Source organism: Stenotrophomonas sp. JAI102, assembly GCF_013409105.1.
GTDB lineage: Bacteria > Pseudomonadota > Gammaproteobacteria > Xanthomonadales > Xanthomonadaceae > Stenotrophomonas > Stenotrophomonas maltophilia_AA.
The window spans coordinates 622,112-679,111 of record NZ_JACCCI010000002.1 but is presented as its reverse complement, the minus strand read 5'-3'; the positions used below and the strand labels follow the sequence as shown (position 1 = coordinate 679,111).

Annotated in this window: 50 protein-coding genes (2 of these 50 only partly in view); 24 read left to right on the top strand and 26 right to left on the bottom strand. The window is 67.4% G+C overall.

Annotated features, from left to right (window positions below):
- Nucleotides 1-435, bottom strand: partial view of an efflux RND transporter permease subunit gene (locus tag HDC96_RS11660; RefSeq protein WP_179460117.1) — the beginning only. It extends 2,736 nt beyond the left edge of the window; the window shows 435 of its 3,171 coding nt (coding positions 1-435); the start codon lies at nt 433-435; its stop codon lies beyond the left edge, outside the window.
- Between the two features lie 4 nt (nt 436-439).
- Nucleotides 440-1,585, bottom strand: coding sequence for an efflux RND transporter periplasmic adaptor subunit (locus HDC96_RS11655; RefSeq protein ID WP_179460116.1), 1,146 nt, complete (start codon nt 1,583-1,585; stop codon nt 440-442).
- 122 nt (nt 1,586-1,707) lie between these two features.
- Between HDC96_RS11655 and HDC96_RS11650 the strand changes: the two genes are divergently transcribed.
- From HDC96_RS11650 to HDC96_RS11640, 3 genes are all read left to right on the top strand, one after another.
- The gene (locus tag HDC96_RS11650; RefSeq protein WP_179460115.1) at nt 1,708-2,373 is read left to right on the top strand and encodes a TetR/AcrR family transcriptional regulator; all 666 of its coding nucleotides are present in this window, start codon (nt 1,708-1,710) and stop codon (nt 2,371-2,373) included.
- A 131-nt stretch (nt 2,374-2,504) separates the two neighbouring features.
- Nucleotides 2,505-3,152: a protein-L-isoaspartate O-methyltransferase gene (locus tag HDC96_RS11645; RefSeq protein WP_179460114.1), complete on the top strand. Its 648-nt coding sequence runs from the start codon at nt 2,505-2,507 to the stop codon at nt 3,150-3,152.
- 16 nt (nt 3,153-3,168) lie between these two features.
- Entirely contained in the window at nt 3,169-4,530 is a 1,362-nt protein-coding gene (locus HDC96_RS11640; protein WP_179460113.1) for a TolC family outer membrane protein, read from the top strand.
- Between the two features lie 400 nt (nt 4,531-4,930).
- On the opposite strand, the gene HDC96_RS11635 is transcribed toward HDC96_RS11640, so the two are convergent.
- A complete protein-coding gene (locus tag HDC96_RS11635; protein WP_179460112.1) occupies nt 4,931-5,443 on the bottom strand; it encodes a hypothetical protein in 513 nt (170 codons plus the stop codon).
- On the bottom strand, nt 5,440-6,036 hold the full coding sequence (locus tag HDC96_RS11630; protein ID WP_179460111.1) for a hypothetical protein: 597 nt from the start codon (nt 6,034-6,036) through the stop codon (nt 5,440-5,442). Before HDC96_RS11630 ends, HDC96_RS11635 begins: the two co-directional genes overlap by 4 nt.
- 608 nt (nt 6,037-6,644) lie before the next feature.
- On the opposite strand from HDC96_RS11630, the gene HDC96_RS11625 reads away from it, so the two are divergent.
- Both HDC96_RS11625 and mgtE read left to right on the top strand, forming a co-directional pair.
- Nucleotides 6,645-7,313, top strand: coding sequence for a hypothetical protein (locus tag HDC96_RS11625; protein ID WP_179460110.1), 669 nt, complete (start codon nt 6,645-6,647; stop codon nt 7,311-7,313).
- Nucleotides 7,314-7,408: 95 nt separating this feature from the next.
- Nucleotides 7,409-8,791: a magnesium transporter gene (gene mgtE / locus HDC96_RS11620; RefSeq protein ID WP_179460109.1), complete on the top strand. Its 1,383-nt coding sequence runs from the start codon at nt 7,409-7,411 to the stop codon at nt 8,789-8,791.
- A gap of 48 nt (nt 8,792-8,839) precedes the next feature.
- Here the strand turns inward: mgtE and waaA are convergent, their stop codons facing one another.
- Entirely contained in the window at nt 8,840-10,138 is a 1,299-nt protein-coding gene (gene waaA, locus HDC96_RS11615) for a lipid IV(A) 3-deoxy-D-manno-octulosonic acid transferase (protein WP_179460108.1), read from the bottom strand.
- Nucleotides 10,139-10,233: 95 nt separating this feature from the next.
- Here waaA and HDC96_RS11610 point away from each other — a divergent pair, with 95 nt between their 5' ends.
- Nucleotides 10,234-11,154, top strand: coding sequence for an LpxL/LpxP family Kdo(2)-lipid IV(A) lauroyl/palmitoleoyl acyltransferase (locus HDC96_RS11610; RefSeq protein ID WP_179460107.1), 921 nt, complete (start codon nt 10,234-10,236; stop codon nt 11,152-11,154).
- A 59-nt stretch (nt 11,155-11,213) separates the two neighbouring features.
- Here the strand turns inward: HDC96_RS11610 and HDC96_RS11605 are convergent, their stop codons facing one another.
- From HDC96_RS11605 to HDC96_RS11595, 3 genes are read right to left on the bottom strand one after another with little or no spacing between them, the layout of a single operon-like run.
- A complete protein-coding gene (locus tag HDC96_RS11605; RefSeq protein WP_179460403.1) occupies nt 11,214-12,536 on the bottom strand; it encodes an O-antigen ligase family protein in 1,323 nt (440 codons plus the stop codon).
- A complete protein-coding gene (locus HDC96_RS11600) occupies nt 12,517-13,629 on the bottom strand; it encodes a glycosyltransferase (RefSeq protein ID WP_179460106.1) in 1,113 nt (370 codons plus the stop codon). The genes HDC96_RS11605 and HDC96_RS11600 overlap by 20 nt, the downstream gene beginning before the upstream one ends.
- A 15-nt stretch (nt 13,630-13,644) precedes the next feature.
- On the bottom strand, nt 13,645-13,842 hold the full coding sequence (locus HDC96_RS11595; protein ID WP_019183790.1) for a zinc-finger domain-containing protein: 198 nt from the start codon (nt 13,840-13,842) through the stop codon (nt 13,645-13,647).
- 389 nt (nt 13,843-14,231) lie between these two features.
- Here HDC96_RS11595 and HDC96_RS11590 point away from each other — a divergent pair, with 389 nt between their 5' ends.
- The gene (locus tag HDC96_RS11590) at nt 14,232-17,582 is read left to right on the top strand and encodes a GH92 family glycosyl hydrolase (protein ID WP_179460105.1); all 3,351 of its coding nucleotides are present in this window, start codon (nt 14,232-14,234) and stop codon (nt 17,580-17,582) included.
- Nucleotides 17,579-18,277 carry a basic secretory family protein gene (locus HDC96_RS11585; protein WP_257018697.1) on the top strand — a complete coding sequence of 233 codons (699 nt, stop codon included), beginning with the start codon at nt 17,579-17,581 and terminating at the stop codon, nt 18,275-18,277. Before HDC96_RS11590 ends, HDC96_RS11585 begins: the two co-directional genes overlap by 4 nt.
- Nucleotides 18,278-18,787: 510 nt before the next feature.
- Here HDC96_RS11585 and HDC96_RS11580 read toward each other — a convergent pair.
- The gene (locus tag HDC96_RS11580; RefSeq protein WP_179460104.1) at nt 18,788-21,079 is read right to left on the bottom strand and encodes an NADP-dependent malic enzyme; all 2,292 of its coding nucleotides are present in this window, start codon (nt 21,077-21,079) and stop codon (nt 18,788-18,790) included.
- Between the two features lie 199 nt (nt 21,080-21,278).
- Nucleotides 21,279-22,628: a dicarboxylate/amino acid:cation symporter gene (locus tag HDC96_RS11575; RefSeq protein ID WP_179460103.1), complete on the bottom strand. Its 1,350-nt coding sequence runs from the start codon at nt 22,626-22,628 to the stop codon at nt 21,279-21,281.
- 261 nt (nt 22,629-22,889) lie between these two features.
- On the opposite strand from HDC96_RS11575, the gene HDC96_RS11570 reads away from it, so the two are divergent.
- Nucleotides 22,890-24,056 carry a porin gene (locus HDC96_RS11570; protein WP_179460102.1) on the top strand — a complete coding sequence of 389 codons (1,167 nt, stop codon included), beginning with the start codon at nt 22,890-22,892 and terminating at the stop codon, nt 24,054-24,056.
- A gap of 59 nt (nt 24,057-24,115) precedes the next feature.
- A complete protein-coding gene (locus HDC96_RS11565) occupies nt 24,116-26,761 on the top strand; it encodes a PAS-domain containing protein (RefSeq protein WP_179460101.1) in 2,646 nt (881 codons plus the stop codon).
- A 10-nt stretch (nt 26,762-26,771) separates the two neighbouring features.
- Here HDC96_RS11565 and HDC96_RS11560 read toward each other — a convergent pair whose 3' ends face one another.
- From HDC96_RS11560 to rsgA, 4 genes are all read right to left on the bottom strand, one after another.
- Nucleotides 26,772-27,422, bottom strand: coding sequence for a response regulator transcription factor (locus tag HDC96_RS11560; protein ID WP_179460100.1), 651 nt, complete (start codon nt 27,420-27,422; stop codon nt 26,772-26,774).
- Between the two features lie 279 nt (nt 27,423-27,701).
- Nucleotides 27,702-29,993 (bottom strand): TonB-dependent receptor, encoded by a 2,292-nt coding sequence (locus tag HDC96_RS11555; RefSeq protein WP_179460099.1) that lies wholly within the window; start codon nt 29,991-29,993, stop codon nt 27,702-27,704.
- Nucleotides 29,994-30,170: 177 nt separating this feature from the next.
- Nucleotides 30,171-31,424 (bottom strand): flavohemoglobin expression-modulating QEGLA motif protein, encoded by a 1,254-nt coding sequence (locus HDC96_RS11550; protein WP_179460098.1) that lies wholly within the window; start codon nt 31,422-31,424, stop codon nt 30,171-30,173.
- A gap of 19 nt (nt 31,425-31,443) precedes the next feature.
- Nucleotides 31,444-32,550, bottom strand: coding sequence for a ribosome small subunit-dependent GTPase A (rsgA, locus tag HDC96_RS11545; RefSeq protein WP_176988242.1), 1,107 nt, complete (start codon nt 32,548-32,550; stop codon nt 31,444-31,446).
- 129 nt (nt 32,551-32,679) lie between these two features.
- Between rsgA and HDC96_RS11540 the strand changes: the two genes are divergently transcribed.
- The 5 genes from HDC96_RS11540 (at nt 32,680) to HDC96_RS11520 (ending at nt 36,071) form a co-directional block, all read left to right on the top strand.
- Entirely contained in the window at nt 32,680-33,954 is a 1,275-nt protein-coding gene (locus tag HDC96_RS11540; protein ID WP_179460097.1) for a pyridoxal phosphate-dependent aminotransferase, read from the top strand.
- Complete coding sequence (locus tag HDC96_RS11535) at nt 33,954-34,574, top strand: GDSL-type esterase/lipase family protein (protein ID WP_179460096.1); 621 nt, start codon at nt 33,954-33,956, stop codon at nt 34,572-34,574. The genes HDC96_RS11540 and HDC96_RS11535 overlap by 1 nt, the downstream gene beginning before the upstream one ends.
- A 17-nt stretch (nt 34,575-34,591) precedes the next feature.
- A complete protein-coding gene (locus HDC96_RS11530) occupies nt 34,592-35,275 on the top strand; it encodes a class I SAM-dependent methyltransferase (protein WP_179460401.1) in 684 nt (227 codons plus the stop codon).
- A 72-nt stretch (nt 35,276-35,347) separates the two neighbouring features.
- Complete coding sequence (locus tag HDC96_RS11525; protein WP_179460095.1) at nt 35,348-35,713, top strand: hypothetical protein; 366 nt, start codon at nt 35,348-35,350, stop codon at nt 35,711-35,713.
- Between the two features lie 34 nt (nt 35,714-35,747).
- Nucleotides 35,748-36,071 (top strand): hypothetical protein, encoded by a 324-nt coding sequence (locus HDC96_RS11520; protein ID WP_179460094.1) that lies wholly within the window; start codon nt 35,748-35,750, stop codon nt 36,069-36,071.
- A 30-nt stretch (nt 36,072-36,101) separates the two neighbouring features.
- Here HDC96_RS11520 and HDC96_RS11515 read toward each other — a convergent pair whose 3' ends face one another.
- The gene (locus HDC96_RS11515; RefSeq protein ID WP_179460093.1) at nt 36,102-36,878 is read right to left on the bottom strand and encodes a polysaccharide deacetylase family protein; all 777 of its coding nucleotides are present in this window, start codon (nt 36,876-36,878) and stop codon (nt 36,102-36,104) included.
- Nucleotides 36,879-36,936: 58 nt separating this feature from the next.
- Between HDC96_RS11515 and grxD the strand changes: the two genes are divergently transcribed.
- Entirely contained in the window at nt 36,937-37,863 is a 927-nt protein-coding gene (gene grxD, locus HDC96_RS11510; protein ID WP_179460092.1) for a Grx4 family monothiol glutaredoxin, read from the top strand.
- A 72-nt stretch (nt 37,864-37,935) separates the two neighbouring features.
- Here grxD and HDC96_RS11505 read toward each other — a convergent pair whose 3' ends face one another.
- The 3 genes from HDC96_RS11505 to HDC96_RS11495 form a co-directional block, all read right to left on the bottom strand.
- Nucleotides 37,936-38,475 (bottom strand): DUF924 family protein, encoded by a 540-nt coding sequence (locus HDC96_RS11505; RefSeq protein ID WP_179460091.1) that lies wholly within the window; start codon nt 38,473-38,475, stop codon nt 37,936-37,938.
- A gap of 52 nt (nt 38,476-38,527) precedes the next feature.
- Nucleotides 38,528-39,304: an AMP nucleosidase gene (locus HDC96_RS11500; protein ID WP_179460090.1), complete on the bottom strand. Its 777-nt coding sequence runs from the start codon at nt 39,302-39,304 to the stop codon at nt 38,528-38,530.
- Nucleotides 39,305-39,413: 109 nt separating this feature from the next.
- The gene (locus HDC96_RS11495) at nt 39,414-42,983 is read right to left on the bottom strand and encodes an autotransporter serine protease (RefSeq protein WP_179460089.1); all 3,570 of its coding nucleotides are present in this window, start codon (nt 42,981-42,983) and stop codon (nt 39,414-39,416) included.
- Nucleotides 42,984-43,233: 250 nt separating this feature from the next.
- On the opposite strand from HDC96_RS11495, the gene HDC96_RS11490 reads away from it, so the two are divergent.
- From HDC96_RS11490 to HDC96_RS11470, 5 genes are all read left to right on the top strand, one after another.
- Entirely contained in the window at nt 43,234-44,640 is a 1,407-nt protein-coding gene (locus HDC96_RS11490) for an amidohydrolase (protein WP_179460088.1), read from the top strand.
- A complete protein-coding gene (locus HDC96_RS11485) occupies nt 44,637-45,917 on the top strand; it encodes an amidohydrolase family protein (RefSeq protein WP_179460087.1) in 1,281 nt (426 codons plus the stop codon). Before HDC96_RS11490 ends, HDC96_RS11485 begins: the two co-directional genes overlap by 4 nt.
- Nucleotides 45,918-45,993: 76 nt before the next feature.
- On the top strand, nt 45,994-46,623 hold the full coding sequence (locus tag HDC96_RS11480; RefSeq protein WP_179460086.1) for a DsbA family protein: 630 nt from the start codon (nt 45,994-45,996) through the stop codon (nt 46,621-46,623).
- A gap of 89 nt (nt 46,624-46,712) precedes the next feature.
- Complete coding sequence (locus HDC96_RS11475; RefSeq protein WP_179460085.1) at nt 46,713-47,657, top strand: DegV family protein; 945 nt, start codon at nt 46,713-46,715, stop codon at nt 47,655-47,657.
- Nucleotides 47,658-47,721: 64 nt separating this feature from the next.
- Nucleotides 47,722-48,060 carry a hypothetical protein gene (locus HDC96_RS11470; protein ID WP_179460084.1) on the top strand — a complete coding sequence of 113 codons (339 nt, stop codon included), beginning with the start codon at nt 47,722-47,724 and terminating at the stop codon, nt 48,058-48,060.
- Nucleotides 48,061-48,123: 63 nt separating this feature from the next.
- On the opposite strand, the gene HDC96_RS11465 is transcribed toward HDC96_RS11470, so the two are convergent.
- The 4 genes from HDC96_RS11465 to HDC96_RS11450 form a co-directional block, all read right to left on the bottom strand.
- Nucleotides 48,124-49,545 carry a diguanylate cyclase gene (locus HDC96_RS11465; RefSeq protein ID WP_179460083.1) on the bottom strand — a complete coding sequence of 474 codons (1,422 nt, stop codon included), beginning with the start codon at nt 49,543-49,545 and terminating at the stop codon, nt 48,124-48,126.
- A gap of 189 nt (nt 49,546-49,734) precedes the next feature.
- Complete coding sequence (fghA, locus tag HDC96_RS11460) at nt 49,735-50,565, bottom strand: S-formylglutathione hydrolase (protein ID WP_179460082.1); 831 nt, start codon at nt 50,563-50,565, stop codon at nt 49,735-49,737.
- Nucleotides 50,566-50,613: 48 nt separating this feature from the next.
- A complete protein-coding gene (locus HDC96_RS11455; RefSeq protein WP_179460081.1) occupies nt 50,614-51,723 on the bottom strand; it encodes an S-(hydroxymethyl)glutathione dehydrogenase/class III alcohol dehydrogenase in 1,110 nt (369 codons plus the stop codon).
- Between the two features lie 55 nt (nt 51,724-51,778).
- On the bottom strand, nt 51,779-52,054 hold the full coding sequence (locus tag HDC96_RS11450; RefSeq protein ID WP_179460080.1) for a metal/formaldehyde-sensitive transcriptional repressor: 276 nt from the start codon (nt 52,052-52,054) through the stop codon (nt 51,779-51,781).
- A gap of 163 nt (nt 52,055-52,217) precedes the next feature.
- On the opposite strand from HDC96_RS11450, the gene HDC96_RS11445 reads away from it, so the two are divergent.
- Together HDC96_RS11445 and HDC96_RS11440 are read left to right on the top strand one after the other, a co-directional pair.
- Nucleotides 52,218-52,439 (top strand): hypothetical protein, encoded by a 222-nt coding sequence (locus HDC96_RS11445; protein WP_179460079.1) that lies wholly within the window; start codon nt 52,218-52,220, stop codon nt 52,437-52,439.
- Nucleotides 52,418-52,579 carry a hypothetical protein gene (locus HDC96_RS11440; RefSeq protein ID WP_179460078.1) on the top strand — a complete coding sequence of 54 codons (162 nt, stop codon included), beginning with the start codon at nt 52,418-52,420 and terminating at the stop codon, nt 52,577-52,579. The genes HDC96_RS11445 and HDC96_RS11440 overlap by 22 nt, the downstream gene beginning before the upstream one ends.
- Before the next feature lie 33 nt (nt 52,580-52,612).
- Here the strand turns inward: HDC96_RS11440 and HDC96_RS11435 are convergent, their stop codons facing one another.
- Together HDC96_RS11435 and HDC96_RS11430 are read right to left on the bottom strand one after the other, a co-directional pair.
- Nucleotides 52,613-52,999: a hypothetical protein gene (locus HDC96_RS11435; protein ID WP_179460077.1), complete on the bottom strand. Its 387-nt coding sequence runs from the start codon at nt 52,997-52,999 to the stop codon at nt 52,613-52,615.
- A 123-nt stretch (nt 53,000-53,122) separates the two neighbouring features.
- Nucleotides 53,123-54,007, bottom strand: coding sequence for a LysR family transcriptional regulator (locus tag HDC96_RS11430; protein WP_121039764.1), 885 nt, complete (start codon nt 54,005-54,007; stop codon nt 53,123-53,125).
- Between the two features lie 106 nt (nt 54,008-54,113).
- On the opposite strand from HDC96_RS11430, the gene HDC96_RS11425 reads away from it, so the two are divergent.
- On the top strand, nt 54,114-55,172 hold the full coding sequence (locus HDC96_RS11425; RefSeq protein WP_179460076.1) for an NAD(P)-dependent alcohol dehydrogenase: 1,059 nt from the start codon (nt 54,114-54,116) through the stop codon (nt 55,170-55,172).
- Nucleotides 55,173-55,230: 58 nt separating this feature from the next.
- On the opposite strand, the gene HDC96_RS11420 is transcribed toward HDC96_RS11425, so the two are convergent.
- Together HDC96_RS11420 and HDC96_RS11415 are read right to left on the bottom strand one after the other, a co-directional pair.
- Nucleotides 55,231-55,755, bottom strand: coding sequence for an ATP-binding protein (locus tag HDC96_RS11420; protein WP_179460075.1), 525 nt, complete (start codon nt 55,753-55,755; stop codon nt 55,231-55,233).
- Nucleotides 55,756-55,935: 180 nt separating this feature from the next.
- Nucleotides 55,936-57,000 carry the 3' portion of a glutamate--cysteine ligase gene (locus tag HDC96_RS11415; RefSeq protein WP_179460074.1) on the bottom strand. 300 nt of this gene lie beyond the right edge of the window, so the window shows 1,065 of its 1,365 coding nt (coding positions 301-1,365); the start codon falls outside the window, past its right edge; it ends in the stop codon at nt 55,936-55,938.

Here is a 57,000-nt window from a genome sequence, read left to right as displayed (position 1 = left end):
GATGTTGCCGAAGGTGTCGCCGAATTCGTCGTTGAAGAACGGCCCGACGATTTCGCGCGGCAGGGTCGGCTTGATGTCGCCCACGCGTTTGCGCACCTGGTACCACAGGTCGGGAATCGCCTTGGAACGCAGGCTGTCGCGCGCCACGAAGATCACCTGCGATTCGCCCGGGCGCGAGTAGGAACGGATGAACTCGTACTGCCCGGTGTTCAGCAGCGCTTTTTCGATCGGCTCGGTGACCTGGCGTGAGACCTGTTCGGCGGTCGCGCCGGGCCAGTTCGTGCGCACCACCATCACTTTGAAGGTGAACGGTGGATCCTCGGACTGGCCAAGGTGCTTGTACGACCACGCACCGATGATCGCGAAGGCCAGCATCGCAAACAGCACCAGTGGCCGGTTGCCCAGCGCCCATTCGGAGAGATTGAAGCGGCGCACGGGATCAGTTCCCCTTGCCGGCGGCAGGCGCGCCAGGCGCGGCAGGCTTGGCGGCCGGTGCCAGCACCGGGCGGTTCTGACGGTCCACCGCCGTCACCGGCTGGCCCTCGCGCAGCAGGTGGCCGCCGGCGGCAACCACCCAATCATTCGCGTTCACCCCGCTCAGCACCGGAACGGATTCCACGGCGTACGCCCCGACCGTCACCGGCGTGGCCTTCAACGTGCGCTTGGCCGGATCGACCACCCACACACTGCTGCGTCCATCGGCGCCGCGCTGTACTGCCGCCAGCGGCAGCTGCAGCGTGCCCTGGCGGCCGGCCGCGGCGAACACGCGCGCGCTCTGGCCCAGCTCTACTTCGGTCAGTGCTTCCGGCGCCAGGCTGACGCGGGCGGCGTAGGTCCGCGCCTGCGCATCGGCGGCCGGGGCGATCTCACGGATCGTGCCGGCCAGCAGCTGTCCCGGGCGGTTCCAGAGTTCCACCTGCACCGGCTGGCCGACCTGGTAATCCCGGATGGTGCTTTCCGGCAGGGCGATCACGACTTCGCGTCCGCCATCGGCGGCCAGGGTGAACACGGTCTGCCCGGCACTGACCACCTGCCCGGCTTCGGCCTGGCGGCTGGCGATCACGCCGTCGGCCGGCGCGCGCAGCTGCGCGTACTCGGCCTGGTTGCGGGCCACGGCCAGATTCGCGCGGGCGGCATTGGCCTGGCCCTGCGCGGCCTTGAACGCGGCGGTCTGGCTGTCCAGCGCGGATTGGCTGACCAGCTGCTGCTCGGCAAGTGTCGCGTAACGCTTCTGATCATCGCGGGCGCGGATCAGGTCCGCTTCGGCGGCGGCGAGCTGGGCCTGCGAGGCACTGGCCTGGGAGGCGTAGTCGGCGGCATCCAGCTCGGCCAGCAGCTGGCCCTTGCGCACGCGCTGGCCGGCATCGACGTGGCGCTTGATCAGGTTGCCCCCGACCCGGAACGACAGCGGGCTCTCCTGGCGGGCCCGGATCTCACCGGGATAGGCGGCCAGTTCCTGTCCGGCCACGGTGCCGGGGTGGACCACCAGCACCGGGATCGGCGCCACCGGCTCGGCGTCCTGCTTGCCACATGCTGCCAGCGCGATCGCCAGCAACCCACCACCCATCCATCGCATGTTGTTCATGAGGTCCTGGACCTGAAAAGTAACCCGGGAAAAGCGGCTGGAAACGCTCTGTTCCAAACGCTTCAATATTGAACCAGTCGGTATAGTATAAATATCGAACCGATTGGTCTAGTATTGATTGGATGACTGATCCGACCTCCTCCCCATCGCCCTCCAAGCCGGCCGCCAAGGCCGCCGGACCGGGGCGCCCGAAGGATCTGGGCAAGCGTGCGGCCATCCTCGAGGCGGCGAAATCCCTGTTCGTCGACCAGGGCTACAACGGCGTGAGCATGGACAGCATCGCCGCCCAGGCAGGCGTCTCCAAACTGACCGTTTACAGCCATTTCGGCGACAAAGAGACCTTGTTCACCGAAGCTGTGCAGTCCAAGTGCGTCGAGATGCTGCCTGACGAACTGTTCGTCACCGACATCGAAGGCCCGCTGCGCGACCAGCTGATGGGCATCGGCCACGCCTTCTTCAGCCTGATCACCTCCGATGCGGCGGTGGCCGTGCAGCGGGTGATGATGTCGCCCGATACCGACGACCGGATCCGCGAGATGTTCTGGCTGGCCGGTCCGCAGCGGACCACCGATGCGCTGGCCGATTTCCTGCGTGCCCGCACCGCCCGCGGCGAGCTGGAGATCACCGACTTCCCGACTGCCGCGCTCCAGTTCCTGACCTTGATCAAGGGCGAGCTGCATACGCATATGATGTGCGGGTTGCGGCCGGCCCCGGCCGAGTGCGACGCCGACGCCCACGTAAGCGCCAGCGTCGACTTTTTCCTGCGGGCGTATGCCCGGCGGCACTAAACTGAATGGACCGGAGGTCGCGGTGACTTCCGGCACTGCGACCCCGGCGCGACGGCAGCGATGCTCTCAGCGCGCCGCCGGCTCCCGGCACCGGTAAAATGGCCGGCCCACTGCGCTGGATATAGAACCTCATGACGATCGATTACTCCCACGCCCGCGAACTGATGGTCGAACAGCAGATCCGCCCCTGGGATGTGCTGGAAATCCGCGTGCTCGATGTACTGGCACGCTTGCCGCGGGAGGCGTTCGTCGCTGAATCGCACCGCGCCCTGGCCTACGCCGATATCGAGCTGCCGCTGGGCAACGGCCAGAAGATGATGAAGCCGGTCATCGAAGGTCGCACCCTGCAGGCGCTGGATCTGCAGCCCGGTGATGAAGTGCTGGAAATCGGCACCGGCAGCGGCTACCTGAGCGCCTGCATGGGCGAGCTGGCCCGCGAGGTGCTAAGCCTGGAAATCGACGCCGACCTGGCCACGACCGCGCGCGCGCGCCTGGACGCAGCCGGCCTGGGCAACAACGTCCGCATCGAAACCGCCGACGCCCTGACCTGGGACACCGAGCGACGCTTCGATGCGATCTGCGTCACCGGCGCGGTGGATGTCATCCCGTCACGTTTCACCCAGTGGCTGCGTCCCGGCGGTCGACTGTTCGTGATCCGTGGCCTGTCGCCGGTCATGGAAGCGGTGCTGGTCAAGGCGGACGGCACCACTGAATCGCTGTTCGAAACCGATATCGATTACCTGCGCGGTGCCGCCCCGGCACCCCAGTTCCAACTCTGAGTCCAAGGAAGCCGCAATGATCCGCCGATCCCTCGCCCTTGCGCTGGCCGCCGCCCTGCTGCCGATGACCGCCTCTGCCGCCGACCTGCTGCAGGTCTACGAAATGGCGCGCAATGGCGATCCGCAGCTCTCGGCTGCCGAGTCGACCCGCCTGTACGACAAGGAAGGCGCCGTGCAGGCGCGTGCCGCCCTGCTGCCGCAGCTCAACGGCGAGGCCTCGCTCAACCGCAGCCGCACCAACCCGAACCATGATCTGACCTCCAGCTCGTTCACCACCAAGAGCCGGAACTACACGATCAATGGCAGCCAGACGGTCTTCAACTTCACCCAGTTCGCCAACCTGCGTTCGCAGCGCGAGCTGAGCAAGGCGGCAGACTTCACCCTGGATTCGGCCAACGACGACCTGATCGTGCGCACCTCGGCGGCGTACTTCAACGTGCTGGTGGGCATCGAATCGCTGTCGGCCGCGCAGACCAACGAAGCGGCGGCGAAGAAGCAGTTCGACTTCGCCGACAAGCGCCTGGAAGTGGGCCTGGCCCCTATCACCGACGTGCACGAAGCCCGCGCCCAGTACGACCAGGCACGCGCCAACACGATCATCGCGCAGAACACGTTGGCCGACGCCTACCAGGCGCTGACCGAACTGACCGGCCAGCCGGTCACCGACCTGCGCGCCCTGCCGGCCGATTTCCGTCCGGAACTGCCGGCCAAGTACGCCACCATCGATACCCTGGTGGCCGAAGCCGTTGCGCAGAACCCGGCGCTGAAGGCGCAGGAACTGAAGGTCAACGCCGCCGAATCCGGCGTCTCGGCCGCCCGCGGCGCGCACTACCCGACCCTCTCGCTGGGCGCCACCGCCGGCAAGTCGGCCAGCTGGGGCGATGTGGTCGGCGACAGCGGCAGCTTCAGCCCGGACCGCCGCACCAACAGCGTCGGCCTGACCCTGAACGTGCCGATCTTCTCCGGTGGCGCCACCCAGTCGGGCGTGCGCCAGGCCCTGGCCCAGCGCGACATCGCCCAGGACGGTTACGAGCAGCAGAAGCGTGCCCTGGACCGCAACACCCGCAATGCCTACCAGACCCTGGTCGCGGGCATCAGCGAAGTGGAAGCGCGTCGCCTGGCGGTGGTCTCGGCGCAGAGCGCCTATGACGCTTCGCAGGTCGGCCTGGAAGTCGGTACGCGTACCGTGCTGGACGTGATCCAGAACCAGCGCATCCTGTTCTCCGCGCAGCTGGACTACGCCAACGCCCGCTACACCTTCCTGCAGAACCGCCTGCAGCTGGGCCAGGCCGTCGGCACGCTGGACATCGCCGAACTGCAGGACATCAACCGCCTGCTGACGCAGAAGGCGGCCACGCCGAGCACCACCGTCAACTGATCGACGGCGCACGGCGAGACAGAAAAACCACCCGCTTGCGGGTGGTTTTTTTATGGGTGCTTTTCATGAACGATCAATCGCTGAAGATGCACTTCAATGTGGTGGAGAACACGAACGCGTTTCACTCACCCCATGACGTTATGGCACCGCGTCAGCTCAACCACTACTTCGCGCGAACAATCATTTTTTGGCGGACTCATCTGGCGGGGCGATTCAAACAAAAAGCCCCGGCCAAGGCCGGGGCTTTTTGCTGTATCTGGTGCCGGAAATAGGAATCGAACCTACGACCTACGCAGTGCGAACCAAGCCGTCTGAACCCCAGCAACTGATCTCGGCCACCCGCATGCGGGGAGAGGATCCAGCCCAGACTGGCCCTACGGATGGCTGCAGACAATGATGACTACGGTTCAATGCCGAACATGAATATGACAGCATTGCCCGTTGAAACACAGGAAACAGAGCCACCTAAAGATAGGCCAGAACCGGTCGGATTCTCCATCGCGACTTGCCAGACAGATTCCTCAAGATCCATATCCTCGTCCGTAGCAACCAACTCAATGACTGAGTCACCCATAAAAAGAACAAGTCGACCGTCGGAATCGAGGTCAACACCGGAGATTTCAACGCAGATCTTTCCATAGATCTCAGGAAGAAATTCCGCTCTCCCCATAAAGAAATCAACATCCCCGAGATTGCTGGAAAAGGTGCGGCCATCACGAAGAGTGGCCGCACAGGACAAGCTTAGATCCACGTACAGCGATTTACCAGGACACGCCCTGGCGTTAATTAACCTCAAAATTACCTGAAGGCTGCTGACGTTGAATGAATCAAGATAGGAACCAAGCAACATTCTTTCCAAGCTCGAGCGGGCTGCCGCCACATCAACTTCCATTCTCTCGATTCGCGCCATCATGGTTTCTCTCGATATGCAAGGTCTGGGCTCACCCACACGTATGGCCCACCCGCAGCGGGGGCCGGCGCGCCAGCATCTGCTTTCAGCAACTCGCCTCCACCATCAATGAGCTTCAGCGTATTGCCCGACCAGTAGGATGTGGCCTCGACGAATATCGAGTTGTAGGAGAACAGCGGCGCACCCGTTCCGGACGAACAGCGTTTCAGCGGCTCAGTGCCCACCACTTGCCAGTCTGGCGCAAAGACGCCGCTGATACTGGGAAGGTCAAGGTCCCAGTCGGCGAACATGTAATCGCTCATGTAGCCGGTCCGGCCCGTCACGATTTCCGCAACGTGATTCTCCACGGCAAAGATCCGCGTCAACGCAACCGGCAGACTGTTGTTGCCGGGCAGGCTGACATCGGTCACCGAGAAGGATAGTGCACCGTTGGAGTTGCTGACCTGGTCACCAAAGATGTTGGCCCCGAGCACGTCGACCTTCCGACTTTTCGCAAGTCGACGTTCGGCCTCTTCCCACGGCTCCTTTGCGGTGTCCTGCGCGTGGACAGCAGACATCATCAGCATCAGCAAAGCGCCGATAGCAGCATGCTTCATCATGCTCCCCGAAGTTGGAAATCCATTTCCCATGCGACTCATCCGCACATGCCGGCGCTGCAAGATTCGCAGAAGGCAGGTTGGTTTCGGGGACGAAGCCGAACAGGCACACCACCACCTTGCGGAGTAGAGCACCTACAAGACAACTATTTCAAGTGGGTTCAGCTTTTTTTTATTGCGGCTGCTTGATTGATTGGGTTGCCATAGCGCCGGTTGCGACACTGTGCCGTACGCTGCAATTCCGCTCTCCCTAACAACCGACCACCGCTAGGAACTCCGCACCAGTAAGCACTTGCAACCGCGACCAGGCACACAGAACGCAGTCAAACGACAGAAACCTGTTGACCTGACCTCGCCGGGTGACTAAGGTCCGCCCCGCACCACCTTCCCTTTCCCTCCAGAGGCGCCCTCCTTGGACAGTCATAGTCGATCTCGTTGCTGCTCCTGAGCCGACGGACCCACTGACCCCAAGGTCGGTTCCGTCCGCACAGGACGGGGCCCTCCGGCGCAGCTGACACGCTCGCCCGCCTCGCATCATCCGCACCGCAGTTCCATCCGACCCCAAGAGAGGGGTGCCGCTGGCGTTTCCGATTGCCTGGAGATTGCCCATGCACGCTTCCCGTCTGTTCGCCCTGCCGCTCGTGGCCGTGGCGATGCTTCCGTTCGCCACCCGCGCCGCCGCCAGCCTGATGGTGGACGACGCCTCCATCACCGACGCCGGTCATTGCCAGCTGGAAAGCTGGGGCCGCCATACCCATGCCGGGGCCGAGTGGACCGCCGTACCGGCGTGCACCTTCGCCGACACGGAGTGGTCGCTCGGTGTCAGCCATCTACGCGCTGCTTCCGACACGCACTGGGCGCTGGGTGCCAAGCGCGTGCTGCGCGACATCGACCGGCGCCGCTGGGGCATGGCGCTCAGTGCCGGTGTCGGCAGCGACTGGCGCCGCCTGCGTGGCGACGACTGGGCCATCAATGCGCCGTTGACGGTGGTGCTCGGCGCGTCGGATCGCACCCTGCTGCACGTCAACCTGGGCTGGGCGCGCACGGCCGCGGCACGCGGTCGCACCGAGGGCATCGGCATGGAAATCGTGGCTGCACCGCAGTGGTCGCTGCTGGCCGAAACCGCGCGCGATGCCACGCGCCAGCGCAGCAGTCAGTTCGGCGTGCGCCATGCGCCCTGGCGGGGTGCCAGCGTGGACCTGCTCGCTGGACGCGTCCATCACCAGCGCGACGGCCACTGGATCACGCTCGGCATCACTCTCGCCGCTGCGCCGTGACGCCGTGCCTGCCGGCTGACCTCATCGACTGACACACCCGCATCCGTGTTTACCGCGCATCGCGACTGCGCTGCGCCGCCTGTTGGAGCACCACCATGAACCGCGAAGACCTCCTGTTCTCGATCCGCACCCTCTCGCTGTCGCTCGACGCCGGCGACTTTGCCGCCATCGCCGCCACCACGCACCCTTCCGACCTGGTCGATGCGCTCGACGCGCTGAGCGTGGAAAAGACCCTGTCGTTGCTGATGCTGCTTGACCCACAGGCGCGCGCCGATCTCTTCGCGCACTTCGCCGAGATCCGCCAGGATCAGCTGCTGGCCGCGATGACGCGCGAGGCGGTAGTGCAGTTGTTCGAGCACCTGCCCTCGGATGATCGCGCTGATCTGTACAACCGGCTGGGGGATGACGCCAAGCAGAAACTGCTGCCCGCGCTGACCAGGGCGGAACGCGATGACATCCTCAAGATGGCGTCCTATCCCGAAGGCACGGTCGGCTCGGCGACCACCTCCGACTATGTCTGGGTGTCACCGGAAATGACCGTGGCGCAGGCACTCGCGCATATTCGTACCACCGCGCTGCACAGCGAGACCGTCAACATCCTGTTCGTGCTCGACCGCACGCTGCGCCTGCGCGGTACCGTGGCGCTGCGCGACCTGGTGCTGGCCAACGAGAACAGTACGGTCACCTCGATCATGCAGGGGCAGCCGGTGTCCGCGCAGGCGCACTGGCCACGGCTGCAGGCCGCCGAGCTGATCCGTCGCTACGATCTGCTCGCCCTGCCGGTGACCAACGGCGGCGATCGCATGATCGGCATCGTCACCGTCGACGATGCGATGGACATCGAGAAGGAACAGGACGCTTCGCAGCTGGCGCGCTTCGGCGGCACAGTGAGTGCGCATGGCAATGATCTGGACGTGCGCAGCACGCCGCTGAAGCAGATGTTCCGCGTGCGAGTGTTCTGGCTGGCGATCCTGACCTGCTTCGGCATCGTCACCAGCACCTTTGTCGCCGCGCAGGAGGAACTGCTGTCGCAGGTGATCGTGCTGGCCGCCTTCATCGCCCCGATCGTGGACATGGGCGGCAACACCGGCAGCCAGTCGGCCACGCTGGTGATCCGCAGCATGGCGCTGGGCGAGCTGAAACTGCGCTGGCGCGATGTGGGGTTCGTCATCAAGCGCGAACTGCCGGTGGCCGCGGCACTGGGCATCACCATCGCCCTGCTCGAAGCGATCCTGGCGTACTTCAGCAAAGGCGTGGGCATGGACGTTCTGCTGGTGGTGGGCTCGAGCATGCTGGTGTGCACCGCGCTGGGCGGCATCATCGGCGCACTGCTGCCCTTCGCCGCACGCCGCATCGGCGCGGACCCGGCCACGCTGTCGGCACCGATGATCACCTCGGTCATGGATCTGATCGGCGTGTTCATCTACTTCGGCTTCGCGTACGCCTTCCTGGGCGACCTGCTGGTCGCGGCAGGCTGAGGCGTGGTCAGGTCTGGTCACCCGGCAGGGCGAGCAGGCCTGCGCCGGTCAGGCCACCGGCGGCGGCAGCTGCGGCGCGATCAGGGCCACGGTGCGCTTCAACGCGCCGCGGCCATTGCTGACCAGTTCGCAGCCTGCACGCGCCATGTCTTCGCGCGTTTGGGGATCGCGCAGGAGCGTCAACAACGCGTCGCCGACACCGTTGGCGTCCTCGGCGATCACCACGGCCCCCGCTTCGCGCATGCGCCGGGAAATCTCGGCGAAGTTGTGCAGGTGCGGCCCGGTGACCGCAGCGGTGCCCATCGCCGCCGGCTCCAGCAGGTTGTGTCCGCCGATGGCCTGCAGGCTGCCACCGACGAAGGCCACCTGCGCGCAGCCATAGAACGACATCAGCTCACCGAGCGTATCGATCACGAACACATCGGTATCGGCCTGCGGCCAGTGCTGCTGGCGGCGCGTGGCGACCTTCCAGCCCTGCTCGCGGGCCAGCGCTTCCACCCGCGGGAAGCGCTCGGGGTGCCGTGGCGCCCACAACAGCAGCAGTCCCGGCACCGTCTCGCGCAGGCGACGGTGCAGATCGATGGTGGCCTGCTCCTCGCCTTCGTGCGTACTGGCCGCAATCCAGACCGGGCGCTCGGCGGGCACCAGATCGTGGAAGCGCGCGATGAACTCCTGCACGTTCGGCGTGGCGATATCGAATTTCAGATTGCCCAGCGGCTGCACCTGATCCGGGCGCGCGCCGAGCTGGATGAAGCGATCGGCATCGTCGGCCGACTGCGCGGCCACGCAGGTCACGGTACGCAGCGCGCGACCGATCAACGGCCGCAGCAGCCGATAGCCGCGCAGCGAACGCGCCGACAGCCGGGCGTTGAGGATGTAGACCGGAATCCGGCGGTCGCGGCAGCCGAACAGCAGATTCGGCCACAGTTCGGTTTCCAGGATCAGGGCCAGGCTGGGTTTGAAGTGGCCCAGGAAACGACCGACGCTGCCCGGCACGTCGTAAGGCAGATACACGTGGTCGACCGCATCGCCCCACAGCGCGCGGACGCGCTCGGAGCCGGTCGGGGTGATGGTGGTGATCACCCAGCGGATGTCCGGACGCAGCGCGCGCAGGGCGTTCACCAGCGGCGCGGCGGCGTTCACCTCGCCCACCGAGACCGCGTGCAGCCATACCCGCGGCTGGCCGCTGGAGTGCGGATAGGAGGCATAGCGCTCATCCCAGCGCTGGAAGTACTCGCGCACCCGGAAGCCCCGCCAGACCAGGTGGTACACGGTGATCGGCAACAGCAGGTACAGCACGGCCGAGTACAGGCCGCGCAGGATCCATTCGACAGGACTTTTACGCATGCGCAAAGGATACGGGAGCGGCGCGGGGAAGACACGCCGCGCCGCCGTGAGGGCCCCGCCGGGACGCATCCGGGCGCATCCATTAGAATCGAGGCATGTCCGATAATGCTTCCACCGCCACCCGGCCGTCCCTGCGCAACCCGCGCCACTGGCCGACCTTCGCCTTCATCCTGTTCGCCTTCGCGATCGCCCGCCTGCCGTGGATGCTGCAGCGCGCGCTCGGCCGGGGCGTCGGCACGGTCGCCTACCGGCTGGCCAGCAGCCGCCGGCGCGCCGCCGAGGTCAACCTGAAGCTGTGCTTCCCGGAGAAGGACGACGCCTGGCGCCAGCGTCTGCTGCGGGACTCCTTCGACGCCCTGGGCGTGGGCATCTTCGAGTTCGCGCGGGCCTGGTGGGGCAGCATCGACAGCATCCGCCCGCAGGTGCAGATCGAAGGGCAGGAGCACCTGCACCGCATGCAGGCCGAAGGCCGTGGCGTCCTGCTGGTGTCCGGCCACTTCATGACGCTGGAGATGTGCGGCCGCCTGCTGTGCGACCACGTCGAGCTGTCCGGCATGTACCGCAAGCACCGCAACCCGGTGTACGAGTGGGCGGTGAAGTTCGGCCGCCTGCGCTATGCCAAGGCGATGTACGCCAACGAGGACATCCGCGCGACGGTGCGGCACCTCAAGAAGGGCGGCTTCCTCTGGTATGCGCCGGACCAGGACATGCGCGGCAAGGACACCGTGTTCGTGCCGTTCTTCGGCCACACCGCCTCGACCATCACGGCCACGCACCAGCTGGCCCGGATGACCGGCTGTGCGGTGATCCCGTATTTCCACCGTCGCGAAGGCGGGAAGTATTTCCTGAAGATCGGCGCACCGCTGGAGAACTTCCCCAGCGAGGATGTCGAGGCCGATACCGCCCGCGTCAACCAGGCCATCGAAGCGATGGTGCGCGAGGCGCCGGACCAGTACCTGTGGATCCACCGCCGGTTCAAGCGCCAGCCCGGTGGGCGGAGCGATTACTACCGGTAAAGCCACCCCATGGGTGGCTGCAGGGTGCCAGACCACGAGCAGCCACGCATGGCGTGGCTCTACCCGTCGTCGCGTGCCAACAGACTGCCCGCGTACAGCGCGGCCAGCAGCAGCGCGAGGCCACCCCAGAAGGTGGAGTAGAACGCCAGATGGGTGTTGAGCGGGAACACGGTCACCGCCAGCGCCAGCATCGCCGGGCGCGCACGTTCGCGGGCCTCGGGCGGTGCGAAGCGCCACGCGCGCCAAGCCTGGGCGACCGCCGCCAGCCAGAGCAGCAGGCCGAGGGTGCCGGTTTCGGAGAGGATCTCGAGCAGGATCTGGTGCGCATGCAATGCCGGCCCCGCGCCCCAGACTTCCTGCGCGGCCGGATCCGGGTTGCAGCCCGGGTAGGCATCGCGGAACCCACGCGCGCCGACACCGTTGATCGGGTGCGCCTCGATCATGCAGGTGGCCGCCGACCAGATCTGCGCGCGCCCGGACAGGGCCTGGTTGACGCCATCGCTCTCGCCTTCCCAGGCCATGGCAGTGCGCGCCACGCGGTCCCCGACCTGCGGCACGCTCACGGTGAGCACGACCGCCGCCACCGCACCGACGGCGAGGCAGGCCAACAGCCCGCGCACGCCGATCAGGCGCCAACCGGAGAACACCAGCACCAGCGCATAGGTCAGCCACGCCGCGCGTGAGCCGGCCAACACCAGCACCACACCGACCGCGGCCGCCACCAGCGACCAGCCGAGGATGCCGGCACGACGTGAGGCGGCGAACAGCAGGAACGGGGACAGACTGGCCAGCACCTGGCCGAACTTGAGGTTGCACGGGCCGAGCACGCCGCTGAGGCGATCGACCAAGGCCATCTCTTCGGGCGCGCACAGGCCGTGCCCGCTGAACGCCCACTTGAGCTGGTCCATCGACCAGAACAAGGGGCTGGTGCCGACGATTGCCTGGGCCAGTGCATCCACTGTCCACAGCCCGGTGATCAGCGCCAGGCCACCGAGGGTCAGCGCACGTCGCTGTGGCGTCGCCACCGCAATCGCGACCAGCCACATGAAGGGCAGATAGCGCAGGCCGGCGGCGGCTTTGCGCCATGCCGTACCAGGGTCGATCGCATCGAAGGCGGAAAATGCCTGCGGCAGCCAGTAGCCCAGGAACAGGATGCTGGTCAGTGCCCACGCAGGGCTGCTGAGCAGACGCTGTTTCCCCTGCAGGCGCAACTGCACCATGCGTACCGCCGCGTACAGCGCGCCAAGCACGAGCACGCCCTCGGCGATGCCGGGCAGCGGCCACAACGCGACAAACGCAATCACCCACCACGGGGCCCAGCGGCCCGCGCGGGAGCCCGGCGAACCCGGTGCGAGGGTGGGCTCAGCCGATGAGGGAGGTATAGAGCTGGAGCGTGTCACGCTGCATTGCCTGCAAGGTAAACGGGATCCGCGTCGGCAGTGAGGGCGGCTGCAGCAGCAACTGCTGCGCGCGCGACAGCAATGCATCGGCGTCGCCCAAGGGTACCGCGCCGGAGGGTTGCAGCTGAGTCAACAACTCGCCGACGCCGCCATGGTTCCAGCCCAGCACGGGCCGGCCCACCGACAGCGCTTCGACCACGGTGCGGCCGAACGCCTCGGCCTTGTCCGAGAGCTGCAGCACCAGATCGCTGGCCGCATAGGCCTGCGCGATGCGCGAAGTCGGCGCGGTCATCAGCACCGCATTGAACACGCCGAGGCTGCGCGCCTGCGCTTCCAGCTCGGCCACATAGGATTCGCGGCCCGGCTCGCGCGTGCCCGGCATCCACAGCCTGGCCGGCACACCGGCAGCGTGCAGCCCGGCGAGCAGCGTCAGCGCGTGGCGATGCCCTTTCAGGCGGGTGCCACGGCCAGGCAACAACAGCAACGGTGCGTCGCCGGCCAGTGCGGGGTGCTGCTCGGCCACGGCCAGGCGCGCACGCCGATCCTGCCGACCCACGCGCGGGAACTGCGCGACATCGACACCGCGCGGTATCACCTGCAGGCGCTCGGCCGGAACGCCGGGGTAATGCGTCTGCACGAACTCACGCACGCTGTTGGACACGCAGATCACGCGCTCGCCGCTGGTCATCACCGCGCTGTAGCGGCCGGGCGAGTTGAGCCCGTGCACGGTGGTGACCCAGTGCGGGCGGGTGGCGGCCGGCTGGTTGCGCACGGCATACAGCCCCAGCCAGGCCGGCAGCCGCGAGCGCGCATGCACGATGTCCGCGCCCACCTCATTGAACAGATTGCGCAGGGTCAGCACGTGACGCAGCGTCAGCAGCGATTTGCGGCCGATGTCCAGGGTCAGATGCTCGGCGCCACTGGCGAGCAGGGGCTCGACCAGACGCCCACCGGCGGACACGACAATGGCCCGGTGGCCGGCGGCAACCAGGGCGGAGGCGATCTCAAGGGTGGAGCGTTCGACCCCGCCGGAGTGCAGCGCCGGCAGCAGCTGCACCACGGTCAGTCGGCGCACAGTGTGGTCCGCAGATCAGTCGGCGAGCACGAACACGGCGCCGCAGTACGGGCACGCGGCCTCGCAGTTGGGCTCGTCTTCGATCGGCAGGTACACGCGCGGGTGCGAGTTCCACAGCGCCATTTCCGGCGTCGGGCAGCTCAGCGGCAGGTCGCTGCGGTGCACGGTGTAACGCTTCTCGGCATTGGCGGGCGCGGTGGCGGTATGGCTCATGGCGTGGACACACAAAGGGGGTTGCGAGACCGCCGATTCTAGCATCTGGCGGCCGGGGAAGGCCGCAGGCCCCGGCATGCCCCGGTGCAGGACCGGGCGCAGCGGCGGCACGGACCACTGTTGTTTTTAAATCGATCCAAATTGATTGTCAACAATTCGATATGAAACGTATTTGCCGGATTTAGATCGAACTAATTGCACTTGTCAGGGCCAGTTGTCGTGATGCAGGATCAGTCGGGTACCGATCATCGACCCGATCGCCTGCCCGCCCCCCACCGGACATGCATCGCCTCTTTCCCGCCGTCTGCCGATGGCTGGGGGCGACGCCGTCCGCCGTGGCCATCGATGCGGGTCCTGCCTGCCGCCTGCCCTTCCCGGGAGACCCTTGCATGACCCTGTCCGACCTGCGCCCCGCCCGCCGCGCCCTTCCCCTCGCCCTGGCACTGGCCTGCGCATCGATCGCCCTGCCGGCCGCCGCGCAGGGCCTGCAGACCTCCTTCGAGCCGGGCCAACCGGCGCCGGCCGCCAGCGACGGCGCGCTGCAGGTGCGGATCGGCACTGGCCCCACCTCCCCCTACGCGGCCAAGCCCGGCGTCGGTTACAGCGGGCTGCACGCGCTGCACTACGCCAGCGCCGGGGGCGCGGCGCGGCGCCCGCTGTTCCAGACCGACCTGACCATCGACGCCGATACCACCCTCTCCTGGCTGGTGCTGCCCGAGATCGTCGGCAAGGACACCGTGGCCTCCACCTACGTCTCGCTCGACCTGGTGCTCGATGACGGCACCCGCGTCTCGGCCAGTGCCGCGCGCGATCACCACGGCGTCGCGCTGGGTGCGCGCGCACAGGGCGACTCGAAGACGCTGTACCCGCAGCAATGGGCACGCAAAGCTGTCCGTCTGGGCGATGTCCCGGCCCTGCGCGGTCGCCGCGTGGTCGCGCTGGAGCTGGAGGTCGCCAGCGTCGACGGCGCACCGGTGGCCGGCTGGATCGACGATGTCCGTCTGGAGGCCCAGCCGCGCAGCACCCCGCAGCGGCCCTCGGACTGGGTGCGTACCACTCGCGGTACGCAGGCCAACGGTACCTTCTCGCGCGGCAACAACTTCCCGGCCACGGCCGTGCCGCACGGCTTCAATTTCTGGACGCCGGTGACCGATGCCGGCTCGCTGACCTGGCTGTACCGCTGGAACGAACAGAACGATGCCGCCAACCGGCCCCGCCTGCAGGCGCTGGCGCTGAGCCACCAGCCCAGCCCGTGGATGGGCGACCGCCAGACCTTCCAGGTGATGCCGTCGGCGAGCCGGGGCGTGCCCGAAGCCGACCGCGGCAAGCGCGCCCTCACGTTCTCCCGCGACAACGAGCAGGCCCGCCCGTACCGCTATGACGTGCGCTTCGACAACGGCATCGCCGCCGCGATCGCACCGACCGACCACGCCGCGATCTTCCGCTTCGCGTTCCCCGAAGGCGGTGATGCCAACCTGCTGTTCGACAACGTCGATGCGCGCGGCGGGCTGACCCTCGATGCCGCGACGCAGACGCTCTCCGGCTACACCGACACGCGCAGCGGCCTGTCCACCGGCGCCACCCGCATGTACGTGGTGGCCAGCTTCGATCGCCCGTGGCGCAGCAGCGGGACGGTGAAGACCGGCCGCCCGACCGGCTACATCAAGTTCGACGCCGGCACCGACCGCCGCGTCGCGATGCGCATCGCCACCTCGCTGATCTCGGTCGAGCAGGCCCGCCACAACCTCGCGCTGGAACTGGCCGCCACCGACGATGTGGATCGCGTGGCGGCGCGCGCGCAGGATGCCTGGGACCAGCGCCTGGCCCGCTTCGACGTGGGCGATGCAAGCGACGACCAGAAAACCACCCTGTACTCCAACCTGTACCGCCTCTACCTCTACCCGAACTCCGGGCACGAGAACGCCGGTACCGCGGCCGCGCCGGACTGGCGCTACGCCAGCCAGGCCAGTGCCTCGGATGAGAACACCGACGGCAGCGCCACGCGCAGCTTCGCGCCGGTGCGCGATGGCAAGGTCTACGTCAACAACGGCTTCTGGGACACCTTCCGCACCACCTGGCCGGCCTACGCACTGTTCACCAAGGACGATGCCGGTGCCCTGGTGCAGGGCTTCCTGGAGCAGTACCGCGCCGGCGGCTGGGTTGCCCGCTGGTCCTCACCCGGCTATGCCGACCTGATGGTGGGCACCAGTTCGGACGTGGCCTTCGCCGATGCGTGGTTGAAGGGCATCGGCGGCTTCGACGCGCAGGAGGCCTATGCGGCCGCACTGAAGAACGCGACCGTGGTCCCGCCCGATCGCCATGTCGGGCGCAAGGGCATGGACCGCTCCACGTTCCGTGGCTACGCCACCGCCGATGTGCATGAAGGCATGTCGTGGACGATGGAAGGCGCGCTCAACGATTTCGGCGTGGCCAACATGGCCGAGGCGCTGGCCAGGCAGGCCGATACGCCGGCCGCGCGCGAGCGCTATGCCACCGAGGCGGATTACTTCCGTCACCGCGCCGGCACCTACGCCACGCTGTTCGACCCCGCCGCCGGGTTCTTCCAGGGCCGCAAGCCGGATGGCAGCTGGCGGCTGGCCGCCAAGGACTACGACCCGCGCGTGTGGGGCCATGACTACACCGAATCCAACGGCTGGACGTTTGCCTTCACCGCCGCGCACGACGGCGAAGGCCTGGCGGCGCTGTACGGCGGCCGCGATCAGCTGGCGGCCAAGCTGGACACGTTCTTTGCTACGCCGGAAACCGCAGACGCCGCGTTCTCCGGCTCCTACGGCGGCACCATCCATGAAATGACCGAAGCACGCGATGTGCGCATGGGCATGTACGCGCACAGCAACCAGCCGGCGCACCACATCCCGTGGATGTACCTGTATGCCGGGCAGCCGTGGAAGACCCAGCAGCATGTGCGCGAGATCCTGTCGCGCCTGTACCTGGGCAGCGAGATCGGCCAGGGCTACCCGGGCGATGAGGACAACGGCGAGACCTCGGCGTGGTATCTGTTCGCCTCGCTGGGTATCTACCCGCTGCGCATGGGCGCGCCGGAGTACGTGATCGGTTCGCCGCTGTTCCGCCACGCCCGCGTCGAGCTGCAGGGCGGCGCGGTGTTGACCGTGAACGCACCGGAGAACTCGGACCGCAACATCTACGTGCAGTCGCTGAAGGTCAACGGTACGCCGTGGACCAGGACGTGGCTGCCGCACGACCTGCTCGCCAAGGGCGCCACGCTGGACTTCGTCATGGGCCCGGAACCCTCGCGTTGGGGCACCGGTCCCGACGATGCGCCGCGCTCGCTCACCGCGCGCGGCCAGCAGCCGGCCCTGCTGCATGATCTGCTGGGCAGTGGTGCCACCGCCCAGCTCGGCGATGGCCGCGCGGCGGAGGCCCTGATCGATGACGATGCCGCCACGGCGCTGCCGCTGGGCGGAGCAAGCACGATCACCTTCAGCAACGTCGCCGCGGGCACGCCGTCGATGTACACGCTGACCAGCGGCAATGGCCCGATCCGTGGCGGTGAATGGACCCTGGAGGCGCGCACCGCCGGTGGCCGCTGGGTGCAGGTCGACCAGCGCCGCGGCGAGGCGTTCGCGTGGGCGATGCAGACCCGTCCGTTCCGCATCGCCCAGCCGGGACGCTACGCCGAGTACCGGCTGCGCATCGGCGCACCGGGGCGCCTGCAACTGGCGGAAGTCGAGCTGCTCGCGCCGGTGCCGGTACGATGAGGACCGCCCTGCCGATCACCCGTGGCTTGCTGGCCGCCCTGCTCGTCACCGCCGCGGCCGCCGATGTGCATGCGTTCGAGACCACGCAGACCCGCGACGGCGTGACCCTGCACTACCGCGACGCCAGCGATGCGCTGGCCGCGCCGGTGCGCGGGCGCATCATCGAGACCTTCTTCGGTGCGTATCTGCGCGAACGTACCGACTTCCATCCGGCTGCGCCGACGCAGGTCGGCATCGTCATCGATCCGGCGTACGACGGCATCGCCTTTGTCGGTGAGAAGGCGCAGGCGGCGACGATCACGATCAACCCGGCCTGGTTGCACACGCACCCGGGCGACATCGATCTGGTCACCCATGAGGCGATGCACATCGTGCAGGGCTACCCGGAGTACGCCAACGCGCGCGTGCCGGGTTGGCTGGTCGAAGGCATCGCCGATTACGCGCGCGACCGCTACGGCAGGGACAACGCCGGCGCGGGCTGGGCGTTGCCGACCCAGGTCAAGCCGGACCAGAACTTCGATACCGGCTATCGGGTGACCGGTGCGTTCCTTGCCTGGAGCGAGGCGCAGCATCCCGGGCTGGTGAAGGCGCTTGATGGCGCGCTGCGCGAGGGGCGCTATACGCCGGCGCTGTGGGAAACACTCAGCGGCGTGGCGTTGCCGGCGTTGTGGGAACAGTACGTGCGGGCACGCTGATTGCTCCGGGTGCCCGATCGGGGTTTGCGAGGAGCCGGCCAGCGGCCGGCACTACCGGTGCCATCGGTGCCCACGGGGCGATGGCAGGTACCGACCGTGGGTCGGTACGGTCTTCAGCGCGCGCCGACCAAGCCGGCGTACAACGCGAACAACTGCTGGAAGTACCGCTTCGTCCGTCGATGGCGCATGACACCGTTCCCGTGGCTGACCGTGGAGGATCTGGTCGGGCCCAGGGTGGCGACGCCCCCACCGGAGCGTCGCCACGGCCGGGCCGCGTGGGGGTATTGGGCGCTTGGGAGGTTGCAGGAGGGTGACGCCTGTGCGGCGCGCGTGTGGCATATGCAGGTGCAACAACGACCTCAGGCCAAAGGCAAAAAGGGACCGTCGCGTCGCGCCGGTCCCTTTCACTGATGCCTGCCGACCAACGGTCGGCAGCTACAGGTTTCGCTGCGCGAAACCAGAACGCGCCCAGAAGGGCGCGTTCTGGCAACTGGCGCTGAGAAGAACGCCTTACGCGTTCTTCTCAGCCTCCAGTTGCTTACGGATCTGCGCATCCACCGCGGCGATGGCGGTCATGTTGAGCACGCGGCGCGAGGTCGCGCTGGTGGTCAGGATGTGCACCGGCTTGGCCACGCCCATCAGGATCGGACCGATCGCCACGCCGTCGGTGAACACGCGCACCAGGTTGTAGGCGATGTTGGCCGCTTCCAGGTTCGGCAGCACGAACAGGTTGGCGCGGCCCTTCAGCGTGCTGTTGGGCAGCAGCTTCTGGCGCAGGGCTTCATCCCATGCGGTATCACCCTGCATCTCGCCGTCCACGTTCAGGCGCGGGTTGCGCTTGAGCAGCATCTCGCGGACCGCACGCATCTTCAGCGCGTCACGGGAATCGTGGCTGCCGAAGTTGGAGTGCGACAGCAGCGCCACCTTCGGCTCGATGCCGAACAGCTTCATGCGGTACGCCGCCTGCAGCGTGGCTTCGGTGATCTGCTCGGCGCTCGGGTCTTCCTGCACGTGGGTGTCCACGAAGAAGAACACGCCCTGCTGGTTGATCACGCCGGTCATCGCCGAGGTGGAGGTCACCTTCGCTTCCAGCGGCAACACGCTGCGCACGTAGCCGAGCTTCTTGTGGAAGCGGCCGACCACGCCGGTCAGCATCGCGTCGGCTTCGCCGCGCGCCACCATCACCGCCGCGATCAGCGTCGGGCGCGAGCGCATCAGGTTCTTGGCGGCGGCCACGGTCACACCGCGACGGCCGGTGAGGTTGTGGTAGTACTGCCAGTAGTCGTTGAAGCGCGGGTCGTCGTTGATGTTGGTGATGTCGAAGTCGACACCGGCCTTCATGCGCAGGCCCAGGCGCTCGATACGCGATTCGATCACGTCCGGGCGGCCGATCAGGATCGGTTGCGCCAGGCCCTCGTCGACCACGTTCTGCACCGCACGCAGGACCACTTCTTCCTCGCCTTCGGCGTACACCACGCGCTGCTTGTCCGATCGCGCGCGGTCGTAGACCGGCTTCATCATCAGGCTGGTGCGGTAGACGAACTGGGCCAGCTTCTCGCGGTACGCGCCCATGTCGGCGACCGGACGGGTGGCAACGCCGGAATCCATCGCGGCCTGCGCCACGGCGGCCGACAACTCCACCAGCAGGCGGCGGTCGAACGGACGCGGAATCAGGTAATCGCGGCCGAAGCTCGGCGTCTCATCGCCATAGGCCGAGCCCAGATCGCTGGCTTCGCGGCGCGCCATCGCGGCGATCGCGTGCACGCAGGCGATCTTCATTTCTTCGTTGATCGCGGTCGCGCCGACGTCCAGCGCACCACGGAACAGGTACGGGAAGCACAGCACGTTGTTGATCTGGTTCGGGTAGTCCGAACGACCGGTGCCGATCAGCGCGTCCGGGCGGACCGAACGGGCCACTTCGGGCATGATTTCCGGCGTCGGGTTGGCCAGCGCGAAGATCACCGGATCCTTCGCCATGGTCTTGACCATGTCCGCGGTCAGGATGCCCGGCGCCGACAGGCCCAGGAAGATGTCCGCGCCGTCGACGATCTCGGCCAGCGTGCGCTTGTCGCTATCACGCGCGTAACGCGCCTTCTCCGGGTCCAGGTCGGTGCGGCCGGTGTGGATCACACCATCGCGGTCGAAGGCGAGGATGTTCTCTTTCTTCAGGCCCAGCGAGACCAGCATGTTGACGCAGGAAATACCCGCGGCGCCCATGCCGGTGGTGGCCAGCTTCACGTCTTCGATCTTCTTGCCGGTGACCAGCATGGCGTTGAGCACGGCCGCGCCGACGATGATCGCGGTGCCGTGCTGGTCGTCATGGAACACCGGGATGTTCATCCGCTCGCGCAGCTTCCGCTCGACGATGAAGCACTCCGGTGCCTTGATGTCTTCCAGGTTGATACCACCGAAGGTCGGTTCCAGCGAGGCGATGATGTCGACCAGCTTGTCCGGGTCGTTCTCATCGATCTCGATGTCGAACACATCGATGCCGGCGAACTTCTGGAACAGCACGCCCTTGCCTTCCATCACCGGCTTGCCGGCCAGTGGGCCGATGTTGCCCAGGCCCAGCACGGCGGTGCCGTTGGAGATCACGGCGACCAGGTTGCCGCGTGCGGTCAGTTCACTGGCCTGCTGCGGGTCGGCCATGATCGCTTCGCAGGCGTGTGCCACGCCCGGCGAATACGCCAACGACAGATCACGCTGGGTCAGCATCGGCTTGGTCGCTGCGACGCGGATCTTGCCCGGCGGCGACATGCGGTGGTAATCGAGGGCAGCCTGTTTGAAATCTTCGTTGGACATCGCTTTCTGCAGATGAATGGGCGAGAGGAACAGGGGATCATACCCCCGTTGGCGTGGCCGGACCTGTCGCTACGCTGTCGCGGTCATGCTGCAACCGCACATAATCCAGCGTCGCGCACCGGGCCTTCAAAACAAAACATGGCCGTCCCGCCCCGGCAGGAACGGCACGACCATGCACCACACGATCAGGCCATCAGGCTCAGTGAGCCGGGGCCGGCAGGCTCGACGGCAGGTCGTCGACGACCAGCGGCGGGAGCTCGGCCTCGCGGCCATCGAGCACCATCGCCAGGCGGTCGCGATCCAGCGCGTTTTCCCAGCGCGAGACCACCACGGTGGCCACGGCATTGCCGATGAAGTTGGTCAGCGAGCGGCATTCGCTCATGAAGCGGTCCACGCCCAGGATCAGTGCCATGCCGGCCACCGGCACTTCCGGCACCACGGCCAGGGTGGCCGCCAGGGTGATGAAACCGGCCCCGGTGACACCGGCGGCGCCCTTGGAGCTGAGCATCGCCACCAGCAGCAGGGCGATCTGGTGGCCCAGGGTCAGCTCGGTATTGGTCGCCTGGGCGATGAACAGCGCCGCCAGGGTCATGTAGATGTTGGTGCCGTCCAGGTTGAACGAGTAGCCGGTCGGGACCACCAGGCCCACCACGGACTTGCTGCAGCCGGCCTTTTCCATCTTCTCCATCAGCGAGGGCAGCGCCGATTCGGAAGACGAGGTGCCCAGTACCAGCAGCAGCTCGGCCTTGAGGTAGCGGGCCAGCTTGAACACCGAGAACCCGCACAGGCGGCAGACCACGCCCAGGATCACCGCCACGAACAGGAAGGCGGTCAGGTAGAACGAGCCGACCAGCCAGGCCAGGTTGACCAGCGAGCCGACCCCGTACTTGCCGATGGTGAAGGCGATCGCGCCGAACGCACCGATCGGGGCCGCCTTCATCAGGATGTGGACCAGGCGGAACACCGGCGCGGTGAGCGCCTCCAGGAAGGTCAGCACCGGGCGGCCCTTCTCGCCGGTCAGGGCCAGCGCGACGCCGAACAGCACCGCCACGAACAGCACCTGCAGGATGTTGCCCTCGACGAACGCACTGACCAGGGTGGCCGGGATGATGTCCATCGCGAAGCCGACCAGGGTCAGCTCATGCGATTTCTGCACGTAGCCGTTGACCGCGGTCTGGTCCAGGTCGGCCGGATTGATGTTCATTCCCGCGCCCGGCTGCACCACGTGCGCCACCACCATGCCGACCACCAGCGCCAGCGTGGAGAAGAACAGGAAGTAGGCCATCGACTTGGCGAACACCCGGCCCACGGTACGCAGGTGGGTCATGCCGGCGATGCCGGTGACGATGGTCAGGAAGATCACCGGGGCGATGATCATCTTCACCAGCTTGATGAAGGCGTCGCCCAGCGGCTTGAGCGATTCGGCGAAGGCCGGCTCGTAATGGCCGAGGATGGCACCGAGGACGATCGCCACCACCACCTGGAAATACAGTTGGCGGTAGAACGGCAGCGGCTTGGCCGCCAGCGGGGCGGTGGTGGGAACGTGCATGGGAAGCTCCGGCAGTGTCACGATGGATGCCGGCCGCGCGGGGCGGCATCTGGCGTGGCCTTTTTACGCCCGCATCCCGCCAACGCAGATAACCTATTGGTACTAGCCCCCCGGTTCAGCTGGCCGGACTGCCTACACTGCTCCGGCACCGCGCCCCCACGGCGGCGGGTGGCCCGGCCGCGGATCAGGGCGACAGCCCCACAGATTTGCCGTCCGCGGCCGTTGTTGTTCTGCCCCATCCTTATCTATCAGCTACCGCCCATGCGCTCTACACCCCTGTTCATTACCCTGGCCCTGGCCACGGCCCCGCTCGCCGCTACCGCGGCCGACTGGGACAACTGGCCGACCAAGGCCACCTTCAGCGATGGCACCGAACTGGCCGCCACCGGCAACATCGCCTACGACCTCAACGACTTCTCCGGCAACAGCGGCATCGAAGACGCCGACGCCGTACGCCGCAAGGAATTCGGCGCCACCCTGAAGAAGAAGGGCGTGTACGACGCCATGGTCTACTACGACTTCCAGGCCGACACCTGGCTGGACGTGTTCGTCCGCTTCGAAAGCAAGGCTTTCTTCGGCAGCGATATCGGCCGCTTCCGCTTCGGCTACATGAAGACCCCGGTCGGCCTGGACGCGGGCACCTCCTCGCGCGCCGGCAGCTTCCTGGAAACCGCCCTGCCCGTGCAGGCGTTCTACGAAGGCCGCCGCACCGGTGCCGAATGGGTGCTGGAGCGTCCGCAGTACCTGCTGCAGGCCGGCGCCTATGGCGGCAAGGACCTGCAGGGCGACAACCCCGGCACCACCCAGGCCCTGCGTGCCGTGTGGACCCCGGTCAAGGCCGCGGGCGACGTGCTCCACCTGGGCCTGGCCTATTCGCAGGAAAACCCGCGCGGTTACCGCGATGGCCGCGACGTCTCGCACCCGGCAAGTGCCCGCCTGCGCGCACGCCCGGAAGCCGGCCTGACCGACATCCGGCTGGTCGACTCCGGTGCGCTGACCACCGCCGACAAGATCGTGCGCACCGGCCTGGAAGGCATCTGGATCCGCGGCCCGTTCTCGCTGCAGGGCGAAGCGCTGCAGACCACGGTCAGCCGCGACGGCAAGCCGGACTACACCGGCAACGGCCAGTACGCGATGGCCAGCTGGATTCTGACCGGGGAGTCGCGCCCGTACAACGCTGGTGCCGTGGCCAACGTCAAGCCGGCCCACGACTACGGTGCGGTCGAGCTGGTCACCCGCTACAGCCGCATCGATCTGGATGACGCCGACGTGTTCGGCGGCCGCCAGCACGATTGGACCCTCGGCGCCAACTGGTACCTGACCTCGCACTTCAAGTTCCAGGCGAACTACGTCAAGGTCGATGCCAGCCGTCGTGGCGTGCGCAGCCAGCCGGAAATTTTCGAACTGCGCGCGCAGATGCACTTCTGATCGGGTTGCGTGCGCCGGGCGTGCACACCACGCCCGGCGCACGCCCTTAGACTGCCGCCATGTACTGGTTCGGCCGCCACCGCAGCCTGCTGTTGACCCTGCTGCTGATGATCGGCGGCACGCTGCTGTGCGCGGCCGCTGCCGGCCATTACGCATCGCGGCGGGCCCTGGCCGCCGAGAGCGACCAGGTGCAGCGGCAGCTGGAGCTGTACGGCCAAGGCCTGCAGCAGCGGATCGATCGCTTCGGGACGCTGCCGCAGGTGCTGGCACTGGACCCGGACCTGCGCCTGGCCCTGGTGCAGGTACCCGACCCGGCCGCGCGCCAGCGCCTGAACCTCAAACTGCAACGCGCCAACCAGGTCACCCGTGCCTCCACGCTGACCCTGGTGGGCCACGACGGGGTGGCCGTGGCGGCCAGCAACTGGGACCAGCCCAGCAGCAACGTCGGCGAGGACTACAGCTACCGTCCCTACTACCGCCAGGCACTGGCGACCGGCCGTGGCCGCTTTTACGGCATCGGCATGACCACCGGCGTGCCCGGCTATTTCCTGTCCCAGGCGATCGAAGAAAACGGCACGCGGCTGGGCGTGGTGGTGATCAAGATCGAGCTGGCCGCGCTGGAGCAGGAATGGCTGCCCAGCCCGGACGTGGTGCTGGCCAGCGATGACCACGATGTGGTGTTCCTGGCCAACCGCGATGCCTGGCGCTACCGGCTGCTTCGTCCACTGGGTACCGGCGAGCGCCGCGAGATGCTCGAGGCGCGGCAGTACGCCGACCGCTCACTGCAGCCGCTGCGGGTCCGTACCGAGGACGTGCTCGGCAATGGCGGGCGCATGGTCCGCCTGCTCGATCCGTCACTGCCCGGACCGATGCTGTGGCAGAGCCTGGCGCTGCCCGAAGAACACTGGAACCTGCACCTGCTGCACGATGCCGGCGCTGCCACCAGCGCCGGGCGCAGTGCCGCCATCGGCGGCGGTGCGGCGTGGCTGGCACTGGGCTTCCTGGTGTTGTTCATCCAGCAGCGGCGGCGCCTGGCCGCCCATCGCCAGCGCAGTCGGCGCGAGCTGGAAAGCGTGCTCAAACAGCATGCACAGGAGCTGCGTACCGCACAGGACGGCGTGCTGCAGGCCGCCCAGCAGGCCGACAGCGGCCTAAGCCGCAGCCTGGCGCACCTGCCGCAGGGCGTGGTGGTGATCGACAACGAACAGAAGCTGGTGGCGTGGAACGCGCGCTATCTGGAGCTGTTCCGGTTTCCGTCCGGCCTGATCCAGGTCGGGCGGCCGATCGAAGAGATTTTCCGCTTCAACGCGCGCCGTGGCCTGCTCGGGCCCGGGCCGATCGAAGAAGCGATCGAGCGTCGCCTCAACCATCTGCGCAGCGGCCGCCCGCACATGCGCGAGAGCGAGAAGGACGACGGCACCGTGCTGGAAATCCGCGGCAATCCCCTGCCCGACGGCGGCTTCGTGACCAGCTACGCAGACATCACCAGCTACAAGAACACCGCGCGCGAGCTGCGCTCGCTGGCCGATGCCCTGGAGCATCGGGTGGCCGAGCGCACCCGCGATCTGGACGAAGCACGGCGCGAGGCCGAGCGCGCCAACCGCTACAAATCGCGGTTCGTGGCCTCGGCGGTGCACGACCTGCTGCAGCCGCTCAATGCGGCGCGCATGTTCGTCTCGGTGCTGCGCGGCAAGCTGGGCGGCGATGCGCGGGAATTGAGCGAGCATGTCGACGCCGCGCTGGCCGCGCAGGATGCCATCCTCAACAGCCTGCTGGACATCTCGCGGCTGGAGTCCGGCACGTTGCAGACCCACGTGCATGCATTCGCGCTGTCGCCGCTGCTGGAAACGCTGGCGCGCGAATTCGGCATTGCCGCCGAAGGCCGTGGTCTGCAGCTGGACTGGGTGGACACCCGCGCGGTGGTGGTGAGCGACGAAGCCCTGCTGCGCCGCATCCTGCAGAACTTCCTGTCCAATGCGCTGCGATATACCCCGCGTGGGCGCGTGCTCATTGGCTGCCGGCGCGTGGGCGCTCAGCTGCGCATTGAAGTGCACGACCAGGGCCCGGGCATTCCCGAGAGCCTGCAGGGCGAGATCTTCGAAGAGTTCCGCCGCCTGGATGACGGCGTGGACCAGGAGCGCGGCGCCGGGCTGGGCCTGGCGATTGTCGAGCGCATCGGCCGCCTGCTGGGGCACCGCATCCACCTGCGTTCCGCCTTGGGCCGCGGCAGCGTGTTCGCGGTGGACGTACCGCTGGGCGCCGCCGCCGACGTCCCCCTGCCCGCCGCCGCCCCGGTGCCGAACGCCGAGCCGGGCGACGACAGCCCGCTGCGCGGCTGCCGGGTATGGAGCATCGACGACGACCCGCGCGTCTGCGCGGCTACCCGCGCGCTGCTGGAACGCTGGGGCTGCGGGGTGGAGCTGGCCGATGGCCCGCAGCCGGCGCTGGAGATCGCCTCGGCCTTCAACCCGCCGCAGTTGCTGTTGCTGGACGTACGCATGGGCCAGTGGCACGGCCCGGACCTGTACGAAGCGCTGTGCACGCTGTGGCAGGCACGCCCACCGGTGATCCTGGTCACCGCCGAGCGCGACGAAGCGCTCAAGGCGCAGGCGATGGAGAAGGGTTGGGGCTTCCTGTCCAAGCCGGTACGCCCACCGGCGTTGCGGGCGTTGATGACACAGCTGCTGGTGCGGCATCGCAGCTGAGGGTGCGCCTCTACAGACCCGCGCCGGCATCCCCTTCCGGCTCCAGCGCTTTCACCAGCACCGCCGCCTGCGTGCGGCTGTGGCACTCGAGCTTCTTCAGGATCGCGGTGACGTGCACCTTGACCGTGTTCTCGGCCAAGCCCAGCTCATAGGCGATCTGCTTGTTGAGCAGGCCGTCGGCCAGGTACAGCAGCACGCGGAACTGCTGCGGCGTGAGCTGGGCCAGGCGAGCCGCCAGCAGGGCATCGGACTCGGAGCGTTCGGCAGCCATTGCCGGGAACCACACGCCGCCGTCGAGCACGGTGGCCACGGCCTGGCCGATGGTCTCGGCGGGTGCCGATTTGGGGATGAAGCCGGCGGCGCCGAACTGCTGCGCGCGGCGGATCACGCGCGGGTGGTCGTTGGACGAGACGATCACGACCGGAATGTCCGGGTGCGCTCCGCGCACATGCAGCAGCGAGGAGAACCCGCGTGCGCCGGGCATGGTCAGGTCCAGCAGGACCAGCTCGATCTCCGGGTGCTGGCCCAGCGCGCTTTCCAGCGTCGCGGCACTGGCCACTTCGATCACATTGACCTGCGGCAGCGCTTGCCGCAGCGAATGCACGACGGCGGCACGCAGCAGGGGATGGTCGTCGGCGACCAGAACGGTGATGTCACTCATGGCGTCGATTGTAATGAGGTTGACGGCCAGCGGCCGTCACTGCCGGCATCCTGGCTGCGCAGGTGCAATGCGCGGGCCGCCACCAGCCAACTGTCGGAGGCGTGGGGTGTGTGGGTTGGCGGGACCGTTGTGCCGCATGGATGCGGCTCACGAGCCCCCATGGATGGGTTTACGGCGCGTCCCGCGAACCCACACACCCCGCGCCGGCCCCCAGCCATCTGGGAGGCGTTGCACCCACCGACCGACGGTCGGTGGCTACCCTGCCCTTGCAGGCGGCGGTCAGAACTCCGCAGCGACCGTCATGAACAGCTGGCGCGGCGCGCTGGCGTGGATCGCGTAGCGGGTGCCGGTCGGATCGGTCGGGGCGAACGAACTGAGCTGGCCGGCGTAGCGCTTGTTGGTCAGGTTGGTCGCGTTGAGCGACACCTTGATGTCGCGCAGACCCATCCCCGGCCCGAACGAATACCCCATGCCCGCATCGAACGTCGTCACGCCCGGCACCGACTGGTCGTTGGTGTAGGTGTAGTAACGCTTGCCCGTGTACTTCGCACGCAGGCTGGCGAAGAAGCCATCGCGGTTCCAGCTGATCTCACTGGAGGCCATGCGCTCGGGCGTGTCCACCGTGATCTTGCCGGCCACCGGCACGATCGCACCGCCCGAGGTGTAATTGTCCTCGTAGGTGGTCTTGTTCCAGGAGAGCGCGTTGTACCACTGCAGGCCATCGATCGGCTTGAGGATGAAGGTCAGCTCCGCGCCACGGCTCTTCACCGAACCCACGTTGATGAAGCGCGTGATGCACTCCGGGCGCGTGCCCACTTCGATGCTGGTGCAGGGATTGAGCGAGAGCAGGCGGTTGTCGAACATCACGTGATAGGCCGCGATGGACGCCTGGTATTTCTCGCCGAAGGTGCGGAAGCCGGCTTCCAGCGTCTTCGACTTCTCCGGCTCCAGCCCGGCGCTGGCCGCGAAGGATTCCGGCGAGACCTGCAGCGGGCCGCCGCTGCCGCCGCCGACGAAGGCAGCGATGTTCTCCGAGTACGAGGCGAACACTTCCTGGTTCGGGCTCAGCTTGAAGCCGATACCGGCCTGCGGCAGCACCGATTCCTTGGCGGTCAGCGTGCCCGAGGCGTAGCTGGCTTCGGTACCCGGCTTGGCGTTGGCAGTCATGCGGGTGTTCGGGCTCTTGATGCCCACGTCCACGGTCAGGCGGTCGTCCAGGAAGCGCATGCGGTCCTGCACGTAGAACTGGCGCGTGCGGATGTCGAAGTCCTGATCGAACAGGCGGCGATCGGGATGGTTGAGGTAGCCGTCATCCAGGAACGGACCGGTGATGTAGTAGAAGTTGCGCTCGACGTTGTGGTCGTTGCGCTCGTACCACAGGCCGGCTTCCAGCGCATGGATGCCCCACTGCCAGCTCAGCGCGGCGGTGATGCCCTGGCGGTTGATGGTGTAGTTGGTGCTGCGGATCGAGATCGGCAGCATCTCCGGGGTGCCGGGATTGGACGGCTGGCCCGGTGCCCACCAGTGGCCCTGGCCACGGTTCTCGTGGTGGTAGCCGAGCAGCTTCAGGCGGGCGTTGTCGCCCAGCGCGAGGTCGGCATCCAGCGAGTACAGGTTGTCGTCGCGCAGTGCGCGGCTCTGGTAGTACGCATCGTCGATGCTGTTGACACCACCGGTGAACGCACACTTCTGCGCGTTGTAGGTTCCCGGTGCACAGTACGCTGCGGCGACCGCGCGGTCCCAGTCCGGGGCGTAGATGTTCCAGTCCCAGCCCAGGCCACGCGCGAGCATGCTCTTGGAGAGATAGGCGTAGTTGGCCTGGCTCACGCGCGAGGTGGCGGCAAAGGCACCGAAGCGATTGTCGCCGACGTTCCAGATCGCCTTGGCATTGAACTGGCGGGTGGTCTGGTTCTGGTTCGGCTCGGCCCACATGTCCGAATCCTGGTGCACGCCGGACACATACGCCGAGAAGCCGTTGAGGTCGCCGGTATCCACGCGCAGGTAGCCGCGGCGCTGGTTGTCATCGCCGACGGTGACGCTGGCCTTGCCGCCGAACTCGGTGGAGGGGTCCTGCGAGAAGTACTGGATGGTGCCGCCGAGGTTGCTGGTGGACGCCACGCCGAGCGAGCCGATGCCCTGCGACAGCTCGGCACCGGCCAGGTTCTCGGCGATCAGCGCGCGCGCGATGCTCAGGCCGTTGTAGTTGCCGTAGCTGTTGTCGCCCAGCGGAATGCCGTCCAGCGTATAGCCCAGTCGGCTCTTGTCGAAGCCGCGCAGGCTGATCGTCTGCGATTCTTCGTTGGCACCGAAGGCGTCATTGGACTGCACCGATACACCCGGCAGGCGGTCAAGAATCTTCTGGCCACTGGTACCCGGCGGCAGCACCTCCTTGTCCACTGCCGTGATGCGCTGCACCTGGCGGGTCTCGCCCTGGCCGATCACCGAAACGGTATCGAGTGTCTGCGCGCTGAGCGCGACATTGGCAGCGGCGGTGGCGTCTACATCGGCGGCGTGGGCGTTGGCGGCGCACAGCGCGAGCGCCACCGCGATCGTCAGGGGTCGGGTAAGCATGGTCGTCCGTTACATGGGGGAAAATGACCTGCGCAATGCAGGTGCATGACCAGCATGCGAGCGGAACATGAAAGGATGTTGACGGTGAGAGTGATCGCAGATGAAATGCGATGCAGGGCTCACGAACGCGTGGGATGCGCACGGAGGGAGCGCGAGGCAGCCGGCCAGCGGCCGGCGCTACTCGGGGGCGAGCTGATCCATGCGGATGCGGTTGGCGAACAGCGAGAACGCCAGCATGCCGGCCAACCCATTCGCGCGGCTGACCCAGTGCGGCAGCCAGCGTGGTGGCCGCAGGATGCCCTCTTCGAACAGCGGCGCGAAGGCGATCGCATCGGTCAGCGACATCTTGCCGGCGAACAGCCAGCGGCAGACCTGCAGGCGATCCTCGGCCAGCATGTGCCGGAAGAAGGTGTGCACCGAGACCAGCCCACGCAGATACACGGTGTCCTTGGTGAAGGCGCCGCCGCCGCTCGGGGGTACGCCGCGGAACACGCGCTGGGCGGAGGCGAAACTTTCTTCGTTGTTCTGCCCGGCATCGCAGAAATAGCGGAACACCGCGATGAAATCGGCGCCCTCGCGTGCCATTGCGATCGCTTCGGTGCGCAGGCTGATGCGCTTGAGGCGCTCGATGTCGATGCTGCCGGTGATCTGCTCGGCGAACGTGGCCAGCCCTTCCTGGGTCGCGGTAACCCGCGGCGAGGACAGCGCCAGGCTGGGCAGGTGGGGCTGTTCGCGGCCGTTGAGGGCGGTCAGTGAGTGGACCAGCGCCTCGTGGTGGAACAGCTGCGCGCGATCGTAGGCGCTGAAGCGGGCGCTGGTCCGCAGGCGGATCCGGTTGGGGCCGGCGGCGGCCTTGGAGATCAGCTCCGGATCCAGCTGCACGGTGATGATGCGCGACTCGAAGAAGGCATCCAGATCGCTCTGCAACTGCAGCTGCAGGGCCGTGGCCGAGACCGGCACCTGTTCCTCGGGCGCGAGCAGTTCGTGGTCCAGCTCCTGCGCGATCTGGATGAAGTGGCGGGCCGCATCGCGGGTGCTGGGGCCGTTGCCGGGCAGCGGCTGCTCGGGCGCGCCGAACAGCTCCACCGAGTAGCGGTCCACGTCAGCCGTTCCCAACGATTCGAGCAGACCCGCCGCCTGGTCCCAGCTGTGCGCCGAGCGCTGCACATACAGGCCGATGGGATGGTCGGGATCGCATTGGGCGCTGATCGCGGCCAGCCGATGGCGGGTATCGGCGAAATCGAGCCGGGGGTAGTCGACCTGCGGCAGGACCGGCTGGCCCCGGGCGACGCTGGCCAGGAACGGCGCCTGCAACGCGGCCGGCCAACTGGTCAGCCCCAGCAGTTTGATCCCGCCCACCGCCTCGACCAGTTGGGCATCGAGCGCGGTGTGGTGGGCAACGTCACGATCCACGGTCATCGGCGTGTCCATGGACGGACAGTAGCAAAAGCTATCGCCGGCCGCCCTTCCCGCCTGGGCGCCACTGGGCGCCCTTGCCGACGTGCTTGCGCTCGATCGCCTGCTGCGCCTGGCGCACGGCCAGCTTGGCGGCGGCGGCGGCGACTTCTTCCTTCAGCTTGAAGTAGTTGAGCAGGCGCTCTTCATCCAGCGTGCCGTCATCGATGGCCGCACGGATCGCACAGCCCGGCTCACGCTGGTGCGCGCAGTCGCGGAAACGGCATTGCGCCGACAGCGCCTCCACGTCGGAGAAGCCGCCTTCGCTCAGGGCCTCTTCACCGGTCGGCTTCAGCTCACGCATGCCGGGGGTGTCGATCAGGCAGGCGCCGGCCGGCAGCGGAATCAAGGCACGATGGGTGGTGGTGTGGCGGCCGCGCGAGTCGTTGACGCGCACATCGGCGGTCTTCATGCGCTCGTGGCCGAGCAGCGTATTGGTCAGGGTCGACTTGCCGGCGCCGGACGAGCCGACCAGCACCACGGTCTGGCCGGCGGCGAGCCACGGCAGCAGGGCCGAGGCGCTGGCCGGGTCCTTGCCGTTGATGGCCAGCAGCGGGATGTTCTGCGCGGCCAGTTCTTCCAGCACATCCAGGGCGTCCTGGCTGTACTCGGTCTGGTCGGCCTTGGTCAGCACCACCACCGGCTGTGCACCGCCCCCGCCGACCAGCAGCAGGTAGCGCTCGATCCGGCGCGGGTTGAAGTCGGCGTCCAGGCCACACACGATGAACACCGTATCGATGTTGGCCGCGATCACCTGCTGGTGGTAATGCTCGCCGGCAGCGCCGCGTTTGATCGCGGTGCGGCGCGGCAGCAGGGCGACGATCTTGATGCCGTCCAGCAGCACCCAGTCGCCGACCGCCGCGCGCTCGTGGCTGGGGAAGCGCGGGCGCTGCCACTCCGGCGGGGATTCGGTCTTGATCGCCGCTTCCGGCGCATCGGAGACGATGTACCCGGTGCGATGCTGCTCGATCACCCGGCCGGGGCGCGCCTGCGGGAACTGTTCGAACAGGGCCTGCCACGCCGGCAGCTCCGGGCCGCCCGGCCAGGGCCAGCCAATGGTCTGCAGGGCAAGGTAATCAGTGGGTTCGCTCATCGTGCCCATTCTAAAGGGTGTGGCGACCGGACGTCGCCGCAAGGGCGCGGCACGGGCCGGGACCCGCGGAAATCCTTTCGTCTGCAACGCAACAATTCCGCTACCATGCGGTTTCCATGCCTGAATGACGGCCCGTTCATGTCCACGCCTCCGCTGAAGCCGCTCGCCACCCGCGAGCGCCTGTCCGAAGTCCGCTACGAGATCCGGGGCGAACTGGCGCGACGAGCGCGGGAGCTGGAGGCCCAGGGCCGCAAGCTGATCAAGCTCAACATCGGCAACCCGGGCAACTTCGGGTTCCGTGCGCCGGAGCACCTGCAGCGCGCGATCGCCGACGACATGGGCCGCACCGATCCCTATACCCACCAGCAGGGCCTGCCGGAGGCGCGCGAAGCAATCGCCGCCGCCTACGCCCGGCGAGGCGCACCCGATGCCCACCCGGACCGGGTGTTCATCGGCAATGGCGTCAGCGAGCTGATCGACCTGTCGCTGCGTGCCCTGCTCAACCCGGGCGACGAAGTGCTGGTGCCCTCACCCGACTATCCGTTGTGGTCGGCCGCAACCATCCTCAACGATGGTCGCCCGGTGTATTACCGCTGCGCGCCGGAGAACGGCTTCCAGCCCGACCCGGTCGAGATCGAGGCCCTGGTCTCCTCGCGCACCCGCGCGATCGTGCTGATCAACCCGAACAACCCCAGCGGCGCCAGCTACTCGCGCGAGCTGCTGGAGCGCATCGTCGCCATCGCGGCCAGGCACAACCTGCTGCTGATGGTCGATGAGATCTACGACCAGATCCTCTACGACGACGCGCAGTTCCATGCCGTCGCGCCGTTGGCCGGCGAGCATCCGTGCATTACCTTCAGCGGCCTGAGCAAGGTGCATCGCGCCTGCGGCTGGCGCGTGGGCTGGGCGATGCTGTCCGGCGCGGGCGAGCGGTTGGGCGAGTTCCGCGCGGCGATGGACCTGCTCAGCGCGTTGCGCCTGTGCGCCAACGTGCCGGGCCAGTACGCCATCGATGCCGCCGTGAACGGGCCGGACACCATCTCGCCGCTGTGCGCACCGGGTGGCCGCCTGTATGAAACCCGCCGCGCCGTGATCGAGGCCTGCAACGCCAGCGAGCATCTGTCGCTGGTGGCACCGGCCGGCGCGCTGTACGCGTTCCCGGCGGTGGTCGGGGCCGCTGCGCGCAGCTTCGATGACCATGATTTCGCGCTGGAGCTGATGAACGAGGAAGGCGTGCTGGTCGTGCCGGGCTCGAGCTTCAACGTGCCTTACCGCCACCACTTCCGCGTGACCCTGCTGCCCGAGCCGGACGTGATGCGCGATGTGTTCGCCCGCATCGACCGCGCGCTGGCACGCCGCGCCGAAGCCAACACCAAGGTGGTCCCGATCAAGCCGCGCAGCGCGGTGGCCTGATGGGCCTGCCGTATCTGGCCCTGGGCGATTCCTACACGATCGGCGAAGGCGTTGACCCCACCGGGCGCTGGCCGATGCAGCTGGCCGCGGCCCTGCGTGATATCGGCGTGGCGCTGGACGATCCGACGATCATCGCCACCACCGGCTGGACCACCGATGAGCTCGAGGCCGGCATCGAGGCGGACGCACCACAGGGTCCGTTCGACCTGGTGAGCCTGCTGATCGGGGTCAACGATCAATACCGTGGGCGCAGCGTGGACGAGTACCGCCCGCGCTTCACCGCCCTGCTGCAGCGCGCGCTCGCCTTCGCCGGCGACTGTGCACCGCGCGTGCTGGTGCTGTCGATCCCGGATTGGGGCGTGACCCCGTACGCGGTGGCGTCCGGCCGCGACCGCGTGCAGATAGGTCATGAGCTGGATGCCTACAACGCTGCCGCCGCGGCGATCTGCGCCGAGCACGACGTGGCCTTCGTCGACATCACCGACCTGAGCCGCCAGTGGGGCGGTGAGACCGTCATGCTGGCCGAGGATGGCCTGCATCCGTCCGCGGCGATGTACACGCTGTGGCACCAGCGCGCGTTCGACGTGACGCGCGTGCTGTGGGCGGAGCCGACCCGCTGAGCGAGGCCACGCTGCCGCTGGCCAGGGAGCAGGCCCGCCGGATCGCCACGGCGTTCCTGCCGGCGCAGCGGCTCGGCAACCGTCGCGACTATTACTACAGCCGCGGCAAACTCGGCAGCGATCCGCTGTATCCCGGCGTGCTCGCCGCGCTGGACGAAGCGCCTGCCCTCCCGTTGCTGGATATCGGCTGCGGCCTGGGCCTGCTGGCCCACGTGCTGCGCCAGCACGGCAGCGCACTGGCCTACCACGGGCTGGACATCGACGCCGACAAGATCGCGCGGGCCGTGCGCGCCAGCACGCGCGCCGGGTTGTCGCAGGCTACCTTCTCCTGCCTGGATGTCAGCGCCACCCTGCCTGCCCACCATGGCAACGTCGCCCTGCTCGACGTGCTGCAGTACCTGCCCGCAGCCGCGCAGACGCAGTTGCTGCACGCCGCCGCCACACGCGTGGCCCCCGGCGCGCGGCTGGTGATCCGAACCACGCTTGCCGACCACAGCGGTCGCGACCGCACCACGCGGATCACCGACATGCTTGCGCACCTGGTCGGCTGGATGGGCACGCGCCCCTGCCACTACCCGGACGCGGCGAGCCTGCGCGCGCCACTGGACGCCGCCGGCCTGCACCTGCGGATGACGCCGCTGTATGGCAACACGCCCTTCAACAACTGGCTGATCGTCGGCGTGCGCCCCACGGCCGCCTAGCCGCCGCGACTCGCGCCGCCGGCCGCGCGCGCGCATACTCGCGCGCGCCCCCCTTCCGGCAAGGAGCCGCCCATGCCCCGACAGACCCGACATTCCGCGCTGGGCATCGCCGCGCTGATCGTCAGCGCCTGTGGCCTGGTGATGCTGCTGCTGAGCATGCATTACGCGCATGCGCCCGAACATGCGGCCATGCGCGAGCTGCCGTGGTCGCTGGCCGCGCTGCTCGGCAGCAGTATCGGACTGGCGATCCTGGCCCTGCTGCTCGGCCTGGGCAGCGTGCTGCAGCCGCGCCGGCGGCGCCTGTTCGGGATCATCGCGCTGCTGGTGACGCTGGGCGTGTTGATCGCGCAGCTGTCGCTCGGCGGCTGGATCCGCGACCAATGGCATGCCTCGCATCCGCCGTCGGACGCCGCGGCCGCACAGCCCCTCGCCCCCTGATTCCCCCGTTTCACCGCATCGACAAGGAGCCCTGATGCACACCCCTCATTCCGGCATGGGTATTGCCGCGTTCATCACCGCCCTGTGCGGCGCCGTGCTGATGCTGGGCCTGATCGTCATCGCCGGCATCATCGAGACCACCACGCCGGGCGGCATGGAGGAGACCTCGATGTCGGCGATCCTGGTCGGGCTTGGCCTGATGTGCACCGCCCTGATGCAGCTGGTGGCCTTCGGCCTGGGCGTAGCCGGCGCATGTCAGACGGACCGCCGCCGCGTGTTCGCGATCCTCGGCCTGGTGATCTCGGTCGGCAGCATGCTCGGCGTGGTCCTGCTGATGATCATCGGTGCCCTGAGCTGAGCCCGGCCTGCGCCGGCCGACGGCCCGGCGTCAGTCCGGCAGACCTGCGTGCAGCCCGCGTGCCTGCACCGCCTGCAGTACCGCTTCGATGATGGCGAGGTTGTGGCCATGCGCCGCGCCCTCATGCAGCAGCACGATGCTGCCCGGCGCCAGGTCACGCGTGATCCGCTCGACCACCTGGTCGGGTCTGCATTCCACCCCGTCGAAGCCACGCGCGCTCCAGCCGACCCGGGTCAGCTGCCACTGCTTCAACGCCGGGGCCACGAACGGATTGGTCATCCCGACCACCGAGCGGTACCAGCGTGGCGGGGTGCCCGCGATCGCGGTGAGCGCCTGCTGGCACTGTGCGATCTCGGCGGCCATCGCCTGCCGCCCGAGCCGCCAGAAGCGGGTCTGCGGGTGGTGGTGGCTGTGGTTGCCCAGGCTGTGCCCGCGGGCCAGCATCGCCTGCACCAGCTCCGGCCGCGCCTGCGCGCGTTCACCCACGAGGAAAAAGGTTGCCTTGGCCTCATAGCGGTCCAGCAGGTCGAGCACCGCCGGGGTGTCGGCCGAGGGGCCGTCATCGATGGTCAGCCAGACCTTGCGGGCATCGCCGGGCAGGCGGCTGAGCACCGGGGCATAGAAGCGGCTGTTCGGCAGGAACACCGGGACCATGAACAGGGCGTGGGTCGCCACCATCAGCGGCAGGCCGCAGCGCCAGCCCCAGGCGACCCAGACCAGCACCACCAGCAGCTGCGACAGCACCAGCCACGGCACCCAGCGCCAGGGGCGCCGGGGAATGCGATGCAACGTTTCCGGTACGGTCATGCCCCATGATGCCATGCCGCGTAGAATACGCGGTTCGCATATCCGGACCCCGACCGCCATGTCCCTTGAACCCGCCCTGCGCTCGCGCATCGAATCCATTCTCAACGCCAACCGCGTCGTGCTGTTCATGAAGGGTCAGCCGAGCATGCCGCAGTGCGGTTTCTCGGCCAAGGCCGTCGGCGCCCTGCAGGACCTCGGCGTGGAGTTCGACCACGTCAACGTGCTGGCCGACGCGGAAATCCGCGAAGGCATCAAGGCCTACGGCGAGTGGCCGACCATCCCGCAGCTGTACATCGACGGCGAGCTGATCGGCGGCAGCGACATCATCCTGCAGATGGCCGGCAACGGTGAGCTGAGCAGCGTGCTCGGCCTGGCCGCGCCGGACCGCACCCCGCCGCGCATCACCGTGACCCCGGCCGCCGTTGAAATGCTGCGTGGCGCGCTGGCCGATTCCCCGGGTGCCTCGCTGCAGCTGGGCATCGACGCGCGCTTCCAGCCGAACTTCCAGCTCGCCCCGCACGACGACAACGCGATCGCCGCCGAGTCCAACGGCCTGCGCGTGCAGTTCGACCTGGCCAGCGCACGCCGCGCCGAAGGCATCACCATCGACTGGGTCGACGACATCCGCGGCAAGGGCCTGGCGATCGACAACCCGAACGCACCGAAGGCCGTGCAGGAACTGAGCGTGCGTGACGCCGACGACCAGCTGCGTGCCGGCAGCATCACCGTGGTCGACGTGCGCCCGGCCGACGAGCGTGCGATCGCGGCGATCAACGCCCCGTTCGAGACGTTCGACGGCGACAACCGTGCCCGTCTGGAAGCCCTGCCGAAGGACACCGCGCTGGCCTTCCTGTGCCACCACGGCGGCCGCAGCGCGCAGGCCGCCGAGCAGTTCCGCGCCCTGGGCTTCACCAAGGTCTCCAACATCACCGGCGGCATCGATGCCTGGTCGAACGATGTGGACAACGGCGTGCCGAAGTACTGATCGCGAGTACGTAGCGCGATACGAAAAACGCCGGCATTGCCGGCGTTTTTTTGTTCGTGGCGGCGGTGGCGTTCATCCCGCAAACCCACCTTCGGCCAGGTAATCCAGCTCTTCCGGCGTCGGCATCCGCCCCAGCACCGCGTTGCGGTGCGGGAAACGGCCGAAGCGCCGGATGATGTCGCGGTGCAGTTCGGCGTACTGCAGGTATTCCTTGTCGCCCAGCGCATCGAACATCGCCACCGAGCGCTCCTGGTCCTGCGGATCCTCGGAGTGCTCGAACGGCAGGTAGATGAAGGCCCGCAGCTTGGGCACCAGCTGCAGGTCCAGGCCCTCCTCCACCGCACGCATGGCGTAGTGACGCGCCAGGCCATCGGTGGCGTAGGAATGCGCCGTCTCGCGGAAGCAGTTGCGCGGGAACTGGTCGAGCAGGATCATCAGCGCCAGCGCGCCATCGGCGCTGCTGAGCCAATGCTCGCGCGCGCGGCGGGCAGCGGCGAAATGCTCTTCCTGGAACTGCTGGCGAAACCGCGCATCGAACGCGTCATCGCGCGCGAACCACTGCTGCGGTCCGGCGTCGCGCCAGAACTCCACTACTTGTGCCGCCACGTCCATTCACTACCCCTGTGGATGGCACGCCCCAAGACGTCCATCCGTTCCATTGCCGTTACTCGTCAAAACGCAGGTGGCGGACCGACTTGCCGTTGCGCCGTATCAGCTTAAGCGCCTCGATACCAATCTGGATATGGTTCTCGACGAACTGTGAGCTGACCTTGGCATCGGAGACCTCGGTCTTCACGCCGTCGGGAATCATCGGCTGGTCGGACACCAACAGCAAGGCCCCGATCGGGATGTGGTTGGCAAAACCGGCCGCGAACAGGGTCGCCGTCTCCATGTCGATGGCCATGCAGCGCATCACCCGGAGCTTTTCCTTGAAGGCCTCGTCGTGCTCCCAGACCCGGCGGTTGGTGGTGTAGACGGTGCCGGTCCAGTAGTCGTGGCCGAGGTCGCGGACCATGGTCGAGACCGCCCGCTGCAGGGCAAAGGCCGGCAGGGCCGGGACTTCCGGCGGCAGGTAGTCGCTGGAGGTGCCCTCGCCGCGGATCGCGGCGATCGGCAGGATCAGGTCGCCCAGCTGGTTCTTGCGCTTGAGCCCCCCGCACTTGCCCAGGAACAGCACCGCCTTGGGCATCACCGCCGACAGCAGGTCCATGATGATCGCCGCGTTCGGGCTGCCCATGCCGAAGTTGATCAGGGTGATGTCATCGCTGGTGACACTGGCCATCGGCCGGTCAGCGCCCTGGATGGGCGCGCCGGTGAGCTGGGAAAACGTATGCAGGTAGCCACCGAAATTGGTCAGCAGGATGTGCTGGCCGAACTGATCCAGCGGCACGCCGGTGTAACGCGGCAGCCAGTTTTCTACGATGTCCTGTTTGGTTTTCATGGGGGATTGCCTGCGGTCGTGCTGAGGCGGCAATTTTGCGCGAGATCAACGAATACGCAAGAAAAAGGCGGCCAGTGGCCGCCTTTTTCGGTTTACCGGTACCGCTGGATCAGAACTGCACGGACCAGCGCGCGGTGACGCTGCGGTCGCGGGCGTCATCACCGAAGGTGCCGTTGTAGCCCAGCTCCAGCTGGTTGCGCGGGCTCAGCCAGGCCGACAGGCCCAGCTCGGCGACCACGGCGTTGTCGGCGATCGCCGCACCGCTGACCGCGAAGCTGCTGCCACCGGTCCAGGCCAGCTCGGCGACCTGGCTGCGGTCACCCGAGGCACGGCGGTAGCCGACGCCACCGCGGACATGCAGCCAGCTTTCCTGCTGCCACGAGGTCTTCAGGCCCTTGTCGAACCGAACGCCGGCGGTCGCCACGTTGGTGCGGGTGTCGGCGACCTGGCCGTTCAGTGCAGCAGCGCCGCCCTGTTCGGTGATGCCGTCCATGTCCACTTCAACGCGCGCGAACTGCAGGTACGGCTCCAGGCCACCTTCGCGACCACCGAAGCGGTACGCGCCTTCGATGAAGCCCTGGCGGGTGGTGGCGTCGTACCTGGCCGACAGCGCGTCCTGGTAGCCGGCAAACGTCAGCTGACGCTTGCTGTCCACGTCATGACGGGAATAACCCAGACCGGCGCGCAGACCGAACGCCCCCCACTGGTTGCCCACGTAGGCACCGAAGTGGGTGTTGTCGATCTCCGAACGGGCGCCGCGACCGGCCGCCTGCTTGATGTCGGTCCGGCCGGTACCGACCAGCCCACCGACCTGCCAACCACCGCCGAACACATGATCGGCACCGACCAGCAGACCATTGCTGTTGGAGTCGGTGCGCGCGGCATTGGCATCGCCGTCGAGCTTGCCGCTGCCACCGATCGCCTGCACCCACGCGCCGCCACCGGCCACTTCATCCGCGGCACCCGGCGAACGCACGCCCACGGCACGGCTCAGCGCCGCATCACGCAGGTAACGGCTGCTTTCGACCAGCGCCATCGGCGTGGCGGCATGGATCTCACCACTCAGCGCATCCAGCGCCGCACCGACCTGGGCCGGGAACAGCTGGGTCAGCGGCCTGGGCAGGCCCTGGTTGATGGCCAGGCCATCGGCGCTGGTGGCCACCGCGATCTGGTTCGGCGTGACCGCGGCGCTGGCCAGCGCGTTGCCACGGGCGACGTCGATGCGCAGGCCATTGGCGCTGTAGCCCAGGCTGAACTTCAGGAACGGCGAGAAGGCCGAGAAGTCGGTCGTGGCGAACTGGCCGTTGATGCCACCGGCGGCCTGCAGGAAGTTGAACTGCTCACCGAGGTAGTAGACGCCGGCTTCCGGCAGTGCCTTCAGGGTGCCATCCAGCGTGGCCGTACCGGTGACGCGCAGCAGATCGCTGCGGCTGCCCGGGGCCAGCTCGGCCTGGTAGATGCCGCTGGCGGTCTGCACGTAATCGCCGTTGATGGTCAGCGTGCCGATCGAGTTGCCCGGCGCGATGATGCCCTCCACGCGCGTGCTGCCCAGCGTGCCCACGCCCTTCAGCGTGCCCTTGGCGCCGACCACGGTCGAGCCATCCTGCTGCACGCCGTTGAACGACACGGTGCCGGCGGAGACGAACAGGTCCGACCCGTCCAGCAGTCCACCGGCAGTGACAGCGGTGGTGCCGGCCGAGGTCAGCGTGCTGTCGACCAGACGCCCGTTGAGCACGAAGCTGCCGCCGCTGCCGACGGTGGTGTCAGCGTCCTGCTGCAGGCCGTTGAAGGTGACCGAACCGCCGGTCACGTTGAGGGACGAGCCATCCAGCACACCGGTGCTGGAGATCACGCTGCTGCCACCCAGGCTGTTGAGCGTGGTGGACACCAGGCTGCCGTTGAGCAGGAACTGACCGCCCTGCACGTCGACCGAGGCGGTCAGTGCGTTGGCGCCGTCCAGCTCCAGCACACCCTCGCGCACGACCGCACCGTTGAAGCTGTTGTCGCCGCTCAGACGCAGCCAGCCGATGCCCGACTTGGTCAGCTTGCCCGGGCCGCCGATGTCATTGGTCCAGTCGTCCCATGCTTCGCCTTCCCACACCTTCAGGCCGCCGGCCTTCTGGTTCATGACCACGTCGGTGTCCACGCGCAGCAGGCCGTAGCCTTCGATGGCCTTGCGCAGGTCGAGCAGGCCCCAGCCGTAGACGTCGTCCACGCCGACGGCACCGAGATCGGTTGCGGTCGTCAGCAGCACGTCGCGTACCTGCGCGTTGCTCAGGTACGGGAAGCGTTCGAACAGCAGGCCCAGTGCACCGGTGACGTGCGGGGCTGCCATCGAGGTACCGCTCAAGTCGCGGTAGGATGACGTAGGGACTTGGCCGTTGATCTCCAGAACCAAATTGCCGTCTTCGTCGTACAGATCGGCGTCGATCTGAGAGTCAGCACCATAGACCGTGGACTTGATGACAGACCCCGGTGCCGCCAGGCACCAATTGGCCGCCAGTCCGCAGCGCATGGAGCTGTTGCTCAGTTCACTGTCTTGGTTGACGTTGACCACGGCCAGCCAGTACTGCTCGATATCGGCAATGGCACGCGGCAGCGAGGCATACATGCCGGCGATGGGCGCCTGCTCCGGAGAGGGATTGGCCGCGTCGGTATTGCCTGCGGCCCATACCTGGATCAAACCGCGGCTGCGAGAGCCTTCGGCCATGGCAGCCAATGCATCGGCAAACACCGGATGCGACTGGTAGAAGTCCAGCATGTCCGCGCTGTCCGGCTCGGTGGCCAGGCCCCAGCTGTGGTTGACCGCGCGCACGCCCTGCTCATTGAGCTGCGCGTACAACTGAGGGTAGATCGAATCGGATGCACCGATCCCGGCAACGTTCTGCGAATCTAGGTAAAGGTTGCCACCAATGTTGACCACCGAGAGGTAGCTCACACTGTTGAAGAACAAGCGCGCCACGCTCAGATCGGCACCGAATGCCACACCATGGGTACCGCTGCCGTCACGATTGGCGGCGATGGTACCTGAGACATGGGTACCGTGAATCTGATAGCTGGCGCCTTCGTAGTAGCCGTTCCTGTTGAGCAGCGCCGCATACGCTGGATCCAGGATCTGGTAGTCAACCGCCACTTGGTCGCCATCACTGCTAAAGCATGCGTCCGGGCCATCCACCACGGTCGTATTGCCGCACAGACTGCCGTCCGGCAGCACATCCGCCAAGTGAATGCTGCGGTGGTCCTTGCCGACGAACTCGTCGTGGTCAAGGCCGGTACCGGAGTCGAACACGCCCAGTCGGATGCCCTTACCAGTCAGGCCGCGCGCGTACGCAGCGTCGGCATTGATTGCTTTCAGGCCCCAATCGGCCTTGAACTCCTCACTGCGCCAGCTTTCCAGATCGCCGGGCTCACCCATCATCGGGCCGTTCGGGACGGCGTTCGGGCCAACCGACGCCGCCGGAATGCCAAAGGTGGTCGCCAGCGAGACGCTCTGCAGATCACGGCCGAATGCGGCGGACTGCTCGGCGCGCTGCTGCTGGTAGCGCTGGAGGGCATCGCTGGTGGGGCTGGCCAAGGCCGGGACGGCAATGGCGGCGAGCAGGGTGCCGGTGATGGCGGAAGCCAACAGGGTGGGCGACAGGCGGCGGGCGGCCGCGCGGGACGTCGATTTCTGGTTCATGTACTCAGAACTTCCTTGATCGGGTTCGAAATTCGGCAAGGGGCGAGCTGACATGGAGCATTTCGATCAGCTATCGGTGGCGCCAACTAGCCCACACCCAGCCTATCGCAAAATTCATGGAAAGTTCACAATTGTTTCGCATAAGGATGCTAGGCCACATTTGATAAAAATAGGTAAAAGGTCACTTGGCAAGCTGGCCCTCTCGCGGATAGCGTCGAGGAATTGTGTCCATGCGGCATCGGGGAGAACCATGCAGAAGTTGTTGAGCGTCGGCGTTGGCCTGGCGTTGATGTCGATCGTGTCCGGGCCGGCGCCTGCCGCCTCCCGGTTCGTCCAGGATCCGTATCCCAGCACGTACGCGCCGATGCGCTCGGCCCCGGTGCTGATCCGCAATGCCACGGTGCTCACCGGCACCGGCGTGCGCATGGACAACGCCGATGTCCTGCTGCAGGACGGCCGCATCGCGGCGGTCGGCCCCAACCTGAGTGCACCGGCCGATGCGGTCCGCGTCGACGGCCAGGGCAAGTGGGTCACCCCCGGCATCATCGATGTGCACTCGCACCTGGGCGTGTATCCCAGCCCGGGCGTGAGCGCGCACAGCGACGGCAACGAGATGACCGCGCCCGTCACCGCCAACGTCTGGGCCGAACACTCGGTGTGGCCGCAGGACCCGGGCTTCGCTGCGGCGCTGGCCGGTGGGGTGACCTCGATGCAGGTGCTGCCCGGCTCGGCCAACCTGGTCGGCGGCCGCGGCGTGACGTTGAAGAACGTGCCCGCCACCACCTACCAGGCGATGAAGTTCCCCGGCGCGCCGTGGGGCCTGAAGATGGCCTGCGGCGAGAATCCCAAGCGCGTCTACGGCGGCAAGGGCACCGCGCCGGGCACGCGCATGGGCAACGTTGCCGGCTATCGCGCGGCCTTCATCGATGCCAGCGAGTACATCGCCAAGAACACCCCGAAGCAGCCGAAGAAGAAGCGCTGGTTCAGTGGCGATGACAAGGGCGACAGCGCCGGCGACAGCGGCGGCAAGCGCGATCTGAAGCTGGATACGCTGGCCGGCGCGATCCAGGGCGACATCCGCGTACACATCCACTGCTACCGCGCCGATGAAATGGCCACGATGCTGGATCTGTCCAGGGAATTCGGCTTCAAGATCGCCGCCTTCCACCACGCAGTGGAGGCCTACAAACTGGCTGACCGGCTCGCCGAGGAAGGCGTGTGCGGGGCGCTGTGGGCCGACTGGTGGGGCTTCAAGATGGAGGCTTTCGATGGCATCCAGGAGAACATCGCCCTGGTCGACCGCCCGGCCAACAGCTGCGCGATCGTGCACTCGGATTCGCCCGAAGGCATCCAGCGCTTGAACCAGGAAGCGGCCAAGGTGATCGCCAACGCACGCCGCGCCGGGATCGAGATCGCCCCGGAGCGGGCCATGATGTGGCTGACCTCCAACGCGGCGCGCTCGCTGGGCGTGGAGAAGCAGACCGGCAGCCTGGAGGCGGGCAAGATGGGTGACGTGGTGGTCTGGAATGGCAGCCCCTTCAGTTCGTACGCGCTGGCCGAAAAGGTTTATGTCGACGGCCACCAGGTCTATGACCGCCAGGATGTGAGGCGGCAGCCGCTGTCGGACTTCATGCTCGGCCAGGAGGCACGCCCATGAGCCGCCGCGTCTCGATGCGCCTGCTTCCGCGGGCCCTGCTGTTGATCGCCGGTGCCTGCGTGGCACCGGCGTTGTTCGCGCAGGATCTGCTGATCCGCAATGCCACCGTGCACACCGCCGCCGCACGCGGCAGCCTGGAACACAGCGATGTGCTGATCCAGGGCGGCGTGATCCGCGCGGTCGGCCCGGGCCTGTCGGCGCCGGCCGGTGTGGCCGTGGTCGACGCCGCGGGCAAGCCGCTGACCCCGGCGCTGTTCGGCGGCATCACCGACATCGGCATCGAGGAAGTCTCCGGGGAATCGGCCACGGTGGACAGCACGCTCAAGCTGGAAGACCAGCCGCTGCGGCCGGAGTTCGACGTCTCCCTGGCCTTCAATCCGGACTCGGTGCTGATCCCGGTCGCACGACTGGATGGCATCGGCTTCACCCTGCTCGGGGCCAACACGGGCGGCGGTTTCATCGCCGGCCAAGGGGGCGTGATGCGGCTGGACGGCAGCGCCGATCCGGTCGGCCCGCAGGCGTTGTTCATCCGTCTCGGCGCGTCCGGCGCGGAGCTCACCGGCACCTCGCGCGCCGCGCAGTGGATGCTGCTGGAACAGATGGTCAGCGAGGCGCGCGGGCGCGTCCCGGCCGACTCGCCGCATGCCCTGCTGACGCCCGCCGGACGCGCCACGCTGGCGCGTTACCTGGCCGGCCAGGGCCGGATCGTGGTGCAGGTCGACCGCGCCGCCGACATCCGCCAGCTGCTGCGCTGGGCCGCGCGTGAGAAGGTCAGGATCGCCATCGCCGGCGGTGCCGAGGCCTGGCGCCTGGCCCCGCAGCTGGCCCAGGCCGGCGTGCCGGTGTTCGTCGACGGGCTGGGCAACCTGCCGAGCAGCTTCGACCAGCTCGGCGCGACCCTGCAGAACGCCGCGCGGCTGAAGGCAGCCGGCGTCCCGGTCAGCTTCGCCCAGCGCGACGATGCCTCGCACAACGCGCGCAAGATGCGCCAGCTGGCCGGCAATGCGGTGGCCAACGGGTTGCCCTGGGACGATGGCCTGGCCGGCCTGACCCGGGTCCCGGCCCAGGCGCTGGGCGTCGGCGACCGTCTCGGCACCATCGAGCCGGGCAAGCTGGCCGACCTGGTGCTTTGGGAGGGGGATCCGCTGGATGTCGGTCACTACGCCGAGCAGGTCTGGCTGGGCGGCCGTGCGATGCCGATGCGCTCGCGCCAGACCGATCTGCGCGACCGCTACCAGGCGCCAGCCTCCACCGAACCACGCGCATACTCGCGCTGAGCCCCTGCACAGGGCCGCTGCCTGCGGCGGCCCTGCGTTCGGCGACCCTGTCGTCCTGCCCCGTGAGCACCTGACCATGGCCCTGCGCTGGTACTTCGATTTCGTCTCACCGTTCGCCTATCTGCACTGGCAGCAGCTCAAGGCCTTGCCGCAGTTCAAGCGCATCGTGCCGGTGCCGATCGCCTTCGGCGCGGTGCTGCATCACCTGGGCAACCTCGGCCCGGCCGAGATTCCGGCCAAGCGGCTTTTCACCTATCGGCAGGCGTTGTGGCAGGCGCGCAGTGCCGGGGTGACGCTGCGGTTTCCGCCGGGCCATCCGTTCAACCCGCTGGCGGTGCTGCGCCTGTGCCTGGCCGCCGGCGCCACCCACGAGACGGTCGACCTCCTGTTCAACTGGATCTGGCGCGACGGCCATGCCGGCGACAGCGCCGCGGCGCTCGCCCTGCCCGGGGCGATGCTGGACATCGCCGATGTCGCCGCGGCGATCAGCGCGCCCTCGGTCAAGGAGGACCTGCGGCGTAATACCGATGCCGCGTTGGCCGCCGGGGTATTCGGCGTCCCGACGCTGGCGATCGGGAGCGAGCTGTTCTGGGGCAACGACGCGCACCCGCTGATGCAGGCCGTACTGGCCGATCCCAGCCTGCTCGAGCAGGGCGAATGGGCCCGGATCGTGGACCTGCCGGTGGCCGTCGAGCGCAGCCGCTGAGGTCGTTCCGCCTCCCCGGTCAGGCAAAGCATCTCGTTTTGAGATAGCGTTCACGTTTCCGAACCTACAACCTGCCGGAGGGGCACAGGATGCGCATCGGAATCGTGGTCGACTCTGCGTGCGATCTGCCGCAGGATTTCATTGAACAACACAACATCGTGCTGCTGCCGATCACCGTCCGCATTGGCGAGGCCGTGCTGGCCGACCATCGCGACGAACAGGCCACACTGAGTTTCCTGCATGCCCACGTCGCCGAGCATGGCGCCGAGGCCGAGACCATTCCCTTCAGCGTCAACCAGATCCGGGATCTGTTCCTGGGCAAGCTGGTGATCGATTACGACCATGTGTTCTGCATGACGATCACCAAGACCCGCAGCCCGATCCACGACAACGCGATGCAGGCCAGCTTCGCGATCCTCAACGACTACAAGCCGGTGCGACAGGCGGCGGGCTTCAACTCGCCGTTCGCGCTGCGCGTGCTCGATACCCAGAACCTGTTCGCCGCCCAGGGCGTGACCGCGGTCGAAGCAGTCCGCCTGCGCGACAGCGGCGCGAGCGTGCAGCAGATCCGTGAGCGGCTGGAATTGCTGGCGCACAACGTGCATGGCTACATGATCACCCGCGATCTGTACTACATGCGCGCCCGGGCACGGCACAAGGGCGACCGCAGCGTCGGCCTGATCAGCGCCGCGCTGGGCAGTGCGCTGGACATCAAGCCGGTGCTGCATGGCTACCGTGGCGAGACCGGGCCGGTGGCCAAGATCAAGGGCTTCGACAACGCGGTGCAGAAGCTGTTCGATTTCGTCGGGCAGCGGGTCAAGGCAGGCCTGATGACGCCGACGGTGTGCATCAGTTACGGCGGTGAGCTGGCCGACCTGCAGGCGCTGCCCGGTTATAGCGCGCTGCGCGAGACGTGCCAGGCGCATGGCGTGCAGGTGTTCGAGGCGGTGATGAGCCTCACCGGCATGGTCAACGTGGGCAAGGGCGCGGTGACGATCGGGTTTGCCGACGAGCCGCATACCTTCAGCGCCTGACCTCGTTCTGCACGCGGATTGCACCGCGTCTCTGCCAGCCTTGCCGCATTCAATGGAGGTAACCATGCCCGTAAGTTATGACATCAGCCTGCCGGACCCGGCCAAGGCACGCGGCAACGACCCGGACCTGTCCTTCCACGCCCAGGGCGCGGCGGGACTGGCCGAAGAACTTCAGAACGCCCTGCGCACCACGGTCCTGTTCGACCGCTGGCGCGCCAAGCAGGACGATCCCGACGCGGTCGATCCGCAGTGGGGCGCGACCGATCCGGCCGCCACCGTCACCGGTGCGCAGGATGATCTGCGGATCAACCTCGTCGCCACCACCAGCATCGACAGCGACGTGTTCAAGCAGCGGCTGCGCATGCTGGCCGGCAGTCACTGGGAACTGCGCAACGTCCGCTGAGCGAGGTTGCCCGCGCTGGCGGCGGCCACAGTGGCTGCCGCCAGCGAAGGGCGCGAGTGTCACTCAGCCCGGTTCGCCGCTCGCTTCCACCCGATTGCGCCCGCCCCGCTTGGCGGCGTACAACGCCGCATCTGCCGCTGCAAGCAATGCCTCAGGGTCGGCGTCCAGCACCAAGGGCACGGTCCCGACGCCGATGCTGATCGTCACCGGTCGGCCCGACGCGGCGGACGGCAACTGCAGCTGTTCCACCGCCTGGCGCATGCGCTCGGCCAGGGCCGGCGCGCCGTCCAGTGGCGACGAGGCCACCACCACCGCGAACTCCTCACCGCCATACCGGGCGACCAGATCGGTGCTGCGCACCGCACAGCCGGCCAGCGTCGCGGCGACCAGGCGCAGGCACTGGTCGCCGGCCGGGTGACCGTACCGGTCATTGAAGTCCTTGAAGCAGTCGATATCCACCATCAGCAATGCGATGCCCTGCCCGCTGCGCCGCGCCCGCTCCCACGCATCGCGCAGGCGCTGATCGAACTGCCGGCGGTTGGCCAAGCCGGTGAGGCTGTCGATCCGCGACAGCGCGTCGAGCTGGTCCTGGCGCGCGAACGAGTGCATCTGCATCAGCACGCCGCGTAGGCCCGAGCCCAGTGTGGCCAGCACGAACCCCGCCACGGCCAGGTATGGATGCTCGCGGACCATCAGGGCCGACACCACCATCAGCGACACCGCCAGGATCAGCGGGCTGCCGGCACGCACGGCCATCACCAGTGTGCGCGGTACGCGCACGTCGCCGCGTCGCGAACGTCGCAACGCCATCACCGCCAGCAACAGGAACGGTACGTCGATCAGCAGATCGATCCGCCCACCGTAGCTGCCTTCCGTGTCGACATGGTTGATGTACGCGGCCACGCCCAGGTACACCCAGGCGAACACGCACAGCGTGCGGAAGAAGACGCGCCGCGACGCGTCCTCGCTGGCCCGCCAGCGCAGCAGCGCGAAGCCGGCGATGAAGATGTTCTCCACATCGAACATCAGCCGCAGGTGCTCGATGCCCTCCTCGCCCGCATCGTTGAGCGTGGCGAAGGAGAACGTGTGGACGAAGAACAGGTAGCCGAGCAGCAGCGCGAGCAGCGCATCGATCAGGCTGAGATACCACGGCTCGTGCCGCGGATGGGCCATCGCGAAGGTGAGCGGCACGCCGTACAGCACATACAGCAGCATGCTCAGCCCCGGCGTCGCATCGGCGTTGCCGCGGCCGACCTCCTGGTACATGTTCAACGCCATGCCCGCGGCCCAGAGCCCCATCCCCAGCGCCATCGCGTACCAGCCGACGATCGACGCGCTGCGGCGGCCCCGCCACACACAGGCCAGCGCGGCCAGCAGGGGCGCCCCGATCAGGAACGCATAGGACACCGGCAGCGCATGCGCGGGCAGCAGCACCAGCGCGATGCCATGGCACAGCAGGTAAAGCACCGACAGCCAGACCACCATGCGGCGTCCCATCCCGATGCGGCGTTGCAACCAACATACAAGGTTGCCCGGCACCTGGGGATCAATTCAACCCGCGTTGACGGGGCGGAGCGATGCCCGCGCTGCCCCGGGAGGCCGGAAAGGTCGGACACAGCCCCTGCGCTCCCCACCACCAGGCGACTGCCCGGCAGAGGGGGGCGCGGTGGCGCGTCAGGCGTGCAACGCCTTGGCGTGATGCGCGATGTGCTCGCCGATGAAGCTGCTGATGAAGTAATAGCTGTGGTCGTAACCGGGCTGCAGGCGCAGCGTCAGCGGGTGACCGGCGGCGGTGCAGGCGGCCTGCAGCCACTGCGGCTGCAGCTGGCTGTCCAGGAATTCATCGCCACCGCCCTGGTCGACCAGCAACGGCAGGCGCTCGGTGGCCGTGGCGACCAGCTCGCTGGCATCCCACGCCGCCCAGCGGGTACGGTCCTCGCCGAGGTACGCGGCAAACGCCTTCTGGCCCCACGGCACGCGGGTCGGCGCGACGATCGGCGAGAACGCCGAGACGCTCCTGTAGCGACCGGGATTCTTCAACGCGATCACCAGTGCCCCATGACCGCCCATCGAGTGGCCACTGATGCCGCGCGCGCCCGTCACCGGGAAATGCGCCTCGATCCATGCCGGCAGTTCCTCCACCACGTAGTCGTACATGCGGTAGTGCGCGGCCCACGGCTGCTCGGTGGCGTTGAGATAGAAACCGGCGCCCTTGCCCAGGTCATAGCCCTCGGCATCGGCGACGTCATCACCGCGCGGGCTGGTGTCCGGCGCGACCAGGATCACGCCATGCTCGGCGGCGTAGCGCTGCGCCCCTGCCTTGGTAATGAAGTTCTGTTCGTTACAGGTCAGCCCGCTGAGCCAGTACAGCACCGGCAGTTTCTGCGTGGCGGCCTGCGGCGGCAGATACACGGCGACGTTCATGTCGCAGCCCAGCCCCTGCGAGGTGTGGCGGTAGACGTCCTGCCAACCGCCGGAGGCGGCGCGGTGTTCGATGCGTTCCATGGTGATTCTCCGTAGGGGCGGCGCGGATCACGCGCCGCCCTCAGTGATTCAGAAATGCACGACCGAGCGGATCGACTTGCCTTCATGCATCAGGTCGAACGCGTCGTTGATCTCGTCCAGGCCCATCGTGTGGGTCACGAACGGGGCCAGTTCGATGTCGCCCTTCATGGCATCTTCGACCATGCCCGGCAGCTGGCTGCGGCCCTTGACGCCACCGAAGGCGGTGCCCTTCCACGAGCGGCCGGTGACCAGCTGGAACGGACGGGTCGAGATTTCCTGGCCCGCGCCGGCCACGCCGATCACCACCGATTGGCCCCAGCCACGGTGCGCGCATTCCAGCGCCGCACGCATCACGTTGACGTTGCCGATGCACTCGAAGGTATGGTCCACGCCCCAGGTGGTCATCTCGACGATGACCTGCTGGATCGGCTTGTCATGATCCTTCGGGTTGACGCAGTCGGTCGCGCCGAACTGCCTGGCCAGTTCGAACTTGGACGGGTTGGTATCGATCGCGAAGATGCGGCCGGCCTTGGCCTGGCGCGCGCCCTGGATCACCGCCAGCCCGATGCCACCCAGGCCGAACACCGCCACCGAATCGCCCTCCTGCACCTTGGCGGTGTTGTGCACTGCGCCGATGCCGGTGGTCACACCGCAGCCGAGCAGGCACACGTGCTCCGGGTTGGCGTCGGGGTTGATCTTGGCCAGCGAGACTTCGGCGACCACGGTGTACTCGCTGAAGGTCGAGCAGCCCATGTAGTGGTAGATCGGCTCGCCGTTGTAGCTGAAGCGGGTGGTGCCATCGGGCATCACGCCCTTGCCCTGGGTGGCACGCACGGCCACGCACAGGTTGGTCTTGCCCGAGGTGCAGAACAGGCACTCGCCGCACTCGGCGGTGTACAGCGGGATCACATGATCGCCCGGCTTGACGCTGGTGACGCCCTCGCCCACTTCGACCACGATGCCGGCGCCTTCGTGGCCGAGCACGGCCGGGAACAGGCCTTCCGGATCATCGCCGGACAGCGTGAACGCGTCGGTGTGGCAGACACCGGTGTGGGTGATTTTTACCAGCACTTCGCCTTTCTGCGGCGGAGCGACATCGATCTCGACGATCTTGAGCGGTTCGCCAGCGGCGAAGGCAACGGCGGCACGGGATTTCATGGGGAGCACTCCAAGGCAGGGAACAAGGATGGGCAGTACGCGGTCGCCCGCACACTCATTTCAGATAGGACCGGATCAGCATGCTCATCTCGCGCACGCGCTCATCGCGCTGCGCATCGGATTGAGCGGGCTGCCCGAACTCTTCGCGCAGATGGGCTTCCATCACCTCAGACATCAGCCCGTTGACGGCACCGCGGATCGCGGCGATCTGCTGCAGCACCGGGCCGCACTCGGCGCCGGCGTCCAGCGCGCGGTCGAGCGCATCGCACTGGCCACGGATCCGACGGACCCGGGCGAGAACGCGCTTTTTTTCCTGCGGTGAATGGGGCATGGGGACCGAGGCCGGTTAACTATACTGGGGGTGAGTATACAGGAGCGAGGGAATCGGTGTCGTTGACAGGCCGCCCGCCGGGCAGGAACACTCCACAGCACACGCCGCACGCGTCAGCCGGCGTCATGGATGACATCGCTCTCCCCTTGCAGACGGACCTCTCATGCCAACGTTGCGCGCCGTACTTCCCTACCTCTGCTTCCTCGCCGGCGGCGCTTTCCTGGTGCGTGGCCTGGGCGTGCTGTCATCACGCTTGGCGGATACCACCGCGCAGACGGCGGCGTATGCCGATGGATATGCTGCCGGGCAGACCGCCGCGGGACTGCTGTTCGTTGGCGCAGCCGCGGGCCTGATCGCGCTGGGATGGCGCAGGCGTCGCCACTGACCATGCAGGCATCGGAAGCATCCACGCATGGCGTGGATCTACCCGTGATTCCCGTGATTCCCGTGATTCCCGTGATTCCCGTGATCGCGGTGATCGCGGTGATCGCGGTGATCCAACGAAGGGTGCATGGCATCCCGTGAAGTGCAGCGGAATGCGCCAGAACGCCGCCTTCCTCAGTGCTGCCGGGCCTTTCGGTCGTTTCGCCAGGCCAGGCACACCCGGACCACCAGCAGGGCGGCGAACGCCACGACCACGCCCTTGACCAGCGGCACCGACGCTGCGCCGGGCTGCGGCCAGAACGCCAGCCACACAAAGGCGGCCGCCAGGCCGCTGTAGGCCAGCAGCAGCAACCACTTGGCGGCACGCGCGGAAAACGGCAACGCAACGGCCGGCGCCGCCGCCAACAGAGCGGCCGCCACGGTGACCGTCCAACTGGCGCCGATCATCAGGGCGATAGTGACCGCCACACAGACCAGGAGCAGTGCGCCGATGATGACGAAATACGCCAGCAGCCAGGAAACAAGCAGGTCGAACAGCTTCCGATTGTGCATCCCTTCCATGTGCCATCTCCTTCTGGTCATACCGCGATGTGATCGCTGCGGGGCGCCCACGAGGCCTCCGCTCGCGAAACCAGCCTACCCAACGGGGACGCGCGCCACCAGTGCAGGCCTCTCCCGCCGGTCCTACCCCCGCAGCAGATCAATGAACGCCCGCAGCGCGGACGACATCTGCCGCTGTCGCGGGTAATACACCGCGAAACCCGCGAACGGCTCGCTCCAGTCTTCCAGTACCGCGACCAGCCGACCGTCATCCAGATACGGACGCGCGGAATCCTCAAGCACATAGGCGAGGCCAAGTCCGTCCACCACCGCCTGCAGGATGGTGTTCTGATCGCCGAGGGTGAGTCGCCCCGGCACATCGATTTCCAGCGCCTGGCCATCGCGTTCGAACTGCCACTTGTACAGATGGCCGCTGGCGAAGCGGAACCGCACGCACTCGTGGCGGATCAGATCGCGCGGATGCCGGGGTATCTCGCGTCCTTCAAGATACGCCGGCGCACCGACGATCAAGCCGCGCAGCGCAGGGCCCAGCGGCACGGCGACCATGTCTTCGGGGACCGATTCGTGCAGGCGCACACCGGCGTCGTACCCGCCGGCGACGATATCGACCAGACCGTCATCCTGGGCCAGCTCCAGACGCACATCCGGATGGGCCAGCAGGAACTTCGCCAGGCGCGGGCCGAGCTGGGTCTGGACCGCAGCGCGGGTGGCATTGATGCGCAGCAGGCCGGCCGGTGCGGCACGGAAATGGTTCATCTCCTCCAGCGCGTCATGCACCTGCCCCAGCGCAGGCTGCAGACGTTCGAGCAGGCGCTGGCCGGCTTCGGTGAGGGCGACGCTGCGGGTGGTGCGATGGAACAGGCCCACGCCCAGGCGCTCTTCCAGCGCGCGGATCGCGTAGCTGACCGCCGAGGTGGAGAGCGCCAGCTCGGCGCCGGCCTTGCGGAAGCTGCGGTGGCGGGCCACGGCGGCGAAGGCGGCCAGATGGGTCAGGTTGTCAGTGGCCATGATTATCCCGTTTCACTTGATGAATCATGCCGATATCCTGACTGTCTGTGCACGGGATCGGGGCGTATTGTAAAGCGCCTTTCTACAAACCTGCCAAGGATTCCCCATGTCCCTCGCCCATGGTTATGCGGTGCACGACCAGACCGCGCCGCTGGTGCCGTTCTCCTTTGAACGTCGCCCGGCCGGTCCCGATGACGTCCGCATCGAGATTCTCTTCAGCGGCATCTGCCACTCCGACCTGCACCAGGCCCGCGACGACTGGGGCGGCGCCATGTTTCCGATGGTGCCCGGCCACGAGATCATCGGCCGCGTGACCGAGGTCGGTGCCAGCGTGACCCGCTTCAAGGTCGGCGACTTCGCGGGCGTCGGCTGCATGGTCGATTCATGCCGCCACTGCGCGGCCTGCGATGAAGACCTGGAGCAGTACTGCGAGAAGGGTGCCACCTACACCTACAACAGCACCGAGCGTGACAGCGGCCAGCCGACCTTCGGTGGCTACTCCGACCACATCGTGGTCGAACAGCGCTTCGTGGTGAAGGTGTCCGAGACGCTGGACCTGAAGGCCGCGGCGCCCCTGCTGTGCGCCGGCATCACCACCTATTCGCCGCTGCGCCACTGGAAGGTCGGCCCCGGCCAGAAGGTCGGCGTGATCGGTCTGGGTGGCCTGGGCCACATGGGCGTGAAGTTCGCCAAGGCGATGGGCGCCACCGTGGTGATGATCACCACCACCCCGGAAAAGGGTGCCGATGCCAAGCGTCTGGGCGCCGATGAGGTGCTGGTCTCGCGCGATCCGGCGCAGATGAAGGCGCATGCCGGCAGCTTCGATTTCCTGCTCAACACGATCCCGGTCGGGCACGACACCAACCCGTACATGGCCTTGCTCAAGCGCGATGCGACCATGTGCCTGGTCGGCGTGCTGACCGAGCTGGACCCGCCGCCGACCGGCGTGAGCGTGATCTTCGGCCGCAAGCACATCACCGGCTCGGCGATCGGCGGCATGGCCGAGACGCAGGAAATGATGGACTTCTGTGCCGAGCACAACATCGTCAGCGATGTGGAAGTGATCGACATCAAGACCGTCAACGAGGCCTGGGAGCGCATGGCGAAGAACGATGTGCGCTACCGCTTCGTGATCGACATGGGCACGCTGGAAAAAGCGGCCTAATCCCTGGCATGGCGGGCACTGCTGGCAGCGCCCGCCATGCCCCTTCCAGCAGGGTAGCTCATGCGATCTCGTCAGAGGTCGGCAGCTGACCATGCCGCACCACATTGAAGCCTTCCTCAGCCGCAGGCGCGACGAAATGACGTGTGATGTCCGCAAACTCGGCATCACTGGCCGCGAACGGATGCGCGCCGGCTGCATTGCGGGCATGTAGCCGTGCGATGCACAGCGCATCGGGTACATCCAGATAGTGCAGCGCGTGATCCGCCCCGGAATCGGCCAGGATGCTTCGAGCCCATGCGCGGGTCTGGACGGTATTGAAGGGAACGTCCAGCACCACCGACATCCCTCCAGCCAACAAGGCGCGTACATGCGGGGCCAGGGTGTCACGCAGACGCGCGGCCAGGCGCACGTAGTCGGCCACCTCAACGATCTCACCGGGAAACAGCGACGCCAGCCACGTGTCTTCGCTGATCAGGACATGGCCGGGTGCCATGCAGAGGTGCCGGGCCAACGTTGATTTGCCTGCGCCGATCTTGCCGCAGAGCAGGTGCAGGGTCGCGACGGGATTGCTGGGTGCGTGCATCGGGGTGCTCCATCAGGGGACGGGATTCCCGCTGGCGGACACAAAAAAACCCGCCGGTCGGGGCGGGTTCTTGCCAGGGCCATTGCGGCCGTGCGCTACTCCACCGCCGTCATGGGCAGCGGATAATCGAACGGGCACGGGCATGGACCATGTCCAAAAGCATACAACAACGCACGCGGATCAGTACGCGAAGTCCTTGAACACCGGATCGATGTTGCCGTTCCATTCGCCATGGAACAGCGCCAGCTTGCGATCGGCCGGGGTCAGCCCGGAATCGACGATCTCCTGCAGCACCTCCAGGAACTTGCTTTCATCCTGGCCATCGGCGTTGCGTGCGGCGCGGCGCTTGAGGCCGGCCACGGCGATCTTGAGTGCCTCGCGCGACAGATCGAGCACGGTGCCGTTGCGGAAGGGCAGCTTCAACCCATGCTTCGGCACGCCATCGCGCAGGACATTGCGCTCGACCAGGCTGAAATCGCGGACCAGGTCCCAGGCGGCATCCAGCGCGGCATCGTCATACAGCAGGCCTACCCAGAACGCGGGCAGCGCGCACAGGCGGCTCCACGGACCGGCGTCGGCACCGCGCATTTCCAGGTACTTCTTCAACCGCACCTCGGGGAAGGCGGTGGTCATGTGATCGGACCAGTCGCGCAGCGTAGGCAGCTGGCCCGGCAGCACCGGCAGCTTGCCGACCATGAAATCGCGGAAGCTCTGGCCGCTGGCATCGTGGTACTTGCCGTCGCGGTAAGAGAAGTACATCGGCACGTCGAGCAGGTAGTCGACGTAACGCTCGTAACCGAAGCCGTCTTCGAAGACGAAGTCGAGCATGCCGGTGCGGTCGTTGTCGGTGTCGGTCCAGATGTGCGAGCGGTAGCTCTGGTAGCCGTTCGGCTTACCCTCGGTGAACGGCGAATCGGCGAACAGCGCGGTAGCGATCGGCTGCAGCGCCAGCGACACGCGGAACTTCTTCACCATGTCCGCTTCAGTGGCGTAGTCCAGGTTGACCTGCACCGTGCAGGTGCGGGTCATCATGTCCAGGCCGAGCGTGCCGACCTTGGGCATGTACTCGCGCATGATCTTGTAGCGGCCCTTGGGCATCCACGGCATCTCATCGCGCGTCCACTTCGGCTGGAAGCCCATGCCGAGGAAGCCCAGCTGCAGCTCGCCGGCGACCTGCGCCACCTCGTTGAGGTGGGTGCCGGTTTCCACGCAGGTCTGGTGGATGGTTTCCACCGCCGCGCCGGA

Excerpts from the sequence above, each read along its gene's own strand:
- HDC96_RS11655 (WP_179460116.1), bottom strand. The coding sequence starts at position 1,585 with ATGAACAACATGCGATGGATGGGTGGTGGGTTGCTGGCGATCGCGCTG.
- HDC96_RS11650 (WP_179460115.1), top strand. The coding sequence starts at position 1,708 with ATGACTGATCCGACCTCCTCCCCATCGCCCTCCAAGCCGGCCGCCAAG.
- HDC96_RS11645 (WP_179460114.1), top strand. The coding sequence starts at position 2,505 with ATGACGATCGATTACTCCCACGCCCGCGAACTGATGGTCGAACAGCAG.
- HDC96_RS11640 (WP_179460113.1), top strand. The coding sequence starts at position 3,169 with ATGATCCGCCGATCCCTCGCCCTTGCGCTGGCCGCCGCCCTGCTGCCG.
- HDC96_RS11635 (WP_179460112.1), bottom strand. The coding sequence starts at position 5,443 with ATGATGGCGCGAATCGAGAGAATGGAAGTTGATGTGGCGGCAGCCCGC.
- HDC96_RS11630 (WP_179460111.1), bottom strand. The coding sequence starts at position 6,036 with ATGAAGCATGCTGCTATCGGCGCTTTGCTGATGCTGATGATGTCTGCT.
- HDC96_RS11625 (WP_179460110.1), top strand. The coding sequence starts at position 6,645 with ATGCACGCTTCCCGTCTGTTCGCCCTGCCGCTCGTGGCCGTGGCGATG.
- mgtE (WP_179460109.1), top strand. The coding sequence starts at position 7,409 with ATGAACCGCGAAGACCTCCTGTTCTCGATCCGCACCCTCTCGCTGTCG.
- waaA (WP_179460108.1), bottom strand. The coding sequence starts at position 10,138 with ATGCGTAAAAGTCCTGTCGAATGGATCCTGCGCGGCCTGTACTCGGCC.
- HDC96_RS11610 (WP_179460107.1), top strand. The coding sequence starts at position 10,234 with ATGTCCGATAATGCTTCCACCGCCACCCGGCCGTCCCTGCGCAACCCG.
- HDC96_RS11595 (WP_019183790.1), bottom strand. The coding sequence starts at position 13,842 with ATGAGCCATACCGCCACCGCGCCCGCCAATGCCGAGAAGCGTTACACC.
- HDC96_RS11590 (WP_179460105.1), top strand. The coding sequence starts at position 14,232 with ATGACCCTGTCCGACCTGCGCCCCGCCCGCCGCGCCCTTCCCCTCGCC.
- HDC96_RS11585 (WP_257018697.1), top strand. The coding sequence starts at position 17,579 with ATGAGGACCGCCCTGCCGATCACCCGTGGCTTGCTGGCCGCCCTGCTC.
- HDC96_RS11580 (WP_179460104.1), bottom strand. The coding sequence starts at position 21,079 with ATGTCCAACGAAGATTTCAAACAGGCTGCCCTCGATTACCACCGCATG.
- HDC96_RS11575 (WP_179460103.1), bottom strand. The coding sequence starts at position 22,628 with ATGCACGTTCCCACCACCGCCCCGCTGGCGGCCAAGCCGCTGCCGTTC.
- HDC96_RS11570 (WP_179460102.1), top strand. The coding sequence starts at position 22,890 with ATGCGCTCTACACCCCTGTTCATTACCCTGGCCCTGGCCACGGCCCCG.
- HDC96_RS11565 (WP_179460101.1), top strand. The coding sequence starts at position 24,116 with ATGTACTGGTTCGGCCGCCACCGCAGCCTGCTGTTGACCCTGCTGCTG.
- HDC96_RS11560 (WP_179460100.1), bottom strand. The coding sequence starts at position 27,422 with ATGAGTGACATCACCGTTCTGGTCGCCGACGACCATCCCCTGCTGCGT.
- HDC96_RS11555 (WP_179460099.1), bottom strand. The coding sequence starts at position 29,993 with ATGCTTACCCGACCCCTGACGATCGCGGTGGCGCTCGCGCTGTGCGCC.
- HDC96_RS11550 (WP_179460098.1), bottom strand. The coding sequence starts at position 31,424 with ATGGACACGCCGATGACCGTGGATCGTGACGTTGCCCACCACACCGCG.
- rsgA (WP_176988242.1), bottom strand. The coding sequence starts at position 32,550 with ATGGGCACGATGAGCGAACCCACTGATTACCTTGCCCTGCAGACCATT.
- HDC96_RS11540 (WP_179460097.1), top strand. The coding sequence starts at position 32,680 with ATGTCCACGCCTCCGCTGAAGCCGCTCGCCACCCGCGAGCGCCTGTCC.
- HDC96_RS11535 (WP_179460096.1), top strand. The coding sequence starts at position 33,954 with ATGGGCCTGCCGTATCTGGCCCTGGGCGATTCCTACACGATCGGCGAA.
- HDC96_RS11525 (WP_179460095.1), top strand. The coding sequence starts at position 35,348 with ATGCCCCGACAGACCCGACATTCCGCGCTGGGCATCGCCGCGCTGATC.
- HDC96_RS11520 (WP_179460094.1), top strand. The coding sequence starts at position 35,748 with ATGCACACCCCTCATTCCGGCATGGGTATTGCCGCGTTCATCACCGCC.
- HDC96_RS11515 (WP_179460093.1), bottom strand. The coding sequence starts at position 36,878 with ATGACCGTACCGGAAACGTTGCATCGCATTCCCCGGCGCCCCTGGCGC.
- grxD (WP_179460092.1), top strand. The coding sequence starts at position 36,937 with ATGTCCCTTGAACCCGCCCTGCGCTCGCGCATCGAATCCATTCTCAAC.
- HDC96_RS11505 (WP_179460091.1), bottom strand. The coding sequence starts at position 38,475 with ATGGACGTGGCGGCACAAGTAGTGGAGTTCTGGCGCGACGCCGGACCG.
- HDC96_RS11500 (WP_179460090.1), bottom strand. The coding sequence starts at position 39,304 with ATGAAAACCAAACAGGACATCGTAGAAAACTGGCTGCCGCGTTACACC.
- HDC96_RS11495 (WP_179460089.1), bottom strand. The coding sequence starts at position 42,983 with ATGAACCAGAAATCGACGTCCCGCGCGGCCGCCCGCCGCCTGTCGCCC.
- HDC96_RS11490 (WP_179460088.1), top strand. The coding sequence starts at position 43,234 with ATGCAGAAGTTGTTGAGCGTCGGCGTTGGCCTGGCGTTGATGTCGATC.
- HDC96_RS11485 (WP_179460087.1), top strand. The coding sequence starts at position 44,637 with ATGAGCCGCCGCGTCTCGATGCGCCTGCTTCCGCGGGCCCTGCTGTTG.
- HDC96_RS11480 (WP_179460086.1), top strand. The coding sequence starts at position 45,994 with ATGGCCCTGCGCTGGTACTTCGATTTCGTCTCACCGTTCGCCTATCTG.
- HDC96_RS11475 (WP_179460085.1), top strand. The coding sequence starts at position 46,713 with ATGCGCATCGGAATCGTGGTCGACTCTGCGTGCGATCTGCCGCAGGAT.
- HDC96_RS11470 (WP_179460084.1), top strand. The coding sequence starts at position 47,722 with ATGCCCGTAAGTTATGACATCAGCCTGCCGGACCCGGCCAAGGCACGC.
- HDC96_RS11465 (WP_179460083.1), bottom strand. The coding sequence starts at position 49,545 with ATGGTGGTCTGGCTGTCGGTGCTTTACCTGCTGTGCCATGGCATCGCG.
- fghA (WP_179460082.1), bottom strand. The coding sequence starts at position 50,565 with ATGGAACGCATCGAACACCGCGCCGCCTCCGGCGGTTGGCAGGACGTC.
- HDC96_RS11455 (WP_179460081.1), bottom strand. The coding sequence starts at position 51,723 with ATGAAATCCCGTGCCGCCGTTGCCTTCGCCGCTGGCGAACCGCTCAAG.
- HDC96_RS11450 (WP_179460080.1), bottom strand. The coding sequence starts at position 52,054 with ATGCCCCATTCACCGCAGGAAAAAAAGCGCGTTCTCGCCCGGGTCCGT.
- HDC96_RS11445 (WP_179460079.1), top strand. The coding sequence starts at position 52,218 with ATGCCAACGTTGCGCGCCGTACTTCCCTACCTCTGCTTCCTCGCCGGC.
- HDC96_RS11440 (WP_179460078.1), top strand. The coding sequence starts at position 52,418 with ATGGCGCAGGCGTCGCCACTGACCATGCAGGCATCGGAAGCATCCACG.
- HDC96_RS11435 (WP_179460077.1), bottom strand. The coding sequence starts at position 52,999 with ATGGAAGGGATGCACAATCGGAAGCTGTTCGACCTGCTTGTTTCCTGG.
- HDC96_RS11430 (WP_121039764.1), bottom strand. The coding sequence starts at position 54,007 with ATGGCCACTGACAACCTGACCCATCTGGCCGCCTTCGCCGCCGTGGCC.
- HDC96_RS11425 (WP_179460076.1), top strand. The coding sequence starts at position 54,114 with ATGTCCCTCGCCCATGGTTATGCGGTGCACGACCAGACCGCGCCGCTG.
- HDC96_RS11420 (WP_179460075.1), bottom strand. The coding sequence starts at position 55,755 with ATGCACGCACCCAGCAATCCCGTCGCGACCCTGCACCTGCTCTGCGGC.